The organism is Scytonema sp. HK-05, assembly GCF_963872035.1.
GTDB lineage: Bacteria > Cyanobacteriota > Cyanobacteriia > Cyanobacteriales > Nostocaceae > Kalymmatonema.
Genome location: NZ_CAWMYC010000035.1, coordinates 57,672 through 115,342 on the forward strand (window position 1 = coordinate 57,672; position 57,671 = coordinate 115,342).

Here is a 57,671-nt window from a genome sequence, read left to right on the forward strand (position 1 = left end):
TAATCTCGCCCCTGGTCTGTTGTCCAACCTAGGCGCTGCATTTCGACCCCGATTTTAGCGATATCATCTGACTGATCAACAGGTTCGCTCTTCTTCTTTTTCTTGGTTGTTGCTGTTTGGGTTCCGAGATCTTCTGGCGAACTGCTGTAACTGCGTGACCCAAAGGGTGTCACATTACTTGGAGAAATCTCAGGTATCGTGTTATTTTCTTGGTTACCAGAGAACATTCCCAAGTTTTCCAATGGGGTGTCAAATTGAGTTTCTTGCTTGTCATTAGTAGGACCTTCAATCAACTCTTGGTTTTTAGTATCGTTTATCCCGATTACAGATGAAACTGCTGGGGGGGTTGGAGTTACTTCTGTTTTAGGAAAACTGTTGACAGGGGAATATGTATCGTTGACTTGGTTTATTGTAAAAGTTGGGGTTGGCTTTACCTGGTTAGCAGGTTCTCCTGAAACAACTACTGACTCCTGTGGCGAACTGGTGATTCCTAAAACTACCAGCGCCCGATTTCTAGCTTGGTCTTCTGCTTCTTCGAGTGTTTCTGCTGCAGCCATTCCAGTGGCGCGGGTAACACCATCAATTTGTACACTTGCCCGAACAATATATTTACCGTGATAAATTTGCACTAATTCAGAAATCAGATTGCCTTCGGGATATTTGCTCCGAAATTGAGCCAACATAATACTGCCACCAATCGAAAGTCTGTTGAATCTAGGGTTTGCTAGCTAAGAAGTGTGTCTAAGCTTGGACTCGTCGTTGGGTTATGTACAACATACTCTCACTTGATGAGTGCCAACGAAGAACGCTTGAACAATTAGCAGTTACCAATGACCAGTTATCAGTTTCATCCGCCTGTTCACTGATCACTGATGACTGATGACTGATTTAATCCGTGTCCTGATTGTAGCACGAGGTTTTTCGGGCAAATTTTTGGCTACTGCTTATTGACCAAAGGTGATTTGGTTGTCCTTGCTATACTAATTACCTAATTAGTAATGTAGAACTATTTTCTGTAAGTGCGCTCTGTATCTACAATAATGAAGGAATGGTTCTTCCTCACAGCTTGTTTGCTGCTGACCTAATTGTTTCCGATCCTACATATGGGTCAATTAGATTTGTCGGCAGTTTCTCCTAGTTAAAAATCAGAGTCACATGGCGTAAAAGTACCTTCAAACCAGACAATCCAACACCTGCGATTTCCCTAAAGAGTGCTTTTGGGCAGCGTGGAGACTTCTCCAACGTACGTAACTCAAACACCCGTTGCGTAATTACCGAGGGGGCAAAATCTCAAACGGGCGTACTTTGAAAGATTGTCTAAGAGAAGGAACTTGAACGTATTGACGCTTTGACATGTTCGTGCAGTGCCCAAAGATTGTTGGGCAATTCGTTTCCCGAAGAGTGTCTGTAGTCGTGAGGGTACACAGCACAGAACCAGATTCAAAAAAAAATGATGTTTTGACCAAAGGCCGGTTCACTGCATGGAATTTTCAATCGCTACACTTCTGGCAAATTTCACTGATGATAAATTAGTGGCTCGTAAACTTTTGGAAAAGAAACTTGGTTGCGAAGATGAAGCTAGTTTACAAAAACTTCATATCGCTTTGGAAATACTGGAAAGAATCGGAGTTTTAGTCAAAGAACGTGGCAAGTATCGTCGAGTCACAGAAGAAGGGCTGATTGAAGCAAAACTCCGTTGTTCCAGTAAAGGCTTTTGCTTTGCAATTCAAGATGTGGAAGGAGCTGAAGATATTTATATCCGGGAAAGCCATCTGAGTAATGCTTGGAATGGCGATCGCGTTTTGGTTAGAGTTCTTAAAGAAGGTAGTCGTCGCCGCTCCCCAGAAGGAGAAGTTAAGTTAATCTTAGAACGCTCGAATCACACCTTACTAGCGCGGATTAAGCAAGTCGAAAGTGGATATCGTGCCGTTCCCTTAGACGATAGGCTGCTGTTTGAACTCAAAGTGCAAGCAGAAGGCATTAAGTTGGAACAAGCAGTTGACCACCTCGCTCATGTGGAAATTTTGCGTTACCCATTAGCACAATATCCACCATTGGGTCGGGTTGTGCAAATCCTTGGAAGCGATGCAGAAGCAGCGGCGGATATAGATTTAGTCACCTGCAAACACGACCTTTCGCGGACTTTTCCAGAAGGCGTACAAGAAGCAGCCTCAAAATTGCCCAAAAAGCTGCTCAAGGCAGATTTGAAAAATCGGCTGGATTTGCGGCACTCATTAACGTTGGCAATTATTGGCAACAACAATGACCCAAAGGTGATAGAAAATGCTTTCACCTTGGAAAAAACAAGCGCTGGAAATTGGCGCTTGGGCTTTCACATTCCTGATATTGCTCACCTGATTCAACCAGACGAAGCCCTCGACCGAGAAGCACTCAAGCGGGGGCGGTCAGTATATCTGGGAGAATTGGTACTGTCGATGTTGCCAGAAGTTGTTGCCGAACGCTGTGGTTTATTGCCCGGAAGCGATCGCTTGGCTCTATCTTTTTTAATAACGGTTGATTCAAAATCGGGAGTTGTGCTGGAGTGGGAAATTCAACCCAGTGTCGTCAAAGTAGACGTTTCATTGAGCGAACAACAAACAGAGGCAATTCTGAACAACCAATCTACTGAAAACTCAGCGCAAATCGTAGAGATAGTCCAACAACTCGGTAGTTTACAGCAGTTGTTAAAACAGGTACGCTTGGCTCGTGGGTGCTTGCAGTTAAATCTGCCACCAAACCAAAACCCATACCATGATGAGGGCTCTTTGGGATGTGTGGTAGTGAATGATTTACCTGTACACTCCCTGTTAACTGAGTTTGTGCTACTCGTTAACCAACTGATGGCAACCCATTTGAATGCCCTAGGTATCCCTGCCATTTGGCGAATCCAAGGCGCACCCGATACCGAGGATGTCCAAGAAATGCTGAAATTAGCAATCAATCTCGGCGTCGAACTGACACTAGAGCCAGAAATAGAGATTCAACCGCTTGATTATCAACAGTTGACCAGAGTTTTTGCAGAATCAGCATCCGAGCAAGTTCTTACCTACTTGTTGCAAGACACACTCAAGCCAGCTACGTACAGTACAACCAAAGGATCTCACTTTGGCTTGGCATTACCAGAATATACCCATTTCACTGCCCCGTTGCGGCGTTACCCGGATTTGCTGATGCAAAGGGTATTTTATGCATTACTTGAACACGGACGCGATCGCCGCAACACCCGTGTCAAAGAACGTGTCAACCTGCGCCACTCCTCCAGCCACGGTGAAATTAACTGGAACGTCCTACCGCCAGAATTGCAACAAGAACTCCAAAGCGATTTGACGAGGGTCCTTATCCAGCTCAACGATAGAGAAAAAGAAGTTCAAGAAGCAGAAGCTGACTTGGCAGGATTGCAAAGAGCCTCACTGATGAAACAGCGTATCGGCGAGGTTTTCACTGGTGTGATCACAGGAGTCCAATCCTACGGGTTCTTTGTAGAAATCGAAGTTCCACCAGCCGAGTCAAACACAGTTGGCAATCCTCGCGTACCACTGCGGGTAGAAGGACTGGTACACGTCAGTTCTCTCAAAGACGATTGGTATGAGTATCGCGCCAGACAACAAGCATTGTTTGGTCGTAAGAACCGCGCTTCCTATAGACTAGGCGATCGCGTCGCTGTGCAGGTTAAGAGTGTTGATTATTACCGCCAGCAAATCGATTTAGTCACTGTTGGTAGCGATGGCGCTGTTTTTAGCAAGGATGTCAGCATTCCCAATCGCGATGACTCAGACCTGTACTTAGCACACGAGGATATGGAACCGGATGACTTAGAACAGTATGCTGAGGATGAATGAAGCAATTAGAAACTGGGGACTGAGGAAAGAGAATACACCAAATACACCAAATGCGGGGGGGACGCGGGAAAATCTCCTTTCTCCGCGTCCCCGCACCTCCCCACCCTAGTCGCCACCCTTGGAGAACTGGCTCCTCTCCCTTGCCTTCCTCCCAATGCCTAATCTCCAATCCCTGGTAACTTCCATCGATAACAGCGTGTCCGATAATACCAAACCACTCATCTTAGGCGTATCAGGTGCCTCTGGTCTGATTTACGCCGTTCGTGCTCTCAAATTTCTGCTACAAGCCAACTATGAAATTGAATTGGTTGCTTCCAAGTCAACTTACATGGTTTGGCAATCTGAGCAGAATATCCGTATGCCACTAGAACCCGCTCAACAAGAGCAATTTTGGCGACAGCAAGCGGTCGTTGAAGAAGCGGGTAAGCTACGCTGTCATCCTTGGAGTGATGTCGGGGCAAATATTGCCAGTGGTTCCTTTCGCACCCTAGGGATGATTGTTATTCCATGCAGTATGAGTACTGTAGCGAAGCTAGCAGGTGGTTTAAGTTCCGACTTACTCGAACGGGCAGCAGATGTCCAGCTCAAAGAAGGGCGAAAGCTGGTTGTGGTTCCCCGTGAAACTCCCTTTAGCTTGATTCACCTTCGCAACTTAACCACCCTAGCCGAAGCTGGAGTCAGAGTTGTTCCCGCCATTCCCGCTTGGTATCACAATCCCAAAACCATTGAGGATTTAGTTGATTTTGTGGTTGCTCGTGCCTTGGATCAACTCGATATTGATTGTATACCAATTCAAAGATGGCAAGGTCGTCAAGATTAGCCACAATAGGGGTGATGGGGAAATGAGGAGCAGGGGAGTTCAAGAGCCGGGGAGAATAATTTTTGACTAATGACTAATGACTAATGACTAATGACAAAGATGTACAGACGCGCTATAGCGCGTCTCTACAATGACTAGTGACTCATGACTAACAACTATGGCTGTATTTCGCTTAATTTTGTTAGTAGCAGTGCTGGGAGGACTAACGCTTTTGCTAGTGCAAAATTGGTCCCCTGTCCTCTCGCTCGTATTTTTGGGGATGAAATCCAAACCAATTCCACTGGCGATTTGGATTTTGTTCAGTACTGTTGCTGGTGGTTTGACAACTGTATTCGTCACAAGCTTATTCAATTTATCTAATTATTTTGCAGGGCAACGTCGAACCCCGCTTAGCGATCAAGCAAGTTCAAGGCGTACAAGCCAAAGCCAAACTCGTAGGGAAGAACCAACACCTCGTCCTTCTCCCCCACCGTCAGGTAGTAAAACTGAGTCAACGCGAAGCAGTGATACTTCTGATGATGACTGGGAAACAGACAGCAGCACAGATGATTGGGATTTTGAAGAAAAAAAAGAAGCGCCTACACCTAATCCTCAAAATACACAAGTCAGAGACTCTAACACTTACGAACGTCAACAAGAACCCAAAACCAGCTCTAAATCAGATTCAGTTTACTCCTACAGCTACCGCGAACCGAAAAATTCTGGAGTCGGGAAAACTGAATCCGTTTACGATGCTGATTATCGAGTGATTATCCCCCCTTATCAACCACCGACGACTAGTCAACCCGAGACCAATCAAGCTGAAAATGATGATTGGGGGTTTCTGGATGACGATTTTGAGGATGAGGATAAGCGCCCTCGCCGTTGAGTATTTTCTACTAAATTCCACAACGTTCACGCGACTCCTGCTTGACTTTTCCAGTCATGGCAGCTTCCTGCAAGCTCATGAAAGCATTTAAGTCCTCCATATCATAACGGGTCGTCAGCAACACTCGCAGTTGATTTTCTGCTTCAACAGTCAAATAGCCAGTTGCTAAAGCTTTTTGCACAACGTCTCGAATCCGAGTCATGGTTGAAACCTCAAAAGACCACACTTAGAGCACACTTATATTTATTTAATCGGGCTTTCCTAGATAAAATATGCATTGGCTTTGTGCCTCAACCGCTTAGTTGGCAAAGCTTTTTTGCACCTTTTCTGATAACGAGTCATCTTTTACACCTTGAACGAAAACACTGACTTGTTGACTACAGTTTGCTGCAACTCATTGCTGGGACACGAACATAGTGTCGGTAGAAACACAGTGTTGTGTAATAGATGGAATTGCCCCACCAAATAGTAAGTTACGCTTGTTTATATTGACCGATATCGTCAGGATAAAGTTTCAATCAAGTTTTATTAAGTTTCTGTTAAGCCTAAAGATACCTAACCCAGAACAGATAAATCACCTAACAAATGTTACTAAATTCGTTATAAATTTATAGTGTATTTAATTTTACTTCATATAAAAATAGGTATGATATTGCCTTGGATTATTCTAAATAAATAATGGTAATGACGGCATCTGATTCAAATAAGGTAGAAGAGGAATTTACAGAAGCTAGAAATAATTGGGAGCTAGAAAAATTATACGTTGATTTAAGTTCTCCAAAAGGAAAAGCCCTTACACCTGTTGAAAAAAAATTCCTGCGAGGTTTACTTTGCGGGTTTAGTCCAGCGGAAATCGCCAATATAGTCTATCAAAGTCGTAGTAGCAGTACTGTCAGAGTTTATCTTTCTAATGGATTGTATAAATATATAGAAGAAATGTTGAGTAACCAAGCAGGATACTCAATTAAAGTGAAAAATTGGAGTCGGGTGACTCATTTACTAGAAAAAGCAGGTTATAAAAAAGTTTGGCAGCAAATAGAGCCAACCAGCAACCAAATCAACCAAATCAAGCCAAATAATATAAAAGAGACCGATTTTCCTGCTATGAAATCAGTCCAAACACAAGATTGGGGTGAAGCCGTTGATGTTAGTTTTTTCCACGGAAGGACGACAGAATTAGCTCAGATAACAGAATGGATTGTCCAAGAACACTGTCGGCTTGTTGTCCTTTTGGGTATGGGAGGAATTGGGAAAACCGCTTTGTCAGTCAAGCTAGCAGAACAAATCAAGGATAAGTTTGAGTATGTGATTTGGCGCTCACTACACCTTGCTCCTCCTCCAGATATCATCTTGAATCAACTCATGAAAATTTTGTCGCCTACACAACAGACAAAAGATTTAGAAGTTGTAGATGGTAGTATTTCGCAACTCATCGATTGTTTACGTTCTTCACGTTGTCTCATCGTATTAGATAATTTTGATGCAATTTTAAGCAGCGAATATACTAGCGACTTAGAGATATATCCTACCTCTAGTGCCTCTCACTCAAACATCAACAATTCTTTTGCATACTACCTCCATCAAATTCGTTATCGTCCAGGATATGAAGGTTATGGAGAATTGATTAGACGAGTGGGCGACTCACAACATCAAAGCTGCTTAGTTTTAACAAGTCGGGAAAAACCTCCAGAAATTGCTGCTATTCAAGGAGAAAAACTACCTGTTCGTTGTTTAAAATTAACTGGGTTAAGCAATGCCGAAAGCATGGAAATTCTGAAAATTAAAGGATTTCCTTATTTCAAAGAAGAAGAATGCAAATTATTAATTGATTGGTATGCAGGTAATCCCTTATTTCTAAAATTAATTGCTACCGCTATTCAAGAATTGTTTGGAGGCAATATTTATGAATTTTTCGAGCAAGGTACTAGGGTTTTTGGCGACATTCGAGCGATTTTAGACCAACAGTTTAATCGATTGTCTAGCTTAGAAAAGCTCATTATGTACTGGCTGTCTCTAAATCAAGATTTGGGTTCAATGCGTAAATTGCAGACGCAGATTATACCACGAGTGCCGCAAAGATTAATATTAGAAGCAATAGAGTTATTGCACAGGCGCTCTCTGATTGAGCGGCAAGCATCTCGCTTTTCCCAAACCCCTGTCTTAATAGAGTACGTTGCAGAACGATTAATTGAGGATAATTTTAAATTAATGCAACAAAAACCAAGCTCATTACTGATGAGCTATACAGTTTTTGAAGCACAAATTAAAAATTACATCAGAGATTTGCGTCTGGGTACCGAGATTTGAAGTAAATTGGTTAGTGGTTCGTAGTGGTGCTTAAGCGTCACTACAACCCTAATGACTAATGACTAATGACTAATGACTAATGACTTATTGAAAGGAGTTAACCTGTACTTAATTGGCATGATGGGCGTTGGCAAGACGACTGTAGGGCGGTTATTGGCACAGCATTTAAGTTACAGGTTTGTTGATCTCGACACCGTAATTGAGAAAGCTGCTGGTGATAAATCGATTACCAAAATTTTTGCAGAAGTTGGGGAAGCCACGTTTCGCCAGTTGGAAAGTCAGGTACTGTCACAAGTGTGTGCTTTCACCAAGCTTGTCATCGCAACGGGTGGGGGTATTGTCGTACGGCGAGAAAACTGGAGTTACCTGCACCACGGCTTGATTGTCTGGCTGGATGTACCTGTGGAAATACTGTACAGCCGATTAGCAGAGGATACAACAAGACCACTGCTGCAAGATACTGATCTCGAAGCCAAGCTGCGATCGCTCCTCGATGTGCGACAACCTCTTTATGCACAAGCGGATCTGCGAATCACGATTAGTGAAGGAGAAACACCAGAACAAGTTGCCACACGGATTATTGAGGAGATTCCCAGCGTCCTGAAACCAAGAGTTTCTCATCCTGAGCTTTCTTAACAAGAAAATAACAATCGAGAGTGAAAACTTAAAATTTCCAGTTTGTACGTGGAAGATATTTGGTCTGCTGAGAAGATTTTATGAGTTTTTAGTTCCTTAAAGGGATTATTAATATAGATATCCACTTTTTTGCCCTAAGGTTAAGTCCTAAGTGGCATTTGTTACATAATACACTTTTTCTTTCCCGTAATTGTCATTGCTCCAGACGAAAACTCAAGATATCTATCAATAGCTCCTCATGATGGTCAGCGAAACTGAGTACATAAGGCAAGATGCCGCCAGCCGCGTACAAGTGCTAAGCGAAGCACTACCGTACATTCAACAATTTACTGGTCGAACCATTGTTGTCAAATACGGTGGTGCGGCAATGAAAGATAGCAATCTCAAAGATAAAGTCATCCGCGATATCGTATTTTTATCATGCGTTGGCTTACGACCAATTGTGGTACATGGCGGGGGACCGGAAATTAATAGTTGGTTGGATAAACTGGGAATTGAACCGCAATTTAAAAATGGTTTGCGAGTGACTGATGCCCCCACAATGGATGTAGTGGAAATGGTGTTAGTTGGTCGAGTGAATAAAGAAATAGTCGCCTTGATTAACCAAGCCGGTGGTTCAGCAGTGGGACTGTGCGGCATAGATGGTAACTTAATCACAGCTCGTCCTCAAGGTGAAGAAGGCATCGGCTTTGTGGGGGAAGTTAGCGGTGTTGATATCAAAATTTTGGAGACACTCGTCAACAATGGCTACATTCCCGTAGTTTCCAGCGTTGCAGCAGACGAGTCAGGACAATCGTACAACATTAATGCAGATACTGTCGCTGGAGAAATAGCAGCAGCAATTGGGGCGGAAAAATTGATTTTGCTGACTGACACCAGGGGAATTCTCAAGGATTATAAAGATCCTTCTACCCTGATTCCTAGAGTAGACATTCAACAAGCCCGCGAATTGATTACGACAGGTATCGTCAGTGGTGGGATGATTCCCAAGGTCAATTGTTGCGTGCGATCGCTTGCCCAAGGAGTTCGTGCAGCTCATATCGTCGATGGTCGCATCCCGCATGCACTGCTGTTGGAAATCTTTACTGACATTGGTATCGGTACAATGCTCGTTGGCTCTCAGTTTACACTCTAGTAGGGGAAGTGGAGGAGTGGAGGAAGTAAGGGGAGATAGGGAAGCAAATACCTCCTCATCCCCTTCATCCCCCTCATCTCCCTCATCTCCCCTTTACCGATTGTCAAAGGTTTTGTATTATGCACGGAACCCGGTCTTTTTGTTGGGTTAAATCGTGTGCCAGCAGCTACGAAGCAGATGAAGAAGGGTTTTGCCCCTTCTTTAATTACACTGTGGCAGAGCAGGGCTGCCCCAAGCTTGGGGAATAACTTTTTCTAGACGAGATTTTTCAAAACGACTGATAGCAAACAAATCCTTTGACTGACCTGCAAACATCTCAGTTGGAGTACCAAATGCAATTGCTGCCAAATATCCGGAAGACGCAACTATTTTCTTTACCCTGGAATCATAGTTACCGTAAGGATAAGTAAAATAAATAATAGGACGATTTAATTTAGCCTCAAGTATCTCCTTAGATTCTACAACTTCTTTATAAAGCTGTTTATTTGATATTTTTGTGAGGGCAGGATGAGTTTTACTGTGGGAAGATATTGTAATTAGTGGGTCACTAGCCATGATTCTTAGTTGTTCCCAAGTAACATGAGTACGACCAGCATTAACTCCTACACCGCTCGTATGAATAGCAAAAACAGCCGGATAATTGTATTTTTTCAACAGAGGATAAGCATATTCATAGTGTCCACCATAACCATCATCAAAAGTCAGCAAGATAGGTTTTTCTGGTAATGGGCTTCCTGTCCGCAAGTGAGCAATCAGCCGATTTAAACTAATAGGAGTCATCTGATTCGATTTAATTAGTTCAAAATGTTTCTTTAACTCTTGGGGTGTTAAATCATAAATTACTTCCTTTTTTAAGATAATATCGTGATACATAATGACAGGAACTCTAGCTTTAAAAGCAGCTTGGTGTATTGTTGGTACTCGCTCGGCGGGCAAAGATAACACTTTGTCATCCGCAACCGTCTTAAATAATATTTCGGAACTAGATAATACTTGATTGCTTGTAGGCTCCAGTTCCCTACCTATATTTTTATACTTGCTACATAGAAGTTGATTATTAGACTGTTTTAGGGAAACTATTATAGGAATTGATGTATTTAAATAAAAACTTTGCAATTCAGTTGCAATCACCCTGTATGAACCAAAAATCCAAAAACAAGCTGTGGATAAAAACGCAATTTTTATGAAATGAAACTTTCTTTTATTTTTTGGCAGCATTTTTTCTTCTCTTAGTCAGAATCCTTTGTTACTCACACCCCCAATTAGATGCGTTTGCCCTGAGCTAAACCCCTAATACTAGCAAAGGGTGCAAAGGTCTGGTGTTTAGAAGCGCAACTAACGATCATCAATTGGCGTGTCCTTACTGAATTTCGATAGCTTCCGTCCCAAAACTAAGTAGGTCGGCGAGAATAAACCGAACTATGTAAAGAAAAGTAAAGTTTTAAAATTGCTTTGTAGTAAGCGCTTACTACAAACCTTTAATTTTTTACGCCGACTTATTTAATGTTAATTAGCCCAAGGAGTCGCACCAGGTTGGTCATTAATGTTAACCCAATAGCGGGTAGACGAGGCTAAACCGTTTATATCGCCATAGGCTTCTGCTTGACGGTACCCTAATTACTACCTTCACTGGGCATAGCGATCCGGTTATAAGCGTCAGTTTTAGCCCGGATGGACAGACCCTTGCCTCTGGTAGTAGTAACGCATTCCCCACGGCTAGAAGCCGGGGGCTTTTAGCAGCCCTGCGAGCGTAGCGGAGTGGTTCCTGTTCAGGTTCCGCCTCACTACAAGAGCGAACCTCCAGGCGTGGTTACGATTCACAGAGGGTGTACTCACCCCCACGCCCCTGAAACACATTGGATTGCCGTCTGAGCAAGCAATATGTTCTACCCATTTGCGAGACAACTCGCCGTCTCTTGCCTACGGTCGGGCCGTTCCTGTCGGGTCAACAGTGCGTTTCCTATTTCGGCATATACTTATTGTCGCACGATACTGTCACCTTGCCCCGGATATTGGACGGGGATTAAAATCCCCTACGGGCTTCCTCCCCATGTCTAAAGCCAGGGGCTTCCGCCCTTCGATTTTCGGTGACAGAACCGTGATTCTGTGGAAGCGTGACGGTACCCTAATTACTACGCTCACTGGGCATAGCGATTGGGTTAATAGCGTCAGTTTTAGTCCAGATGGAAAGACCCTTGCCTCTGCCAGTAAGGACGGAACCGTAATTCTGTGGAGTCTGAATTTAGATGATTTACTGGCACGGGGCTGCAACTGGCTCACAGATTACCTTACTAATCATCCACAGACGCTAGAAAAACTACAGGAATGCCAAAACTAAAAAGCGCTTAAAGAGGAATTTAGGGAGTGTCAAGAACTGCCTTTATCTATTCCCACGGAAATTGTTTCCCGAATTCATCCCCTGCAATAACTGTTGTCTGGAACGTGTACTTATTATTTCTCTGATAGCGCTTATCCTGCTTGAGAAAAGCGAGAACTTAAATAGGTGGCAATACTAAAGTACGACTAAAGAGTAGTCGCAGTAATATGCAAGAGAAACTGGTTTGACGGGCCGAATTGAATTTGGTAATTGCTTCAGACTTCAATAAGCGGAAGTAGATATTTTGTTATATCGCCCCTTGACTTTACTGCTCAAGTAAAAAATTCCAAAAATATTGCTACCATTGGTTGCTGCTGTTGGCAAAATGAAGACAGTGCCGATTTTTGTGCAAAACGTGAGTACAGAAAGTCTAGAAATTGCCAAAGCTAAATACCAAACTGGGAAAGTTGCCTTTGAAAACGGGCAGTACCGAGAAGCTGTTGAAGAACTGGAAAAGGCAAGTGCCCTCTTGGCTCGTAATTCTCGCCTTGGTGGGGAGGTACAAATTTGGTTGGTGACAGCTTATGAAGCAGCAGGGCGCACAGAAGATGCTCTCGCCCTGTGTGAACAACTCAAGCGCCATCCCCATCTAGAAGTTAGTAAGCAAGCAAGGGAGGTGCATTACATCCTCAAAGCACCCAGGTTGAACCGACCAAAGGAATGGATGACCGAAATTCCTGATTTAGGCGCAGTACCTGACAATGAAGCTAAAATTCGTTTGAGTGCAAATAATACCAAATCTTCCCAACAGCAGATGCGTCCTGAACCGGAATTTGTTGACCTCAATCAGGTAAATACCAGAGATAATCGCTTTATCTGGTTGGCGTTGATTGTCATTGGTTTAACGCTAGCTAGCTTGATTTGGTTTAGTTTTTAAACCGCAGAGGCGCTGAGGAGGACACTTCCGTGCGGGGGTTCCCCCCGTTGAGGAAAGTGTCCGTTGACGCAGAGAAGGAGAAAGGAGAGATAAATTGACTTTTTGGGGGTTTTGCTGTAATGAATTTGTATGCTTTAGCAAAGAATTTTGTGCTTGGGAAATTTAAGCGCGTTTTTCCAATCCGAAATCCTATTTTGTGGGTTGTGCTGTTAACGTCTCTGCTGCTATCTGGTTGTGTCAACTATAATGTGGGCGTTAATTTTGGCAGTGGCAATGGCGGCGAGTTTGTGCAGCACATTAAGTTGGAAGAAAAACTAACCAGTTTTAGTGGCGATTCTGTATATGAATGGTTGAATAGTATAGAACGTCGCGCCCGCAAATTGGAAGGTAAAACACGACGGCTTTCTCAACAAGAAGTTATTGTTTCGATTCCCTTTAGTAGCGGTCGAGAATTACAAACAAAGTTTAACGAATTTTTCCACCCTAATGGCAATCAAACATCTGAGTCCGTTGAGAGTGAATCTAACTCAGAACTGCCGAAAATTGACTCTAACTTACTGGTGTTTCAGAATAATTTCTTACTTTTAGTGCGGAATCGATTGATTTATGACTTGGATTTGCGATCGCTCGCTCTAATTTCCAGCAATGGAAATGTTTTGGCTAATGCTGGTTCAATTCTCGATTTAGACTTTAGCTTGAACACTCCTTGGGGCGCACGGAGTGTGGAAAATACCGAAAATGCCATCCTTCCAGAAAAGAATGGACATCAGTTGATATGGAAGCTCAAGCCGGGAGAGTTAAACCATATAGAAGTGGTTTTCTGGCTTCCTAGTCCCCTCGGTATCGGTACTTTGTTGATTATTCTGTTTGTCTGGGCTGGGTTTTACCTGAGATACACTTTTATGCCTGATCCCAGGGTTCAGTTTACTCCCCAACCAGCAGTCACAGAACAGTCCTGAGTCCTTATGATCTCTTGTAGAGACGTAGCATGCTACGTCTCTACAGCTATGAAATTGTCATAAATAACTTTTAACTCAACGGTATTCCCTTATCTCCCTCACGCTTTCTACCCTCATCTCCCTCATCTCCCTTGGCTCAAAAATTTCCTTACCGTATCCGTACATTAAGCTGTTGATCCCAACGCAGTGGTTTATTTGCTTTTTGCAAAGGAGATTCTGGGATTTGACCCACCGACACACCATATTTCCAGTCGGGTGGACAGATAGCGATATAGCGTGCATAACCTCCTAAGCCACCTTTGAATTTAGGATAACCAATTGCTACCAGTGCGCCTGTCTCTGGTACTTGATCTAAATTCGCGACACCTTCTGCTTGGGCATATCCGTTCTTCAATAGCCAAGCTTCTCCTTCCAAAGTTGGGGTGCTATCTGTATCAAGAGGTTCGTGTCCGTGGAACAGAATCTGGCGCTGCAAGTGCAAAAACTGGAGGGCTTGCAGCGATACCCCAGGAAACTTTTTTCTTTTAGCGAGTTCGGGGTTGGGCCATTCCTTAGACCAGTCCGAGCGGACAAACACAACTGAACCTTGAGGAATCCTACCATGCCGACTTTCCCAATCCTGAATATCCTGAACAGTGAGGTGATAGTTGGGATCACGAGCGACTTTGTCTTGGATCGGAATCACCACCAAGGGACGAACAGCAAAGGTTGCAGGTAACTCATCAATAGCTGGATAGTCAGGGTTCCAATGAGCAGGTGGATCTAACTGAGTTCCAAGCTGATCAGTAGACAGGTCGTAATGAGTCGTTTCAAAGCCATCGTTTTGGTAGGTGTATGGCTTCCCCGTCTTCGGGTTGACGGTAGGTTCAAACTTGGACGGACCAAACCCTGACCAGACAGGGATTGAAGGAGCGATCGCATGCGTGAGGTCAACGTATTTAGCTTTTGTGAGTGACTGTTGATAAATCTGCCATAAGGGAGGGACAGGGCGCGGCTGTGCTGCGTTGATGGACAGGCAAACAACAAGGCTCAAAAAGGTGACTAAACACAAAAGTGCGAGTTTTTTCATTTCCTATTAATTAGGGGGACAAACGCACAATTTTCCAACTACCGTCATCTAAGCGAGTGTAAAGCAAGCGATCGTGCAGGCGGTTGGAACGCCCTTGCCAGAATTCGATTTCTGTCGGGATCACTCGCAAGCCGCCCCAGTGCGGCGGTCGCTGAACATCTTGATTTTGATATTTAATTTGGAGTTCCTGCATCCGTTGCTCAAGCACTTCTCGGCTTTCTATCACCTCGCTTTGATTAGAAGCCCACGCACCCAGGCGACTGTTCAAAGGACGGCTATAAAAATACTCATCTGACTCGCTTTCGGAAGCTTTTTCGACACGCCCACAAATGCGGACTTGGCGTTCTAGTTCCGCCCACCAAAAAACCAGGGACGCTTGGGGATTTTGTGCTAACTCTTGTCCTTTTTGACTGTTATAGTTGGTGTAGAATACAAAGCCCCGCTCGTCGAAACCTTTGAGCAGCACCATTCTTGCCCTTGGCTTACCATCTGGTGTGACCGTGGCAATAGTCATGGCATTCGGTTCAGGAAGTTGGGCGGATAATGCCTGGTCGAACCATTGTTTAAACTGTATAAAAGGATTGGGGTTAACATCCGAGACGCTAAGACCCTGCAAGGTGTAGTCTTTGCGAAGGTCAGCTATAGTTTTGTCCATTGTCGTTTGCTTCCTTGTTATCAAGTACACCTATGGGTGTCTTTGTTAAAAATATTTATTTATTATGGTGTCATCAGCCCCAACCAAGTTGTACTTCATGCGTTAAGGCGCTTCTAAAAGAGATAACATAAGATGCACCGTTCAGCGTCAGTTCAACGTCTGTTAATATACGGTCTGGGCGGTCCGATTATCGCTCTGAATCTCTGGTTGCTGTATCTGCTTTTTCGCTTATTCCTGCACCCAATCACTATTGTGAGCATTGCAGCAATTCTGGCTTTTTTACTGAACTACCCAGTGAAGTTCTTTGAACGTGTTACCTTGACCCGTCCTCGGGCAGTGATCATCGTTTTGCTAGTGACTCTGACGCTTTTGGTCATTCTTGGCGTGACGCTGGTGCCAATGGTGATTGACCAAACGATACAACTTTTGAATAAAATTCCGGATTGGCTAGCCACCAGTCAAGCAAATTTGGAACATATTGAAGCTTTAGCTCAGAAGCGGCGTTTACCCTTAGATTTGAGGGTGGTGAGCAATCAAATCAATGCTAACATTCAAAGTTTGGTGCAACAGCTGGCTTCTGCTGCTGTGGGATTTGCAGGGACGGTGCTGTCAGGCGTACTTGATGTGATATTAGTGGTTGTGCTGGCATTTTATATGCTTTTGTATGGCGATCGCGTATGGTCTGGCATATTCAGCCTCCTCCCACCTTATATTCGATTCCCCTTGAGCACCTCTTTGCGGCTCAATTTCCACTACTTTTTCCTCAGCCAGATTTTGCTGGCGTTGTTCATGGTGGTCAGCCTCACGCCTGTTTTCTTAATTCTTAAGGTGCCTTTTGCCCTGTTATTTGCCATACTCATAGGCATATCCCAACTTATTCCCTTTATCGGCGCAACTCTGGGTATTGGTTTGGTCACTTTTTTGATTTTGCTGCAAAATTGGTGGTTGGCAACTCAAGTAGCTGTCGCTGCCATTATCATCCAGCAAATCAAAGATAACCTCTTAGGTCCCAAGTTACTTGGCGATTTTATTGGCGTTAATCCCATCTGGATTTTTGTGGCTATTCTCATGGGATTCGAGATTGCTGGTTTGTTAGGAACATTGGTTGCTGTCCCGATTGCAGGTACTATAAAGGGCACCTTCGATGCTATCAAAAGCGGTAAGGAGGCAAACAATGTCACTTAGTAGGAGTATGCTTGAATGATTGATCAAAAATTCAATATATAAACAATATTTATATAGCTACCTTTGACATTATAACTGTATAAAATATTATTTTATACTGTACAAAATACATTTATTTTTATACCATTTTATCCTAGATGTGCAACTTTATTATTTTCAAAATTCCTGAAATGAAAAGTTGCATAATCCCGAAATACCATTCACAATGGTATGAGTTATGATTTTCAGGGAAGCATTGGGCAAAAACAATTACGTAGTATTTGGTTTCCAATGAGACAAATCAACTTTGTAATAATTTTTATCTTTTCTTTAGCGCTAGCTTTATTTACCCTTGAGAACACCCAACCCGGAACAATAAATCTTGTTCCAGACGTGCAGGTGCAAGCACCAATTGCAGTTGAGTTGGTTTTAGCAAGCGGTATAGGAGCGGTTTTTGCTTGGTTATATAGCATTTGGACACATTGGCAGAGACTGCTCGTTTCTGGTCAACAAGTGCGACAGAAAAATGTCAAGATTAAGGAACTAGAAAGCAAGGTTGAACAGTACCAAGCAGAAGTTCAATCATTGAAACTTGCTCTTCCACCAGCAAATGATTCTTTAGCAAAAGAAGCACAAGCAATTACCCAATAAAGGAATTGGTTAGTGGTTAATTGGTAGTCGTTAGTGGAACAACTAACAATTAACAACTAACCAATAACAACGCTCCAAAAGTACAGACGCGCTCTCATGAAAGCGTCTCTAACAATTCTCAATGCAAAATCCAAAGAATTAATGGATGCTTCCGAGCTATTAGAAAAAATTACACTCCTTATTCATCAAGCTGAACTTGGGGAAATAGACCCTTGGGATGTCAAGGTGATTGAGGTGATTGACCGTTACTTAGAACTAATGGCACCGGAGGCAACCACGAGGGGCTATGAAGCCGACTTATCTCAATCAGGGCAGGCTTTTTTGTCGGCATCCAAGCTTGTGTTATTTAAAGCAAACACTTTAATGCAATTGCAATCATCAGCAGAACAAGAAGCTCTGGAAGATGATGCATTGCCAGAGAGTCAAGACGGGGTGATCTCTCATGGTCAACGCTTACCATTAGAGCGGCACTTGCGTCGTCGTCTAGCAGCAATGCCACCACCAAAGCGTCGTGTGACTCTGCAAGAGCTGATTGAGCAATTGCAAGTCATGGCGCAACAATTGAAACTGGTAGAAAAAGTCAATAAACCTGCCCGTCCTAGACGCCAACCTAGTTTGCAAAGTATGCGTGCTGCATTAGAGTTGGCTCATCAGGAAAATCTTACAGAGGTGGCAATTGAGCTGGAGCAGGTGTTGCAAAGTGTAGCAACAGATCTGAGTTTACAGAAAAATTGGCTGAATCTGGAACAGCTAGTGGAGTTGTGGACTCAGACAAAGCAACCAGAAAACAATGGTACACACACATCAAGGCACAGCCATCTAGTTGTTAGCGTTTTCTGGGCGCTACTACTGCTTTGTGCTCAATCAAAGGTAGAGCTATTGCAAGAGGAGTTTTACCAGGACATCAAAATTCGGTTACTTACAGATTCAGGCAACAACAAATCCATAGATACTCCTGTGAATCAAGAGTGTACAACATAGGAATATTCATAATTTTCAGACTTTGGCTTCAGTAAACTCCAAAATCCGATTAAATTGAAAACATAACCAATCAAAAGATGTAGACGCCCTCTGGGTAGCTTCCCACAGGGTTAGGGGCGCACCCGTTGGGTACGGTAGGATAAAGAATGATGCAAAGCATGAAGTATCAAAGCTAAAGTACCAAATTTTCATACTTTACGCTTGCTGTTTTATACTTTCTTCATAAATTGTCCTTCACATTTTACACTGGCTATGCCTATGGTTGCACCAAGTCTCTTAATTTCTGTTATCCGTGCTTTTAGGGATGACTTAGAGCGGAAATAAACTGATGATGAAGTACCAATTGATAACAGTAAACTGGCTTGTGGTTGAGGAATAAAGACATATGAAGGCGATGATTCTCGCGGCTGGTAAAGGTACTCGTGTACGTCCGATTACCTACACAACGCCCAAACCGATGATGCCCATCCTGCAAAAGCCAGTAATGGAATTTTTACTAGAGCTTTTACGCCAGCATGGGTTTGACCAGATTATGGTTAATGTTAGCCATTTAGCAGAGGAAATTGAGAGTTATTTCCGTGATGGTCAACGCTTTGGTGTGCAGATTGCCTATTCTTTTGAAGGTCGCATTGTCGATGGTACCCTGGTCGGGGAAGCCGTTGGCTCTGCGGGAGGTATGCGGAAAATCCAAGACTTTTACCCATTCTTTGACGATACCTTTGTGGTGTTGTGCGGCGATGCCCTGATTGATTTGGATTTGACCGCAGCTGTGAAGTGGCATAAATCTAAGGGATCTATTGCCACTATTATCATGAAATCCGTTCCCCTGGAAGAAGTTTCTAGTTATGGTGTAGTTGTCACTGACGAAGATGGTCGCGTTAAAGCTTTCCAAGAAAAACCCAAGGTAGAGGAGGCTTTAAGCACCAATATCAACACAGGTATTTATATTTTTGAGCCAGAGGTTTTTAATTATATCCCCTCTGGAGTAGAGTTTGACATCGGTAGTCAGCTGTTCCCCAAATTGGTGGAAATCGGTGCGCCCTTCTACGCCATCCCAATGGATTTTGAATGGGTAGATATTGGTAAAGTCCCAGACTACTGGCGGGCAATTCGCGGTGTCCTCTCAGGGGAAATTAAGAACGTACAAATTCCAGGTCAACAAGTCGCCCCCGGTATCTACACTGGTATGAACGTTGCTGTAAATTGGGATAAAGTCGATATCACAGGTCCCGTTTACATCGGTGGCATGACCAAGATTGAAGACGGAGCCAAAATCGTTGGTCCGACGATGATAGGTCCAAATTGTTGGGTATGCAGTGGCGCAACAGTCGAAAACAGCGTGATTTTTGAATGGTCGCGTCTGGGTCCCGGAGTACGGCTTGTTGACAAGTTGGTGTTTGGACGTCACTGCGTAGACAAGACCGGAGCAACGATAGATGTCCAAGCCGCTGCTTTAGACTGGCTGATTACTGATGCTCGTCAAGATCCACCCTCCCACACGCCAGCTGAACGGCAAGCCATTGCTGAATTGTTGGGAACAAACGCTAGTTAGTCAAGAGTCATTAGTCATTAGTTAGTCCAGTCCTGTAGGCGGGTCTCCCGCCGTAGGGAACTGGCGTGCCTCCTTCGGAGGAGCTTCGCTAACACCAAAGGTGTGCCGAAGGCATACCCGTAAGGGTCATTAATTCATGACTAATGACCAATCACTTTTAACTATTTAGGTAAGTGTAGCGCCGCAAACTCTGTTCGTAGGTTTGCATCAGTCTTTGAGATTCCGCTAAAGTGATGCGATTTTCTGCTAAAGCATATTCGCAGCGCTGGCGAATGCTTTCCACCATATCCTCAGAGTCATACTGCACGTAGCTCACCACTTCGCTCATGGTATCGCCTTTGACGACATGTTCAATTTGGTAACCTTTTGGCGTCAATTGGATGTGAACCGCGTTGGTATCGCCAAAGAGGTTGTGCAAATTGCCCATAATTTCCTGGTAAGCTCCATTGAGGAACATTCCCAGATAATAAGGTTCTCCTGGTTTTAAGGAGTGCAGTTCCAAAACTGACTTCACATCCCGCAAGTCGATAAAACGGTCGATTTTCCCATCACTATCACAGGTTAAATCTGCCAAAATCCCTCGCTGTGTTGGTTCTTCTCCCAAACGGTGGATTGGCATGATCGGGAAGAGTTGGTCAATCGCCCAACAATCAGGTGCGGATTGAAAGACAGAAAGATTAACGTAGTAGATGGAAGCCATAATTTTTTCTAAGTCTTCCAACTCGTCGGGTACGTATTCCTGCTTTCTGGTTATCTCAACAATTTTTTGACAACAAGCCCAGTAAAGCCTTTCCGCTTTAGCGCGTTCTGTAAGACTTAAAATCCCTAAGTTAAAGCGACTGATGGCTTCTTCTTTGAATTGAGTCGCGTCGTGGTAGAACTCTTGGTAATTCTCTTGGTTTATCGATTGGTAAGTTTCCCACAGATAAGTAATAATTGGGGATTCTCCCTCTTGTGGCAGATCTGGTGGATCAAGAGGGACACTGCTGGTACTGAGAACATCAAAAATCAACACCGACTGATGGGAGGCGATCGCCCGTCCGCTTTCGCTTATCAGTGTTGGTACTGGTATATTCCGCTCTGCACAGGTATCTTTTAACTCTGCCACGATGTCGTTGGCATAGTTCTGCATATTGTAGTTTTTCGAGGCGTAGAAGTTGGTTTGGGAACCGTCATAGTCTACACCCAAGCCACCGCCTACATCGAGATACTTCATGTTTGCCCCCAGCACCGCTAATTCTACATAAATACGGCTTGCTTCTTGGATGGCATCTTTAATCACATTAATGGCAGAGATTTGCGACCCGATGTGGAAGTGTAAAAGCTGTAAGGAACCCAAAAGGTTAGCTTCGCGTAACTTGTCAACTGCCTCAATAATTTCGGGGATCGTCAGACCAAATTTCGCGCGATCGCCGGTAGAAGTTCCCCACCGTCCCATGCCTTGAGTACTGAGTTTCGCTCTTACACCAACAATTGGATCAATCCCCAATTGTTGGCTGACTTCGATCACCAAATCGACTTCTTCGATTTGTTCTAGGACGATCACCGGCTTTTGCCCCAGTCTTTGTGCCAGCATCGCGGTTTCGATGTATTCTCGGTCTTTGTAGCCGTTGCAAATTAGCATTGCTCCTGGTGTATCTAGCAATGCGAGGGCAATCATTAATTCTGGCTTGGAACCAGCTTCTAAGCCAAATTGATGGGGTTTGCCGAACCGTACCAAGTCCTCAATTAAGTGCCTTTGCTGGTTGCATTTGACAGGAAAGACACCACGATACGTGCCAGGGTAGTTGTAGCGGGCGATCGCTTTGGCAAAACAAGCGTTTAACCGCTCAATCCTGTCTTCCAGAATATCCGAAAAACGGATCAGCATGGGTAGTCCCAAGTTACGCTGCTTCAGGGCGTTGACGAGTTCATACAAATCCAAAGAACCACCGCGATCGCCCTTGGGAGAAACAGTAATGTGACCGGCAGCGTTAATCGAAAAGTAAGGCTGTCCCCAACCTTCAATTCGGTAAAGTTCTTCACTATCCTCTATTTTCCAGAAGCGGGACATGTCTGGCGACGAGGCTGGTGGTAGTAGCTTTTTTTGTTTGTGATTTTTCAATTCAGTTTTGTGTCCGTTAGACGGAGGTTTCACCACCTCTTCTGATGTCTCTGTTGACTCAGCACGCATTTCTTCCTGACCTCTATGTTACACCCACGAAATAACAATTTAGCGCATTCATCTTTCAGCGCATATGCATCTTAGAGATACTTTCTGAGATATTCTCAGATTGGTCATTTGTCATTGGTCATTTGTCATTGATTATTGACAATTGGGCGAGGACAAAGGACAAAGGACAAAGTTGTTAAATTTGAGGAGATAGCAATGGAGCGCACATTCTTAGCAATTAAGCCTGATGGCGTGCAGCGCGCATTGGTTGGTGAAGTGATCCGTCGCTATGAAAGTAAAGGCTTTACCCTCGTTGGTTTGAAATTTCTGAAAGTCAGTCGGGAATTGGCTGAACAGCACTATGATGTTCACCGGGAAAGACCTTTTTTTGGTGGATTGGTAGAGTTTATCACTTCCGGTCCTGTTGTGGCGATGGTTTGGGAAGGCGAAGGCGTTGTTGCAGCCGCCAGAAAAATCATTGGTGCAACGAACCCGCTTTCCGCAGAACCAGGAACAATTCGAGGCGATTTTGGCATTAATATTGGTCGTAACCTGATCCACGGTTCCGATGCTATCGAAACAGCGCAACGGGAAATTGCCCTGTGGTTTAAAGAAGAAGAATTGGTTTCTTGGCAACCAACCTTAACACCTTGGTTGCACGAGTAGTTCCAAATGTAGAGACGCGCCATGGCGCGTCTCTACAACGCTCGCACTAACAATTTCTACTCCCTACTTCCTTCGACAACTTCAGTCTTTTCTGGTTCTTCTATGATTTTTTCGGTTTCAGTGCGCTTAGAAAACCCCCAAGCCAAGATGAGGGCGATCGCAGTAATCATGAACCATTGTGGCGGAACCAAAGAATCATTCACCACTTTTAAGAGCAAGCGCAAGCCCACTAATGCCACAGTGATATAGCCTGCGTCCTCCAAGTAGACATATTCATCTAACCATTGGATAAACAAACCCGCCATAAAGCGCAGGGTGACAACACCAATAGTCGTACCCGTAATCACCAGCCACGTTTCATTAGAAACGGCTATTGCAGTGGTGACGCTATCCAGAGAAAATGCTAAATCTGTGAAGGCAAGAACAGGTATGGCTTGCAACACAGAGCTAAAACGAGGACCGTGGTGTTGATTGTCTTCGCCTTCTTCGGAAGTAAAATGTTGGAATACTAACCACAGTAGGTAAGCTGCACCTAGTAACTCAAACTGCCAGAACTGTTGCACCCAGGTAGCTGTCAGAAGTAAGGTGATTCGTAAAACGTAAGCAACTACCAAACCAATGTTGAGCGCCTCACGTTCGAGCTTTTTGTCTTCTAGTCCTTGGGCGATCGCAGCGAGGGCGATCGCGTTGTCAGCAGACAGCACCGCCTCTAGAAAAATCAGGATGAGCAGGACTATGGAGGTTTCAATGCTGAAGTGTAAGTGAAGGTAGTCAAATATTTGGTCTAGCATTCCAGGTTTCTCAAGCTGCAAAACTTAAAAATGAACAGTATTAGCGAATTTATTATAGAAGGCGCAATAAAAAGCTACTTTAATAAAGCTTAACGTGTCAGGGCTAATTTCTGAAGACCTGCAAATTGCTAGGATATGGACACGGCAGCAGAGCAAGCCGCAATATGAGATTTTTAAGTTGATACACACCAGCAGCAGCCCAGCTAGAACGCTGTGTTACCTAAACGGCTACCAGAGGTAAAAAGTATGACAACAACTACAACTGGGAAAAAGCTAACCTTTGAGCAATTTCTTGAGCAATGCCCTGAGGATGGTCGTTATGAACTGGTGAATGGAGAAATAGTGAGAATACTAGCAACTAGGCTGCATGAAGATGTAGCAGATTTCATTGCCAAACAACTGGATAAAGAGGTTGACCGACTCAGCTTAAATTATAAGGTCTCCGGTAGGATTATGATCGCAACCGTGACCCAAGACGGTCAGGAGCAGGGACGAAACCCTGATGTCAGCGTTGTTAGCTTAGATACTTGGCGAAAAAATCGCTCAGCAAGTTCTGCACTGCGTGAACCTCTGCAACTGGCTGTAGAGGTGATATCAAGCAACTGGGAGGATGACTACATCGATAAACTAGACGAATATCAACGTCTGGGCATTCCCGAGTATTGGATTGTAGACTACTTGGCTCTTGGTAGCAGAAATTACTTGGGTAATCCCAAGGTTCCTACTGTTTTTGTGTATCAGTTAAATGCTAATGGCGTCTATCAGCCAACTGCTTACAGAAGCTCTGATCGCATCGTATCTCCCACATTTCCAGAATTGCAATTAACTGTTGACGATATTTTGAAAGTTTAAGAGTGCAAGCACAAAGCGTCATTGAGCGATCGCATTACCCTTCCTTGTCCAATAATTAGCAGGCGCGTGTATGTCATGCTGAATGGAGCGATAGCACAATGAAGCATCTGGCAACAAACTTGGCAGTGTATGTCATGCTGAATCGAGCGGTAGCGCAATGAAGCATCTGGCAACAAACTTGGCAGTGTATGTCATGCTGAATCGAGCGGTAGCACAATGAAGCATCTGGCAACAAACTTGGCAGTGTATGTCATGCTGAATGGAGCGGTAGCGCAATGAAGCATCTGGCAACAAACTTGGCAGTGTATGTCATGCTGAATGGAGCGGTAGCGCAATGAAGCATCTGGCAACAAACTTGGCAGTGTATGTCATGCTGAATGGAGCGGTAGCGCAATGAAGCATCTGGCAACAAACTTGGCAAAAACTTAGATTCTAAGCGAGTAGCGCGTTCGCGTAGAGTCTCCGCAGGAGATACGCTCTACTAGCGTTCCGCTCAGAATGACAACTAGGGAATTGTTAGATAAGGTGATGTAGAGTAAGTATATTTTCTCCACTGGTGAATAATTATTACGTCTACATTCTCACTAATCGCTCAAAAACTCTTTATACTGGCGTAACTAACGACATAATTCGTCGTGTGTACGAACACAAGCAAAAGCTAATCCCTGGCTTCACTCAGAAATACAACATTGATAAACTGGCTTATTACGAGGAAACTGTAGATGTCACAGCAGCGATCGCTCGTGAAAAGCAAATCAAGGGTTGGTTGCGTGTAAAAAAGATTGCTTTGATTGAATCAATGAATCCAGAATGGCGTGATTTGAGTGTCGATTGGTATGAAAAGTAACCCAATCCATGTCATGAGAAACTTTTCTATTTGCGGAATCAAATAACTACACTATGTCATGCTGAGTGTAGCGCAGCGGAGTGAAGCATCTCGCCTGCCAACGTGAATATAAGATTCTGAGTCCCAAGGGGACACGCTACGCGTTCACGAAGTGTGCGCTTTGCGCTTACGCTTTACTTCGTTCCGCGCCTCCTGCGGAGGAGCTACGCTAACAGAATGACACTTTGGACAATCATGTCATGCTGAGTGTAGCAAAGCGGAACGAAGCATCTCTCCGGAAACGAATGACATTTTGGATAATCATGTCATGTTGAGTGTAGTAAAGCCGAACGAACCATCTCTAGAAATCGAGTTTCTCCAAGATTCTTCGCTCCAGTAACGTTCCGTGCCTCCTGCGGAGGAGCTACGCTAACAGAATGACACTTTGGACAATCATGTCATGCTGAGTGTAGTAAAGCCGAACGAAGCATCTCTAGAAATCGAGTTTCTTTAAGATTCTTCGCTGCACTGGCGTTCCGCTCAGAATGACACTTTGGACAATCATGTCATGCTGAGTGTAGCAAAGCCGAACGAAGCATCTCTAGAAATCGCGTTTCTCCAAGATTCTTCGCTCCACTGGCGTTTTGCTCAGAATGACATTTTGGACAATCATGTCATGCTGAGTGTAGCAAAGCGGAACGAAGCATCTCTAGAAATCGCGTTTCTCCAAGATTCTTCGCTGCACTGGCGTTCCTCTCAGAATGACACTTTGGACAATCATGTCATGCTGAGTGTAGCGAAGCGAAACGAAGCATCTCTCCCGACAACATGAGTATGAGATTCTGAGTCCCAAGGGGACACGCTACGCGTTCACGAAGTGTGCGCTTTGCGCTTACGCTCCACTAGCGTTCCGCTCAGAATGACATTTTGGACAACAACTTGGTATCAACGCCAAAACCCTAAAAGCGTCCCAAACCAGGAATTGCTTGCACTTTTCTCACCCTGAAGATTTGTTAGATTTTCATGGCTAGCACTCATCTGAGTCCGGAGATTTTCCAGATTTTTACGAACAGTAACCGTCTTGGGATGATTGACCTCAAACACCTGCTGAAGAATCTCTAATGCCTCCTGATACAAAGGTTCTGCTTCCGCGTAACGTCCTTGAGAATGGTAGAGTTCTGCCAGGTTATTCAGACTTTCAGCGACATTTGGATGGTTTTCTCCCAGCAGGCTTTTATCAAGTTCCAATGCTTTTACACAAAAAGGTTCAGCTTCGCTACATCGCCCCTGCTGTGTGTACAGCTTGCCTAAAGCGTAGATAGTGTCTGCTAAAAGGGGATGATCCTTTGGGAATAGACGCTGCTTTAGTTTCAAGGCTTGCAAAAACACTGTTTCTGCTTCGTTGTATCGCTCTTGAGCACGGTATATCAATGCTAAATTGTGAAGGTCTGTAGCAAAATCAGGGTTTTCTTCTCCTAAAAATTGTTTATCTATTTCTATTGCTTCTAGGGATAACGGTTCAGCTTCAGTGTAGCGCCCTTGATAGTAGTAGAGTAATGCCAGGTTGTTCAATGATAAGGCGACAGCGGGATGTTTATCTCCTAGCAGGGATTTTCGCAGTGCCAAAGCTTGCATCAACAGCGTTTCGGCTTCGCTGTAGCGTCCTTGAGAGGAGTAAAGTAATGCTAAGTTGTTCAAGCTTTCTGCAACTAAGAGATGTTCATCTCCCAGTAAGCGTTTTCGTAGCGCCAAAGCTTGCAGATGCAACGGTTCGGCTTCGCTGTAGCGTCCTTGAGAGGAGTAGACTATTGCTAGGTTGTTCAAGCTTTCTGCAACTAAGAGATGTTCTTCTTTCTGCAGGCGTTTGTAGAGCGCCAAAGCTTGCAGGAACAACGGTTCGGCTTCGTTGTAGCGTCCTTGATAACGGTAAAGTTCTGCCTGGTTGTTCAAGCTAGTGGCGACATGGGGATGTTCTTCTCCCAAGCGTGCCTGCACTACTTTTAAACACTGTTCTCTCCAAGGTTCTGCTAGCGCATACAAACCCTGTCCTTGATAAAATCTGCCTAAACCCCCAAAAACCGAAATGATATCTTCATTTCGTACCGTATCAATTAGATTTTGTGCCACTTCTGTCAGATGAGGAATGGCATCTTGCACTGACTCAATAAATTCACGGGTGGGAGAATCGGGTATTTCTTGGGCAATTGCGACTAAGGTGGAGGTAAAAGCTTGTTTGAGTTCGTCGGGTTGTTGTGAGGTTTCTTGCTTGGCTTGCAAAAACTGCCGAATTAAGGGGTGAATTTTGTAGCAGCCTTCTTTTTCTTCCACCCGTTGAATCAAGTGGCGTTTGTAAAGTTGCTTTTTCGCTTCGTTAACATCTGCCTTTGCCCAATTCAGCAACTTACCAGCAGATTCTACCAATTTCCAAGGAATCACATCCTGGGCAAACAAGCTTAACAGCTCAGCTACACGCTGCGTCATCAAGTCAAGTTCTCGCCAGCTTAATTCAAATGCGGCTTTCACTCCCCGCGTTGTGGGGTTGATCGCCTCATCTTCCAGTTGCTGTGCTTGCAGCCGCTGTAACATCTCAGCTAAAGACAAATCTGGATCTTCACGTAAATACTGCCCTACCAATTGCAAACCTAAAGGGAGATATCCCAACCACTCACATAATAAAGACGCAAAATTTTGCGTCTCTACGTTACGATATACCCGCCTTTCGCCCACCAAATCTGTCAATAATTGCAAAGCCTTATCTGGTAACAGCACATCCAGAGGTAATTCCTGAATATCGGCGTCGAGGTTTCGCAGTCGCGTTGTGATCAAAACGCGGAAGCGGTTATCTATTGGTAGTAACTGTTGAGAATTCTTCCAATCTTTTAAATCGGTGATATCGTCCAAGACAACCAACACCAATCCTTCTGCTGGTTGCCAGTTTTGCCAGCACCATTCTACCTGTTTTGGGAGAGTCAGCTGCTGTGGCACTTCCCGATTCATGTAGAATTGGGCAAGCTGCACAATCTCCGCCGCTAAATTTGATTCTTTGGCATTTAACCAGCAAACGCCACCAGAGTAATGTGCTTGATGCTGGTGTGCGTATTGTGTCGCCAGTTCAGTTTTCCCCACACCCCCCATACCAGCAATGGCAGAAATTGCCACAGTGCCAGGTTTCTGCAATTTTTCATGCAGTGCAGCAAGTTCCTGCTGTCGTCCCACAAAGTTGGCGACGCCTCGGTAAGGAATAAATTTAGGGGGATTTAACTTTGTCCGTTCCCGTTCGGACGACTGTAGTCAAGAAGGGGGATTATGGTAGTTGATGGTAATTGGGCTATTATCTACGCCTTGAAAGATAGGCGCTTTACTATCATTATTTTGGTAACCTTCGCCACCATAGACGTTTTGAACATTTTGCCCTTGAATCTTGCCAATGTTGATTTCTTGATGGATGTCTCTGGCAAGAGTTTGCACCTCTTGAGCAAATTGCTCATCTTTATCCATTTCTACCCGCAAATAAGCAGTTACCGTATCTAAATCAGGTTTGGAACCTTTTTCAGCCGCAGCAAGTGCAGTTTCTGCTTTGATGTTTCCTCTTAACTTGTCCCAAATCTTTTTCCGCAGCTTATTCATCTTGACGAGTGCTGCTTCTGTAAACTTCTCAATAGTCTTTTCAAAGGCTTTTGTAAAAGCGAGAGTTGCGATCGCACCTGCGGTTAATGGTTCCATAAGCTTCTTTGTCAAGCGGCATCATACTAATAACTTCCAGCTTAACAGCTTGAATTCCAGAAAGGTTTATTGACTAGTTTGCTTTTCGGGCTGGCGCTTTCACCTGAAAATTCTCTAACTGGCAAATCGCTTTCATAACCTGCAACAACCGAATTGAACCCTCAGATTCATTCAGGCTGAGTGAGGGCATTAACTGATAAGTTGGGGGAGTTCCTTGTTTTAAATGTACGAACTGATAACGCAGTCCGTTTGTCGTCAGTCCCCAAACTGATGCTTGCTGCTCTAAACTTTTAAAAGCGTAAGTAAGTAATTGCGGTAAACCCTCAAATACCTCGACTAAACTATTTTTCGTTTCTATCACTAAAATCCAAAAAGGTGGCGCAGTCGTTGCTTGAGCATTATTGACTGCTAAAATGTCCATCCGTCCTCTAATGCTTGTCTGCTCGTCTTCGATGGCGATCGCTATCACATCCTCCATCGTCAGGCGAATAGCCACATCATAGAATCCAGCTGCTCGCATTAAGGGTGCAAGCGTCAAAAATTTAACCAAGCCTTCAGAAATTTTACCTGCCGCGAGATAACGCCAAAAGTCATTCCTAATTTTCAATAAATCCTCTTGTTCAAATTCGGTTAGAGAGTTTAGAGTTAGGAAGTCTGTGAATGAACCAATAGGCTCTTGTTGCAGTTTCAGCAGGCGATGAACGTCGTTGAGGGATAAGCTGCTGGGTTCTACAGTAATTGGCATGGGTGCTGGCAGTGTTTTTGAGTACTACCTACATCTTGCAATATGACAATCAAAAATACGTTTCTCAACGCCCACTCCTTAGGGCTATGTATAAATTAACTTTGTAATACTGGCGCATCTTAACGAAAATCAAAACACTTTCTGGTAAATCTGCGTACACAATAGTGTTCAGTCACATCGCCAATTGCACAAACAATCATGTCTCAACCCACGATAGAATCAATCCTTCAAGAAAAGCGTTTATTCCACCCAAGCCAAGAATTCTCTCAAAAAGCCCAGATCAAAAGTTTGGAAGAATACGAGCGCCTCTACGACAAAGCTAAAGCTGATCCCCAAAAATTCTGGGCGGAATTGGCAGAACAAGAGTTGCACTGGTTCCAGAAATGGGACACAGTTCTAGATTGGCAACCACCGTTTGTTAAGTGGTTTGTCAACGGCAAAATTAATATTTCTTACAACTGTCTTGACAGACACCTCACCACCTGGCGCAAGAATAAAGCTGCGATTATTTGGGAAGGAGAACCAGGCGACTCACGCACTATCACTTACGCCCAACTGCATCGGGAAGTTTGCCAGTTTGCTAATGTGCTGAAGCAACTGGGTGTGAAAAAGGGCGATCGCGTGGGCATTTATATGCCAATGATTCCGGAAGCGGCGATCGCCATGCTAGCTTGTGCCAGAATAGGCGCACCCCACAGCGTTGTTTTTGGTGGTTTTAGTGCAGAAGCTTTGCGCGACAGGCTGATCGATGCGCAAGCAAAACTCGTAGTTACTGCTGATGGTGGTTGGCGTAAGGATGCAATTGTACCTCTCAAGGAGCAAGTAGACAAAGCTTTAGCCAATGGCGCTGTTCCCTCCGTAGAAAATGTTGTGGTTGTCAAGCGTACCGGACAAGATACGAATATGACATCGGGACGTGACCAATGGTGGCATGATTTGCAAAAAGGTGTCTCTGCAGATTGTCCCGCTGAACCAATGGACAGTGAAGATATGCTGTTCATCCTCTACACTTCCGGTAGCACTGGCAAACCGAAAGGCGTTGTACATACAACTGGTGGTTATAACTTATATACCCACATGACCACCAAATGGATTTTTGACCTGCAAGAAACCGATATATATTGGTGTACTGCTGACGTAGGTTGGATTACGGGACACAGCTACATCGTTTACGGTCCCCTTTCCAACGGTGCAACAACGGTGATGTACGAAGGTGCGCCTCGTGCGTCTAACCCTGGCTGTACGTGGGATATTATCGAGAAACTCGGCGTTACCGTTTTTTATACCGCACCGACTGCTATTCGTGCCTTTATCAAAATGGGCGAACACTTGCCCAACGCACGAAATCTGTCTTCCCTACGCTTGCTGGGAACGGTGGGCGAACCAATTAACCCAGAAGCTTGGATGTGGTATCAGAAAGTGATTGGCGGCGATCGCTGTCCAATTGTCGATACTTGGTGGCAAACAGAAACTGGCGGTATCATGATTACACCACTTCCTGGGGCAATTCCTACGAAACCAGGTTCCGCGACTCGTCCCTTCCCTGGCATCTTAGCCGATGTCGTGGATTTAGAAGGCAATTCTGTAGGCGACAACGAAGGCGGTTACTTAGTCGTGCGGCATCCTTGGCCCGGTATGCTGCGAACAGTATACGGCGATCCAGAACGCTTCCGCCGCACTTATTGGGAACACATCCCCCCGAAAGATGGGGAGTATGTCTACTTTGCCGGAGATGGCGCAAGACGCGATGAAGACGGTTACTTCTGGGTCATGGGGCGTGTAGATGATGTTATAAATGTGTCAGGGCATAGACTGGGAACAATGGAAATTGAATCAGCCTTAGTTTCGCACCCCACCGTAGCTGAAGCCGCTGTGGTAGGCAAGCCAGATGAACTCAAAGGGGAAGAGATAGTTGCTTTTGTAACTTTAGAAGGTGGTAATAACCCCAGTGAAGAACTGAGTAAAGAACTGAAAAAACACGTTGTGCAGGAAATTGGGGCGATCGCCCGTCCGGGAGAAATTCGCTTTACCGACGCTTTGCCCAAAACTCGTTCTGGTAAGATTATGCGGCGATTGCTGCGAAATCTAGCTGCGGGGCAAGAAGTTTCCGGCGATACCTCTACTTTAGAAGATAGAGGCGTGTTGGATAAGCTGCGGGAAGGTGCTTAACTAGGATTAAAACCACAGATGCACGCAGATAAATTATCTGTGTCCATCTGTGTCCATCTGTGGTTCGATTTTCATTTCAACAACTTCCTTCGCAGATTGTCCAACGCCGTACACGCACTTACATGACGAATTAAAGAACGACCCCGCGCAGCACCAAAACGATATTCAAAACTTTCCACTTCCCCATTTGGTCCTGCTAAGCCAATGTAAACCAACCCTACAGGCTTAGTCTCCGTACCACCGCCTGGTCCAGCGATACCAGTGATACTCACTCCCCAACTCGTAGCGAGGCGATCTCGCACTCCCGTAGCCATTTGTTCTGCCACAATAGAACTGACAGCCCCGTGCTTTGCCAAATCTTCTGAGTTCACCCCCAAAAGCCTTTCTTTCACCGAGTTGTCGTAAGAAATCACCCCACCCCAAAAGTAATCAGAACTTCCAGAAATCTCCGTCAACATTTGCCCCAATCCGCCACCCGTGCAAGATTCTGCCACAGAAAGGGTTTCCCCAGCACTCCGCAACAACTCACCCACGACTGAGGCAAGGGTGTCATCATCGGCACCATAATAATCTAATCCAGCAATTTCTTTAATTTGTTTCTCAACAGGTGCAATCAAATCCTGTGCTTGTGCTTCCGAAGCAGCTTTCGCAGAAACTCGTAACTTGACTTCCCCTCTACTCGAATAAGGTGCAACTGTTGGGTTGGGTAAGTTGAGATAAGCTGTCACTTTCTCCGCCAAAGCAGATTCCGCAACACCCCAAAACTTTAACATCCGACTGTAAATAATTTCTTTGCCCCAACCTTGACTTTTGAGATAGGGGACAGCAGTTTGTTCCCACATCCGGTGCATTTCACTTGGTACACCAGGAAAGGTGAAAATCGTTAACTCCGGACGCGGTTGCCAAATAATACCGGGTGCTGTTCCTGTGGGGTTTGGTAAAATTTCTGCGCCTTGGGGTATCAAAGCTTGTTTGCGGTTGCTGGGGGTCATCACCCGGCTGCGCTGCGTGTATTTCCTGGTAATATCTTCAATAATGTCTGGACGTTCTACCAAAGGAACGCCAAAAAAATCAGCGATCGTTTCACAAGTCAGGTCATCGGGTGTGGGACCAAGACCTCCGGTGAAAATCAAAATTTGCGCTCTTTGACTCGCAATTTCTATAACCTGTTTTAACCTTCCTGGATTATCTCCGACGACGGTTTGATAGTAGTGAGGGATACCCAACTTGGCTAACTGCTGCGCCAAATACTGAGCATTGCTGTTAAGAATATCTCCTAACAGCAGTTCGGTACCAACGCAAATAATTTCTGCACTCATAAAAGTTAATTGTTAGTTGTTAGTTGTTGGTCGTCAAAATATATCACTAACGACTAACTACTAACCACTCACCACTAACCACCTAGGATTGCCGCGAGTGTTTCCAAACTTTCCAACCAGTGTAGCTTAGCAAAGAAGTGGCAGCACAAGCATAAGCAATCCCACTGGGTATACCAGCTATAGCCAATGCCAAACTCCCAACCCATAGAGTTAAAGAGTAAATGAACAAAACAGTCAACCTATGAGACAAACCAGCTTGTAACAGTCTGTGGTGCAGATGGCTCTTATCAGCAACAAAAGGCGATTTGCCACGGCGCAGTCGTGCCAAAATCACTGCTGACATATCTACAATCGGTACTGCCAGAATGAGGAAAGGCAATAACACCGCAGTCACAGCAGCAGTTTTGACTAAACCAACGACACCAACTGCTGCGAGGGTGAATCCCATAAAATAAGACCCGCCATCTCCCATAAAGATTTGCGCGGGGTTAAAATTATAACGCAGAAATCCTAGTGAAGCACCAGCAAGCGCTGCGGCAATTAGGGCTGCTGCAGGCTGCTGCATAAACAACGCCGCAACTAGCATCACCACAGCCGCAATTCCAGACACGCCAGCAGCTAAGCCGTCTAAACCGTCAATCCAGTTAATTGCATTCACCATTCCTACCAGCCACACAACTGTGATCGGCAAACTCCACCAACCAAGTTGAATTATTCCACCTGTAGGAATGCTTAAGAAATCTATACTGACACCTACTTTCCAAGCAAGCGCTGCAACAATAATTTGCATGACAAGACGTGCGATCGCAGACAAGTTTAACAAATCGTCTGCTAAGCCGATGAGAAAAAAGCCAATACCTCCTAAGGTGATTCCCCAAATTTGCCATTCTTTTTCTGGCGGCAAAATTCCAAATCCGCCTAACCACCAAACAATCAGCAGGGAGATGAGAGTACCTGTAAAGATAGAAACTCCGCCCAGGCGCACCATCGGGCGCTGATGAACTTTTCGGTCATTCGGTTTATCTAAGCGTCCACTTTTGATGCCAATATTTCTCACATCAGGCGTAGTCCAGAGAACGACTACGGCGGCAAAGAGGAAGGCAATCAGATGATATATCTGAGGAGGCATCTGTATATTCAATAAGTTAGGTTTGAAGACAAAAATCTGCCGAGGACTTGTCTACCTATATTTACTACAATTGAGATTTTAATCAGCAGGGGATTTTTACATTTTGGATTTTAAATTTAAGATTGCTGGCTGGAAACCTGAAAAAATTATGAGTTAGGAATTATTAATTTATAACTCCTAACCCATAACTGCTAACTATAATTTCACGCTAACACTGGTACCGGAATCTCTATGTGAGGGTACAAGGGGAAGCGATCGCACAACGCTTTGACCCGTCGCTGACAATCTTGGGCAATGTCTGCTGAATCTGGATTTAACAGGCGATCGGCAATAATATTGCCAATCTCCGTAAATTCTTCGACTCCCAAACCCCGCGTTGTCATGGCTGGGGAACCCAACCTTAAACCGCTCGTCACAAATGGTGACTCTGGATCGAAGGGAACTGTGTTCTTGTTGGCGGTGATATTCACACCACTCACCAACTGATCTGCTTGCTTACCTGTCAAGCCGATAGACCGCAGGTCAACTAGCATTAAATGGTTCTCAGTGCCATTTGACACTAGCTTTAAGCCTCGGTTTTGGAGTTGGGTAGCCAAAGCACGGGCATTTTCAATCACTTGGGCAGAATATACTTTAAACTCTGGCTTTAGGGCTTCGCCAAAAGCGACTGCTTTACCGGCGATGACGTGTTCCAAAGGTCCACCTTGATTACCAGGGAAAACCGATTTATCCAGCTTTTTACCCAATTCTGGGTCGCGGGTCAAGATTAAGCCACCCCGAGGACCGCGTAGAGTTTTGTGTGTCGTTGTGGTCACAACATCACAATAGGGAATAGGGTTGGGGTGATGACCAGTGGCAACCAAACCGGCAATATGGGCAATATCTGCCAGTAAGTATGCGCCAACTTCATCGGCGATACTGCGGAACTTTTCAAAGTCGATGACGCGGGGATATGCCGAATAACCACAAATCAAAAGCTTTGGACGCTCCCTAAGCGCCAGCTCTCGAATTTGCTCATAGTCGAGTTGTTCTGTTTCCTGATTGACACCGTAGTGGGAAGCCTGGAACCACTTACCGGATACATTCACAGGCGAACCGTGGGTCAAATGTCCTCCATGAGACAAATCCATTCCGAGGAATTTATCTCCAGGTTCTAGCAGCGTCAAAAACACTGCAAAATTTGCCTGTGCGCCAGAATGAGGTTGGACATTGGCATGAGCAGCACCAAACAATTGTTTGGCACGGTCAATTGCCACCTGCTCAATTTTATCTACAAACTCACAGCCGCCATAGTAGCGTTTACCAGGTAATCCCTCTGCATATTTATTTGTCAGTACGGAACCCTGAGCTGCTAGTACAGCGGCAGAGGTAAAGTTTTCACTAGCAATCAACTCCAAGTGGTCGCGTTGGCGTTGCAGTTCTTGGTTGATTAACTCCGCCACAGCAGGGTCGGAGGAGGCAAGAAAATCTGAGTTAGTCAGAGTCACTTCAGCTATCCTTATGGAAATTTGCAAAACAGTCGGTAAGTGTCCAAAGTCTATGGTCTATAGTCCATATAGTTGTTGACTAATGACTAACGACTCATAACATTTATTTACCCCGACTTACTTAATTATTGGATGCTAGACCAATAAATGCGTTAATAATCATAACGCTCTTTCCTCGTATCTTGTATGAACCATAGCTGCTTGCCACTATGGTGCATAAATTAATTTATGTATTAGTTTTTACTACAAAGTCAAATAGCCAACATACAATTTAATTAAAGTCCATATAGCAATTTTAATTGGTTTGTAGTTAGCGGCATTCTTCTTAACTGAGCATGGAAGGTTCGGCAAGGGATGACATACAAGGATGTAACATATTTGACAATCGATACAATGACGCATATAACGGATAAGTTATTTTTGGGATTGACAGATAAACCATCCGCTACAACATCCACTGCTACCCTGACCAGCGTTCTCCCCCAGGGCATATATAAGTAATAATTCAGAATTGACAGGAGGGATTGGATGCTAGTGATTCTCATGGACGACCAAATTTTTGCTCCTCAACAGGTATGCCAATCTTGCTTACTCGCTGACGGAAGCGGTCAACCCCGGTGGCGTCAAGGTAAACTGTACTGCGGTCACGTTATTCGCAAACTTGCTGAACAGCAGCCAGACCAGTATGAGTGTCTAATGGGTTTTCGAGTTGCCAATATTGAATAATCTATGATCTGTGTTTATGGTCATTAGCAATTCGTGTTCTGTTCCAGGAAAAGAACAGACAATTGACATTTGACTATTAACGTTTACTATCAATTACTTTTATCTTCTGCTTGCCACTCAGGTGCGTTATCCTTGGCATAGTAACATCCACCTTTAACAACAGGAGAAATTAAAATGGCTTGGCGCGGAAGCACCACAACTCAGCATCGTCTTTTGTCTTGCTTACCTTACATTTTGCCTTTAATTGAAGTTCGTCAATTTGGTGGCTTATTGTTTTCACTATTCCCCTTTTTGGAATTGCTGTACGTGCCTTTTACTCCTGTTGCTCAATTGTATCAATCTATACCGTTTGGAGATTTTATCCTTTTCTTTGCTTTGTACCTTCTGGTAGTAAGAAACGAAAAAGTTCAACATTTTATCCGGTTCCATACCTTGCAGGCTCTTTTGCTATCTATATTTACTTATTTGTGTACCGCAGTTTTAAGTCTTTTAAATATTGTGCAACAAGGTGCATCACTATCAGTACCTATGTTTTGGAGTGTGATGTTCACCTTGATTTTCTTGGCAGTTGTAGGTGCATCAATATTCAGTATTGTTCAAGCTGTCAGAGGACTCTACGCTGAAATTCCCCTAATCTCCGAAGCTGCTTATAACGGAACTCGTAACTAGGACTCTACGTATTCCCACATCCAGCTCAATGTTGATGCTTCGGCATCTATGTATCCTGACGACAAAAAATGATTTAAGTAAATACCGCAGTAGTAACTGTAGTGTTTGAATTGTTTTAAAGACTTGTTGACACTGAGTTGTTTGATGAGTGAAGTTTGATTGGTATTGTTTAAGAGTTGATTTATAAAGTAAATCTTAAGTATGGTGCGTTAGGCTAAACCCTAACGCACCATGTTATATGGCAATAGGCTTGCTGTTAAGAATTTTTAGTGAGATTTGGTGATGTGTACAAACGAGAGGTGGCGCGTCTTTACATTGCCATCCTAGTAACGGTTTTGGTCTTATCTGAACTGTATTGTGTTATACAGTGGTGCGTTAGGCGCTTTTCACATGTTTTTCGTTACAAATTATAAAGGGTGCGCCTAACACACCCTACAAAAATTTTATTTTTACTTTATAAACGACCTCTTAAGTCTTATTGCTTTAACTTAGCGAAATCCTTACAGGTGTTGGTTAAACTCATCAAGCGACTTACAAGAAAGTAGAACACTGAGCCAGTTGCGAAAAAAGGCTCACAAAAAAGTCTCAGTGTTGCCAAGTGAGGCAAAACACTAATGCACAGCAGGTTAACCGTGCTAGGTCTTACTTGTTTGTTATAGAGTTTTGTACTAGTTGCCTAAGTGTTACGGTGTTTTCTAAGCGACCAATACCTTCAATTTCCACACGCACGCGATCGCCTGGGTGTAACGCACCAACTCCCAACGGGGTACCCGTCAGAACCACGTCCCCAGGTAGCAGCGTCATCACTTGACTAATATAGGAGACAAGAAAATCTGGGGGAAATACCATCTGGTCGATACAGGCAGATTGTACAGGAGTTGCCTCCTCATTCAAAAAAGTCTGCAATTTGGCTCCTGGGCTGACTTCTCGAACAATCCACGGTCCTAAGGGGCAAAACGTATCAAAACCCTTGGCTCGTGTCCATTGACTATCTCGTTTTTGTAAATCCCGCGCTGTCACATCATTGGCAATGGTGTAACCCCAAATCTTTGTTTGAGCCTCCTCTGGTGTACACTCGAAAGTGCGATCGCCAATGATTAGCGCCAATTCTCCTTCGTAGTCTACTCGCTGCGACTGTGGTGGATACTCAATTTCTGCACCAGAGGCGAGGATAGACGTGGATGGCTTGAAAAAGAGCAGAGGCTCACTGGGTACTTCTGTTCCCATCTCTGCCGCATGCTCTGCATAGTTCTTCCCAACTGCCACAATTTTTGAAGGAGCGCAGGGAGCCAAAATTTGATAATTTTCTGGTTCCAAAATTAAATCAGTAGGTTGCCCTTGTAGCCAGGGTGGAGCATCCAGTACATGCACCTTGAGAGAAAGTTGTAGCAAACCATAGTAAATTTGTCCTTCTGGATTTTGAACTCGCACATACCGCTGGGCCATAACCTTTATGAGTATCCTCTTGTGCAATCAAACCGTCACTATGTAATAGTAGATGAGCGATTTGGCTAAGCATTAAAATTAAAAACTGGTAAGATTATAAAACCTGACGGGAAAGTGCAAAAATCAATATTTTTTCACCGAGACGTAGTCAGCACGCATACTTAGGAAAGCGTGATACAATCGTAACGGTAAAAATCTCTAAAATCGGCTGTAAAAATTTTTGCAGAAATGCATAAGCCTGCAACCCCGAAAGACGACTAAAGTTGGTTCTAACAACGACTTTAAGAGTAGCTAGCCACTCCTAACGGATTGTGATCACTAAAAGATTTTTGGGAACCACTTGACCGTAGAATGACTAGAAAAAGGAAGTTCAGCTTAAGAATTTCCCGATTGATAATTCAAAGAACTGACAAAGTTCCTTGTTGCTTGAGATGTTGATTGGTATAGGGGTCGTCAATGACGATACCTATGCATTCTTGACAAGAGCAGCCATGTAGTCCATAAGGAAAGAAAACAAAATGCAAATCGTTTACGAAACAATGTACATCCTCCGTCCCGACCTGAATGATGAACAGCTAGAGCAAGCGATCGCCAAATACGAGAACTTGGTACGGGAACAGGGAGGCGAGAATATCCAGATTCAAAATCGAGGAAAGCGGCGTCTGGCTTATGAAATTAATAGGCAAAGAGATGGCATCTACATACAGATGAATTACACTGGACCTGGCAAGATCATTGCTCCCTTAGAACGCGCTATGCGTTTGAGCGAGGAAGTGATTCGCTACATGACCATTAAGCAAGAAGTCAAAGAGCCACAAGCTGAGGAAACAGCAAGCGCTGCCTAAAGGCTATTGGTCAGGGACTCCTGGTTGAATGCAAACCCCACGAATAGAATTTGGGGGCTTGCAGTTGACGCGACCTGACCAGCTTAAGTCTATTAACTAGACTACGTTTAGAGGAAGCGCTAAAAGTCCTACCTACAAATGCTTGCCAGTTTGTAGCTCTAGAACCAAATGATTAAACAGGCTTAAAGGAGTTAAACCAGTGTCATTTGGAGTCAGCCGACTCTAAACATTAGCGAGGCAAACTTTACCCACAAGGAGTTTCCGGCAACGGGGTTTTCGGATAAGCCTTACGTGCAATAAATTGCACGTCGGGCTTCATCCCCATAAATAGAATTTAGGGGCTTCCGCCCTTCGATATCGGTGAATTGATGATTGGTGCGGCTCTGTTGCCTTTAACTTTTATTAAGTTGTGGGCATGATCCGCAAAAATGTATAGAACCTGTATAAAATATTTTGTTAAACATAAGATAGAATAGGGAGCGCCAAAGACACCGTACAGGCAAATTATCTCCCTAGTTTAACTGACAGGGATATGTCAATTCATTGACAAACGCATGACTGCCGCAGTAGTACATCACAAAGGAAAAGATTCTTAATCGGAGCTGTAAGCCACTGTGAGCCAAACTGATACCTCTACTATCCAAGCTCTCTCCGCAGAAGTCTCGAAGCTACGCCAAGAGTTGCAGCTTCGAGATCAACTGGTGCAACAGCTGTCTCAAGAACTCTTCCGACTGGTTAAGGGCAACACTAATTTTATGTCCCAACCAGAAGTGTCTGAGCGTCATCTGACTCAGTTGCAAGAACTACGAGAACAACTGCAAGCTGTGGAACAGCAGGTGACATTTTACCAAGAGCAAATTTCAGCGCGCGACGCTGAGATTTATCAATCGCGTCAGTCAGTGCAAGAACTCACAGATCGCAGCCGAATGCTCGAGCAAGTCGTACAGGAGTTGCCTCAAATCTATCGTCGCAAGTTCGAGGAGCGCATGACTCCAGTTAGAGAAAAAGTAGCAATGCTACAACGCGAAAATCGCCAACTCCAGGCAGAACTCCAAAGTGTAAGTTACCGTCTGGCGCTGAGAACTCGTACTTCGTCTCACAGTGGTATAGATTTGCCGAATTTCCCGCGCGTCGCATCCCCCCCAAATAATATTTCCACACAAAATGCCTAAAGTGTTCATTGTGGTTGAGTCAGATGGGAGAGAAATCACAGATTCTCCCACCGTCAGAAGGATGTTATCAGCAATAGAGAAGGCAATTGCTGAAGATGCTACGCCAGCAACCTCTGTGGAAGTAGTTGCCGCAAATTATTTAACATCTAAAGAAGAAATTTTGGGATTTCACCCGTCAGATGGGCAAAATTATTCCCAATTGCCGGAGATGCTTTTTTGCCCCTTAACCCTCTCGTTGCCTGAGCATTTGGGACTGCCACTTCAAGCAATCATTAAAGCTTGCGCAGATGTTCCTGGGTTACGTCAACAATTGGCACAGCAGATGCAAGTAGCCATTGGTGATGGTTGCTTTTGGTTACCAGTGGTACTCACGGCTAAAGGACCCCTCTACGGTGAGGTCATTGCTCTAGCTGAGGAATTCTATGAAAAAAAGTTACCACAGAATTTATTGCTCTGTGACATAACTTATTATCAGCCTTTTCATTTGTCAGATGCCTTGCGTCAACCTCTGTATCACATGGCATACAATATCTTGCAATCTTTATCAGCACCACCAGCTACATACATGGTGCAGTTTGGATTGCAAAAAAGTGAAATTTGTTTTGACCGTCTTTGGCCATTTCCAACTGCACCAGCTTTGGCTAGCGTCGGCGTCCAACAGCCAGATTTATTTACTTGCCATTGGTACTGCTTAACAGCAAAGCCAATACTTGACTTGACTATCATTCCCGTTGTGCAATAGGATGTCAGTCTACTGTGACTAAGCTTCTTTCTTCAACAACGGTGAAAATATCTTCGTAAGCGTTGAATATTTCAAACACTGAATCTAATTGGGTAAGTTCTAAAACTAACCTGACAGGAGCTTGAACGTTGCAAAGAACCAAGCGGCAACCACTTTGACGCGCCGACTTCAACCCTTTGACTAGGGAAACCAACCCAGAACTATCCATGAAATCAACTTTTGCTAAATCAATAACCCACAGTTGATTACGTTCAGGAACTACGGCAGCCATCCTTTCGCTCAGAACCGTACCACCCGCTAAATCTATGCGTCCTTCGGGTTTAAACAAAACTACTTGACATTTTGGTGTGATGATAGTCATGAATCTAACTGAGTAATTGAAACACTTTACAAAAATGCAGAAAACAGACACAGATACTGATTCGCTTTCAACCGTACATAAAAAATGCTGCTTCACCCAGTTGTCTGGGAACTGGCAGCAATGCGGTTAAGACTGATAATGTCAGTATCCATGCCGTATAATATGTCCTAACTTTCACCAATATAGGCATAAGCATAGGGTAATTTCGGTATCAAGCGTATCTTTTACAAAATTTTTACAATGTCAGGACTATTTCATAAATTTTTTATAAAAAAAATATATTTTGTTTGGTTCGGCGTACTGATGTGGTAAGTGGAGAAGAAATACTCAAAAGTCAATAGTTACGATGACTTTTTTCTATTAATTTTGGACTTTGGCAAACGACTCAATTGACACTTGGGTCAAAAAAGAGTCAACATAGAGTAAAAGTAAAAATTTGTGAAGAGGGCGGTGCTGGATGTCTCTTGAGTTTATATCACTAGAAAACATCCAGAAAGTTGCTCATGAATATGGGTATTGGGCAATTTTTTTGGGAATATTGTTAGAGAATCTAGGCATTCCTCTTCCAGGTGAAACCGTTACCTTAGTAGGCGGGTTTCTAGCAGGTAGCAAAGAGCTAAATTACTGGCTGGTTCTCGCTGATGCGATCGCAGGTGCTGTTATTGGAGGCATCTGCGGTTATTGGATTGGTAGAATTGGCGGTTGGTCTTTGCTTGTGCGCCTGGGTAACTTGTTTAGAATTTCAGAAGCCAGACTTTTGAGTATCAAAGAACAGTTTAGTGAAAATGCCGGAAAAGCCGTGTTTTTTGGGCGCTTTTTTGCTTTGCTGCGAATTTTTTCCGCGCCACTTGCTGGCATAGTTGAAATGCCCTTCGGAAAATTCCTGATATACAACGTCGTAGGAGCGATCGCCTGGGGGAGTGTCATGGTGACACTCGCTTTTTTTGCTGGAAGACTTGTTTCCCTAGAACAATTGGTTGCTTGGGTGACTCAGTTTGCACTCTTGGCGCTGCTGATTCTAGTTGCCGTGATTGCCATCCCCATATGGTTGGAGTCCCGGGGAAAGGGAGGGGAGGAGATAGGGAGATAGGGAGATGAGGGAGATGAGGGAGAGCAAGTTTCGCGGTGTGTAGTGTGTCAGCAACGCTTCTTCTAGTTCTTCTCATCCCACAAGGCTAGTGCAGCCGGCGCAGAAATAACTGAACAGTTAGGAACAAGTAAAATTCCTAATTGTGTAAGTATTTTTCAGTTATCATTCGGTGAGTTCTGAGTTTTGAGTTTTGAGTTTTGACTCCTGACTCCTGACTCCTGACTCCTTGCAGTAGTGCTTTAAGATTGTCGAATTTCTGGTTTTTCATTAAGTAAGAGCCAATATAAATTCAGTGCTTGCACCACCTGTACTAGAGCAGCAAGACCGATAGGTTTAAGGAGATAGGAATTAGCCCCTAAGTCGTAAGCTTGATCAACATCAGATCTCTGGTTAGAGGAAGTCAAGACAACCACGAGTAAGCGCTTGAGTTCCGGTTGGTGCTTTAGCCATGCTAAGACTTCATGACCGGAACGACGCGGAAGTTTTATATCTAACAAAATTACTACGGGTAAGGGATAGCGATCGCGATCGCTGTATTCTCCTTCACCACTGAGGTAGGCAACGGCACTATCTCCGTCAGTCACAACTTGCAGCGAAGCATTTGTTAAATTCGCTTTGCGAAAAGCACGTTGTGTAAGGAGAATATCGTTGGGATCATCTTCTACTAGCAATATTGTGTGTGTTGCCGTCATCAGCACTCCTTAACTCAATCCAAAACCTGCTTCCCTCTCCCGACTGGGATTCTAGCCCTACTTGTCCGTCCATGCGCTCAACACTTTTGCGTACAATTGCTAATCCTATCCCAGTGCCGGAGTAAGTTTCTTGTCCATGCAAACGCTCAAAAACCTGAAAAATGCGTTTTTGATGTTCGGGGGCAATGCCAATGCCATTATCAGCAACCCACAGGCGTACCCAATTATCGTGTGTTTCTGCCCACACCTGAATCTGTGGTCGTACACCGACTTTCACAAATTTCATCGCATTGCTTAATAAATTAGTGATCACTTGAACCAAAGTTGGGCGATGACCAATAACTTGTGGTAGCGGTGATTGAATTTGAATTTCTGCTTTCTTTTCTTCTATCTCAGGTTTGATTTCGTTGATTATATCCGACATCAGCTGTGTCAAATCTATGGCTTTTAGTGACAATTCACTGCGGCTGAGGTGACTATAGGCAAGTAAGTCCTGTATCAAATCTTCTAACCGCAGGGCAGAAAGAATGATACGTCGGGCATACTCTTTACCAAGTTCGTCAACGACATCCCCGTAGTCTTCTAGCAAAGCTTCCGCAAACCCGTGCATTGCCCGCAAGGGAGCTTGCAAATCGTGAGAAACTGTATAACCAAAGGCTTCGAGGTCGTCGTTGGCTGCTTGCAATTTCTGGGTACGTTCAAAGACTCGCTTTTCTAAGGTTGCTTTTTCCTGCTCGCTTTGAAGCTGGTTACGCCTAAATAAGTAGTAGACTAAAGCTAGCAGTGCCAAATTCACGCCAGTAGCGAGAGAAAATGTGAGTAGGGTTTGCTGAATGCTTGCTTGTGACTCTTTTGCCCGTTGCTGCAAAAGATTGTTTTCTAAAGCTTTCATCTCAGCAATTTGCTGACGAATGTTATCCATTATCTGCTTACCGCGATTCGTGCGAACAACTGCCACAGCAGCATCAAACCCTTGTTTGCGGCGTAATTTAATGGTTACTTCGAGTTCCGCTAGTTTAGCTGTAATCGTCTGTTGTAAGATATAAAGCGGTTGTTCGTATTTGGGATTATCTGCTGTTAGTTTTCTCAAAGAGTCAATTGAAGTTGAAATTTGGGCGATCGCCTGTTGATACGGTCGCAGATAATTTTCATCTCCAGTGAGCAAATATCCCCGCTGTCCAGTTTCTGCGTCCTTTAAGGTTGAAAGTGTTTCTTCAAGTTGAGCTAACACCTGGTGGGTATGACTGACCGAACGCTGATTTTCAATCAGCCTGCGGATATTGCGGTAAGATACTAGCGCATTGATGAATAACAACACCAACGCTAACACCAGCCCCACTTTAACTTGTTGTGCAAGCGATCTTCTCATTTTACCTCGGCAAGGCAAACTTCTACCGATAAGCTCATAAAAAGCACCTACACTTTAGCCTCAAAATTTAGCACTGTAGAACAATTTTAAGTGACGTTGAAAAATCTTTGTGTCAGGGGAATTGCTTAATCTTTTACAAAGAGTTCTTTAAAATCAGTATAGGGTCAATAAGGTGTTACGCATTCTTGAGTTACGTCTGATTGAAACTCTCTGATGACCAAAAGCATAGTCTCGTTTACCGATAAGTTTGAGATAGGTTCACTCAAACTCATCGGAAGAAGATAGGTAAATTCAACATGGATATCAAAAACGGCTTTGTAGATACCGTAGGTCATACACCACTGATTCGTTTACACAGCTTTAGTGAAGAAACTGGATGCGAAATCCTTGCTAAAGCAGAATTTCTCAACCCTGGTGGTTCTGTTAAAGATCGGGCAGCACTTTACATTATCCAAGATGCCGAAGAAAAAGGCTTACTTAAACCTGGTGGTACCGTCGTAGAAGGAACCGCTGGTAATACTGGTATTGGGCTGGCACATATTTGCAACGCTAAAGGCTATAAATGCCTGATTATTATTCCCAACACTCAGTCTCAAGAAAAGATGGATGCCTTGAGAGCATTAGGCGCAGAAGTTCGCCCTGTCCCTGCGGTACCTTATAAAGACCCTAACAACTACGTCAAACTCTCTGGCAGAATCGCTAGCGAGATGGAAAATGCTATTTGGGCAAATCAGTTTGATAACTTAGCAAACCGCCGCGCCCATTACGAAACCACAGGACCAGAAATTTGGGCACAGACAGATGGTAAAGTTGATGCTTGGGTCACTTCAACAGGAACTGGTGGCACCTTTGCAGGTGTCGCTATGTACTTAAAAGAGAAAAATCCAGCCATCAAATGCATTGTAGCCGACCCGATGGGCAGCGGGCTTTACAGCTATGTGAAAACAGGCGAAATCAAGATTGAAGGCAATTCTATTACCGAAGGCATCGGTAACAGTCGCATCACCGCCAATATGGAAGGCGCACCTGCTGATGACGCCATCCAGATTGATGACACAGAAGCCATACGCGTCGTGTATCAGTTACTGCGGAAAGATGGCTTATTCATGGGTGGTTCCACAGGTATAAATGTCGCCGCTGCGGTTGCTTTAGCAAAACAAATGGGACCAGGGCACACCATCGTCACCATTTTGTGTGATAGCGGTTCCCGTTATCAGTCACGTATATTCAACAACGAATGGCTAGAATCAAAAGGTCTTTTACCAGATTAGTCATGAGTCTTTTGTCATGAAGTCATTAAACCTCTTGGGGAATGTGAGTTCCATCTGTGTCCATCTGTGTCCATCTGTGGTTAATTATTCTTTTTTTTTCGACTTTTGCAAGAAGTCTATTTTGTCGAAAAGCAAAGGACAGATGACTCATGACAAAAGACAAAGAACAATTGATATCATGTCCGATTAAATAACCAAACTCAAGTTTGTAGTGAGGACAAGAGTCCTCTTGGACGAAAACAAGGACTGAAGTCCTTACTACATATAAGTTTTCTTATGGGTAATTTGCCGGACTTGATATGACAAATGGACAATATATCTCAATCATCTAACTCCCCAGCAACACCCCCACCCGAATCTCCTATGTGCGTCCGCGTGTGCCAAAATCGCACTTGCCGCAAGCAAGGTGCAGCAAAGGTACTAGCGGCTTTTGAGGCGCAACCATTTCCTGAAGTGACTGTGAGTGGTTGCGGCTGTTTAGGACAATGCGGCAATGGACCTATAGTGCTGATACTACCAGATAGGGTCTGGTATAGTCGCGTTCATCCTAGTGAAGTACCTCTACTGGTAGAACAGCATTTACGCGGTGGTTAAAGAGTGACATAGATGCTCTATCAAAACAAGATGGGAGGATGAGAACCCCTACCTTTTAAGGAGGGGATGAAATGCGACAAGGGCAGGTTTTAACAATCATGTTTCTCTTACCCACTCCTCAATTATCTCGCTAATACTTATACCTTTAGCGTCAGCCATAGCCCTTAATTTTGTCCACACCGTTGGGGTTAGAACTACGGTGTGGCGCTCTTTCACTTCGTCGTGAAGTATAGGTGTGTTTCTTTGACCTTTTATACCTTTTTTGCTTGACATGCTTAGCGGTGACGCGTATGCTAAAGCTATGTTAACAGAAGCAAGGAGGTGAGTCAACTGTACCGGACAATTCCAGTCAAAGCTAAATTTAACGATGAAGAAAAAGTGTTTTGGGTTGACCAGTGTGAACACGCTAACAGTTTAATTAATTCAGCGATTTACCACATACGTCAAACTCATTGCAGCAAGCTTGAGCAACAAGGTGAAGCATTCACAACTTATTGGCGTGGTGACGAATTATGCTACGGATGGAAAACGTACAAATGTAATATCACCTACCCAGAACTAGATAAAGTTCTCAAAAATAATCCGCATTACAAAGCAATGGCTGCACAGTCAGCACAACAAACACTTAAAACTGTTGGTGAATCAATTACTAGTTACAACCGATTGGTTAGCGCTTACTACAAAGGTGAAGTTGATAGACCATCATTGCCTAAGTACAGAAAACGTGGTGGACTTGCACCAGTAACGTTCCCCCGTCAAGCACTTATTTATAGAGATGGTTGTTTCTACCCGTCAATCAGTAGAGAAACGAAACCTCATTTGCTCACAGACATTGCTTTGCCTCTACCAGATTTTATTGATTCGCACTGGGTACGGGAGGTACGTGTACGTCCAAACCTTGGAGAACTCTGGATTGACTGGGTGATTGATGACGCTAAACAACCAATTCAAGCCAACCCAAATCTTGATTACACCCAAGCTTGGAGCTACGACCACGGCGGCACGAACTGGTTAACGGGTGTTTCAACTCGTGGCAAAAGCTTAATTATTGATGGTCGTAAGCTGAAGAGCATGAATCAAGGTTATTGCCGGTTGGTTGCCAAATATAAGCAAGGAAAATCCGACTTTTATTGGGACTCCAACCTTGATAGAGTGCAGCGTAAACGCAATAATCAGATGCGAGACGCAATTAACAAAGCAGCACGATTTCTCATTAACCAGTGTCTCAATGACCGCGTAGGAAACCTTGTTATTGGTTGGAACGACGGACAAAAGAATGGTTCCAGTATGGGTAAACGCAACAATCAAAACTTTGTTGTCATTCCTACCGGACGGCTAATTGAACGTCTTAAGCAACTAGCCTGTGAGTATGGAATTGTACTCACAATTACAGAGGAAGCGTACACATCAAAAGCGTCTTACTTGGATGGCGATCGCCTCTACAAGCATGGTGAAAAACCCGACTGTTGGAAACCGTCAGCGTCATTGCGGTAAAACGCGGATTGTACAAAAGTCGTGATGGTCACGTCATCAATGCAGATTGCAATGGTAGTGCCAACATCATGAGAAAAGTAGCTACACAGCTAGGATTAAACCTAGTCGAGGTAGTTAGGGCAGCTTTGACACTGCCACATCGGTATGATTTGTTCTCTCGTTTAGATAAATCATATCGTAGACGTTGTCCAGATGGGCTTCTAGCCCTCGGAGCAACAACAGTCTAGAATCCCCCTTTTTCCAAAAGGGGGAGATGTCAATATCGGTTTCATCCACAGGGTAATGGTTCATTATTAACAGTTTATAGATTATAGAGGTCTGCACTCTTTTTGACTGAAGCGGGACATTTCATGATGAATATTCAGCAGCTACGTCATTCTTTGAAACTTAAGTGGGTGAGTTACTATGACAACAATCGTTCGTGGCTGGAAAAAATGCGAGTTTGGGGAACTTACGATGGTCAGCGTCGCCCTTCCTCTAGTTTTATTTTGGCAACTGTGTCTGTTTTAGAGCCACAACTTGAAGAAATTTTTCCTTTTATTTTGGAACTGAACAACGATCCAGATCAGATTGTTGCAGCTTTAGGTCTTAACTTTAATCCTGAGGAGCATTTAGATTTAGTAGAATCACCAAATTCTGTGGCGCAAGAGGTTAAGAGTGAGTTTTGGCATCAGACCTTGCCTAAGTATCAACCTTTGACGCCCAGTGTAGTTGACACAGAAGTGGAAAATTCACGGGTTCTGGATAACCTCTCTCCAAACCTCTCTCCTGCAAGGAGAGAAGCTTTTAATTCTCCCCATTCCCTCTTAGGGGAGGGGGTTGGGGGGTTAGGTTTGGCGTTGTTTCCACATGACCTCAAAAGTCAAGTATCATCTGTTGCACTGACTAGCGAAGTTCCTCCGCAAACGCAAACCGAGAGTCAATCTTCGAGTTTTAGTGCAATTGTCACTGAAGTGGAAAGCCAGTGTCAATCCGTACAATCTGTTGCAGTTGCTAGCACTCAGGTGGAAAGTAAAAGCAACTCTCTTGGTTTAATGACAACAACTACAACCGAGGTGGAAAGCAAAAGCCAGTCCATACCTTTGGCTGGATTTTTTTGTAACAAGATGGAAAGCAAAAGTCAATCCGTGCCATCTGTTACCCCTGCTACACGTGTGGAAAGGGAACGCAAACCCAGATCATTGCTTGCGGTTGATACTTCTGATGGGGAAAGTAAAAGTCAACCTATGTCATTGGCTGCGTTCATTGCTAGCGAGGTGGATAGCAAACCTGTTTCATCTGTTGCCTTTGCTACACAAGTGGAAAGAAAAGGTAGGCTTGTGACCACTCCACAAAAAAATGCTCATAAGCAAGTTAATCCACCACCTGCTAGTACTAGTCATTTGGCTAATTGGATAGATGAGTTTTGTCAGGGTGTGGGATGCGATCAAGAAGAAACACGTTTTATTCGATAAAACCACTGATCACAATTGTGGGTAATCCTGAGAAACAAACGGGATTTCTGTGACTTCGCCCTCAACTTCTCCTACATGGACTTTCAACCCTACACCACCAGCCTTGCTGCGGATGTAGCCAAGCCCAAAGTGACCATCAAGGGTTTTTGTGTAACTGGTCAGTTTGCCAACTTTTTCATCTCCGATGGTAATTGGACTTCCCGGTTCGGCTGGGGCATTTAGGTGAATGCCCCAAAGGTGCTGCTTTACACCTTTGTAAGTGTTTAAACGGGCGATGGTTTCTTGTCCAATGTAGCAACCTTTATTAAAGGAAATAGTTTGCCATAAACCAACTTCCAAAGGATTGTAATCCTCCGTAAGTTCATGGTCTGGAGTCGGGCGTCCTTGTAATATTCGCAACGTCTCCCAAGAGCGATCGCCTATGGGTACTGCCCCAGCTTCAACAATTTTGCTCCAAAGTTGTTCTTTTTCAGCAGCAGGTAAAATCAAGGTGTATCCAGGGTAAGCCAAACCACTTCCTACGGCGACAAGAACCCCCCCTGTGTCCCCCCCGCCAGCAGGGGGGATGAGGATGTGATTGCCATAAGGTTGACCGATAATTGCCTCAGCCCCTAGCTTTTTTACAACAGCATCACTTTCTGGCCCAATGAGGGTTAAGGTGGCAGTTTCGTCAGTGATATCGGTCAATTGCACCTTGTCAGCAAAGAAGATGTAACGATCCAGCCATTGCATCAAATACTCGCGGCGGTTAGGCGAAGCCAGCAACAACACCGAATCTTCCAGGATGTATGCTGTGACCAAGTCAATCGTGCGGGCGGTAGAATTTACAAAAACCGTATCACAGCCTTGTCCTGGTTTGAGGCTTTGGAAATCGTTGGTGCTTTGGTTGTGCAAAAAGCGGAGGCGATCGCCATCGGAAACTTTGATGCGTCCCCAATGGGAGCGATCGTACACTGCAACAGAGTTTTGTGCTGCTTGGATAGCCGCTGCGTCGTTGGTGTCAATGGCAGATGTAGACATGGTGAAATCTTTACGTGCCGCTAGGTTATGGGCATTGAAAATCTTAGCAAATAATTGAGCAACCACTTGAAAACACCACCCCGTCCCTCGTGCCAAAGCTGATAAAACTTTGGGTAGGGCATATTTTCGGCGCTGCGCCATAAAATTTCTGCCGCTCGCCTACGGGTAGATTCATCTTGAGAGTTTTGGATTAACTCAACTAAAGCCTTGATTGCACTTGGGTTATCTTTGTCAATTTTCCCTAAGTGATATGCCGCTAGCCCACGGGTATATTCATGTTGAGAGTTTTGGATTAACTCAACTAAAGCGTTGATTGCTTTTGTGCGATCCGTCTGTTGTATTGCAGCTTTTGCTTCTTTTGCAATCAGTCTTGTAAAACTCCAATCAACGATTTGCTTGACTATTGCATCTGCTTGGGGATAATCCTTAAACTCAGCAATCCCCGCTGCGGCTAAAAAGTAGGCTCGATAGGCATAAAAGTTGTTATTTCCACACCCATCGTTAAACTTTATCAACGGTTCGATAAACTGCTGTTTCTGCTGGCTTTCCACATCCTCTCGCCCCAACCACAGCAAAATCACCTCTTTCCACTGCGGTTCAAAAATGCGGTAAGGCTTGTATTTGTCTGGATTCTCTTTATCTTTTACAGGTTTATTTTTGTGAGTGCGGGGTAAGAAAAAGTCCCAATTTGGAATTGCACACGCTGCAAAATATTCTTGAAACGTGGGATGGAAGAAAGCATAAACGGCTTCGTCACTTTGGGAATCTCGAGCTACCAAATTTAGCCAACCCAAATCACAGGCTAATTTGAACAAATCCTCGCCCATTTCCTTTGCAAGACTTTCCCGCAAGCGAAATCTTGCTAGGGTTTTGATTGCTGCTACGGCTAATTTTCCCAGATAAAAGTGCAATTCCTCCCGATTCTTAACTTCCTTGTGTTTCCACTCATAAAAATAGCGGCGGAATCTGTCGTATAACCCTGCCTTGGTTTTTGGTAATTCTGCTTGCTTATCCAAATAGAAAATCTGACACAACAGCGCCAACCTCAGCGGATTTTTGACTAACTCGCGGATGCGTTCTCTTCCGGTTTCTTTTAATTTCGCCTGTAGTTGTTCGCCTCGCTGTGGTTCTTTAGCATGATCAAACCACTGCTGAATGAATTCGTCAATTTGCTCTGGCTGAAAATCCTGAGTGCGATAGGTGTCAAAGCCACTCAGCGGATTGTTAACGCTAGCATCCCAGACATTCACCCGACAAGTTAGCACCACCCGCGCCTGAGTCAGCCAGGAAGTGAGGTATTTTTGAATTGTATCTAACGCCCGGACGGGTGAATCAAAACCCATCTCATCCACACCATCCAACAGCAGCCACACCTCACCTTGCTGGAACCGTTTGATGAACTCTTGCTGAATCTGCGGCTCAATTTGCGGCGTGATCACAACTTCAGGAGGAGATAATCTCATCGCTTCTGGAAGCCATTTACTAAGGAGATATTCCTCTAGCGTCCTTCCTTCCAAACTAGCCAGAGAAATAAAGATAGGCAAGTTTGACCCCTCCCCTAACCCCTCCTCGCTTGCGGGGAGGGGTGGCGAAGCCGGGGTGGGGTTCTGCTTGAAGATGAAAGATGCGATCGCCCCTAACAAAGTCGTTTTCCCTGCTCCCGGTTAGCCAATAATCGCAACGTGCTTGTTTTTCCCTGTAGGAGTTTGTCCAATCACCTGTTGGAGAAACTCGTCATGTTGGTAAATTTGGGCGATCGCTTCTTTCTCTACCCTATACACCTCATTTAGCTGACAATTTTCATCCATACCCCGGCGAGCCTGTTGTTTGCGTTCCACTAATCCCAGTGGTACATGAACATTCACCTCACATCCCATCTCAGTGACTTTCCGTCTTAGCCTCTGGGATTCTTGCTGATGTTTCAGCATTGCACCGCAAAGTTTGCGCCAGTCAAGCGAAGTTATTTTTTCAGACTCTACCGAATCGGTGGCGTGGTGATGATGCACCTCCATCTTGTCGGCGTTGTATATATGACCTTTATTATCTTTTTGCTCGTACCCTTTACCACCAGAAACATTCATCTTGCATTCAGTGGAGTTTTCGTGAACTACCCAACACTGACCGGCTGCATTCCCAGCCTGAGGCTGGGAACTAGGCAATTGTGGGTTGTTTATAACCGTTGTAGAGACGTGCCATGGCACGTCTCTACATTGTTTTTTGGAGAGGTCTATTCTGCAGGCTTTGTTCATCTAGCCCCAGAATGCTATTCTGCGACCTTTTGATGTACACCATCAAGTCGGAAACCTCACGGCACTTTTTACCGTCTTTCTTGATCACTGGCAATGAAAGTCCTGAGTGCTAAATCCTAAATAATTTGCATTTAGTACTCAGCACTGTTTTGGTGAGGTTACTCTGGTAAATTTGCAAACACTTGTTCAACTAACTCCTTTGTCTTAACCTCCAAGCGTTGCCAGTCCACCTCGCCGTTTTCATCGATTAAACTCGTATCAATGTTAACTGTTTCATTCCCCGGTATGTATTCACGAAAACACACTTGATAACACAATTCCCATAAATCTATACTGATTTGTTGCTCTTGACGCTGTAGACATAAATGGTATCCTGGATGGGGCATTGGCAGACGCGAGAGTGTTTCTCTGATTTCCAAAGCTTGCTCCGGTGTTACGGCTTCCAGGTCTTGCAGGAGCTTCGTCACGATTGCTTTGGTTTCATCAGTAGTGCCAGTAGGCCAAATCAGGACATCTTGATAAGTCCCCGTCCAGGAAGATACATCAAGCAACTTGCGAATATTATCGACAACGCGAATGAAAGCAGGTTGCATGAGGAGTTCCGCCTGCTGCCATGCTACTGAATTGCTAATTTTAGGTGGCATTGGAATTAACAAGGGCTATTGAAAGAAAAATTAACAATGTGTATTTATTAAAAAACTACGTTTTACATCCAAATCTTTTCTCAAGATAGCGGATTTCATTGAGAAAAATTTGGAGATATTTATTACCCTCTTTAAAATTGGGTGTTATCGCTGGGGAGTGAATATGATAGGTAAGCTACTGGATCATCGTTATAAAGTTATTAGAGTCCTGGCTACAGGGGGATTTGGTGAAACTTACATCGCCGAAGATACCAAACGACCGGGTAACCCCATTTGCGTTGTCAAGCACCTTAAGCCTGCTAATTCCGAGGCAAAAATGTTTGACACTGCTAAGCGCCTGTTCCAAATTGAAGCGGAAACTCTAGAAAAACTGGGCAACCATAACCAGATTCCTCGGCTTCTAGCTTACTTTGACGAAAACCAAGAATTTTATTTAGTACAAGAATTTATTGAAGGGCATCCCCTAAGTGAGGAACTGCATCCCAATCAGCGCTGGAATGAAAGCCAAGTGACTGGTTTGCTGCTGGAAGTTTTAGACATTCTGAAATTTGTCCACGGACAGGGTGTGATTCACCGCGACATCAAGCCGGATAACATCATCCGTCGCGCCTCGGATAACAAACTCGTTCTTGTAGACTTTGGAGCTGTTAAACAATTGCGAGTGTCTGCTGGATACGCTTCGCGAACACAAATGTTTACAGCTGCAGGTCATCACTCTGCGACTGTAGCTATTGGCACTCCTGGCTATATGCCCACGGAACAAGGTCAAGGCAAACCCCGCCCAAACAGTGATATGTATGCTCTTGGTATCATTGCCATTGAAGCGCTGACGGGAGTCGCGCCAATGGATTTGCAAGAAGATCCTCATACTGGGGAAATCCTTTGGCAACATCTTGTACCTGTAAGCAACGCCTTGGAAGCCGTGTTAAGCAAGATGGTACGTTATCATTTCAAGGATCGCTTCCAGAGTGCATCAGAAGCACTGCAAGCATTGCAACCGTTTTCCTCAAGGTATACGCCCGAAGAATACTCAAACACTCCCAGCTACCAAATCATCAAGTCCTCATCTGCCTTATCTCCACAGTCTCGACAAAAAACGCTCGCAGTTGCTCCGGCAAATCTTGTCGCCCAACCTGTAGCAGCAGTAACCCCTAAATCGACCCCCAAAGGTTCTAGTGGACCTGACTTATTACAGCTATTAATTCTGGCGGTTTTGGTTGGTGGCGCTGCTGTTGTTACCCCAGCTGTGGTCAAGAACGTTCAAGGTTTGGCTTCCAATTTTGCTATAAATGGCGCAAACTCAGATAGTGACGCGACATTAGCACAAAACTGTTTAGCTATTGTCAAGGAGAACTCTAATATCCGTTCTGAGCCAAATCCTATTAACGATGATTCTATTGTAGAAACTGTTACTAAAAATACTAAATTTGAGGTGACAGGTATGCGGACAAAACGCGGTTGGGTACAGATTAAACTTGATCCGACACAGAAGGCTTGGGCAAACTCAGAAGTTATCAAAAATAACGAAGAATGGGTTTCTTGCCTGCGAGACAAGGGCATTGCAATCAAAACACTAGATGATAATAACTTGATTGCCGATCGCCCCGCGCCTAAGCCAAAAACAAAACCTGTGGTTGATTTACCAATCTCATCGTCACAAGAGTCAGAACAATCAGGACAATCAAAACCTTTAGCTTATAATGACAACGGTTCCCAGGTTGTGGAAAAAGCCAAGAATAAGTACGAGTCAGGAGATTTACAAGGTGCGATCGCGCTGTTAAGGACAGTAACTTCAAATCCCACTGCTGTCAAAGAGACAACAGAGATGATATCTCACTGGCAGCAAGATTGGAGTAAAGCGGAAGCTCTATTTAAAGACCTCGACACAGCGTTTGCTGAGGGGCAATGGGATAAAGTGTTGGCTTATAAAGACCATCCAGAAAAATTACCCAATATTCAGTACTGGCGAAACAAAGTAGAGCCATTATTTCAACAAGCTGCCAATAATTTAGCAAAACAACAGCTTCCGGAATTTGGTAACAGCAATCACAATAAACCCAAACTAGAACATCCGCATTCCAGTATAGATAATCACGTTTACACTACAAATAGTTACGATGATACCGAAATTTTGGAACCAGAAGAAATTCTAGAAAACGAGCTCTAAATAAAAGCTATCAATAAACCTTGGTCTGTTACTAATACTTCCTGGTTAGTCGTTAGTCGTTAGTTGTTAGTAAAAAAACTAACAACTAGCAACTAACAACTAACAACTAACATTTAACAATTAGCAGTCAATCTATCCGTAGATCCATACTAAAGGTTGTCGAACTATTTTTTCGGTTGTGCGGGGGCACTCTGCCGCTCTAAAGCAGCGGTGAAGAAGTAAACTCGGTCACAATATTGGCTTTGACTAGTACAAACAGCCTCGATAGCAACGTTGCTGGCATTGCTGACATCAAGTGCTAATGAAGTTTGCTGTCCAGGGGCAACAGTACGTGTTTCAGCTTGGTTGCCATCTAAGTAAACTTTAACGTCAACCCCTGGACTTTTTGTATCATTGTCACGTATTCCAAAACCCAAACTGAGGGTTTGAAACGGGGGTCTAGAACTCTTTTCTGGCTTGATGCTACAAGTTAGAGAAGCAGAACGGTTACCTGGTCCGAGGTAAAACCTGCTAGTATAAACTGCTCTGCCTATAGAAACATCAAGGTTCTCCTGACGAACAGTGCCAAGTCCACTGTTTACACATTTACTATTTAGCAGGGAGACAGGACGCTGTGCCCGTTGTGCTTGAGCAATTTTCCCTCCAAAGGAAAATAAGGAGGACAATAGTAAGGCACTGGTGAGCACTGAACTGATTAACTGAGTTTTTTGCATTGCAATTTAATAAAGTAGTTCGTAAGGATTCAGGCGAAAACAAAAATAATAATAATACCTAATTGACTTTCAATTTTTTTGTATGCTGAACATCTGAAAACTTTTATACCAAGTTGGGTGACTCGTGGAGGCTGATGGGGTTTCATCAAAGTTATAGAAGGAGCAACCTTGGCAGCAAGGCAGTTTCAAGTAGTACATATTTGATTACAACAAGACAAACTGCCTTGCTGCTGCCGAAAAGAGTACATCTTTTAGTAAAGAAATATATAAGGTTGCTCCGTTTTCTTATGATTTAGCCCAAGGGTGATAGCGAAATATCTCCCCACCCCCTCAACAAACAAAACGCTTTAATCGACTCTGACACGGAAGCGAACATAAGCGGGGTTTCCACTGTTCGTACTAAAAGTGCCCAAGTTGACAATCACCGCACCTTTATTATTTGTTTGACTCTGGCAGGTATTACCTGCAGGCAAAGGTGCCAAAGGTGATAAAAATGTTCCTTGATCTGCACCGTTACCAGCCCCAGACACGGAAATACCGTTGTTGCTATAACTTGTACCATCTGGAATTAAGTCGCAGAACCTGACATTGTTCACTCCTTGGGCAAGGAAATAGATTGTGTACTCCACTTCATCGCCGCTTTGCACAGGCGTCTGTAGATCGCGAACACCACGAACAGGCTGTGACTGGTTGATTTGATTGTCATCATTCCCAGGACCATCATCAAAGGTACTGAAGTTAGGGCCTGGGATGGACTGACCATTTCTCAACACGTTGGTAATTCGCTTCACCAACAGCAAATTGGTCTCGCCTGCTCCTAAAACAGGAGCATTGAAACCGAAGTCAACCGTATTAATATTTTGACCTGCTGCTAAAGTAATGGGATTGGGCTGAGCCAGGGTGGGAGTAGAGCTAGCCGGAGGGTTAGAAACGACGACTCTATAGCTGCCTGCGGGTAGATTGGGTATGCTGTATCTGCCGTTGTTATCGGTGGTAGCAGTGCGGGTAATGTCGTCATCATTGCCAAATTGACCATCCGGTCCTGCACCAGTCGCAGTGACAGTAATGCCACTGATACCTCTTTCCCCTGAATCTTGAACGTTGTTGCTATTTCTGTCGTTGAAAATTGTATCGCCAATTGTGCCGAGTTGCTGCTGCGTAAAGCCAAAATCAGCCGTGGTCAAATTCTGACCGGCGGCTAGAG

The 57,671-nt window shown here is 44.2% G+C and carries 52 protein-coding genes and 2 pseudogenes (2 of these 54 cut by a window edge); 30 read left to right on the forward strand and 24 right to left on the reverse strand.

The window, feature by feature from the left end; translation table 11 throughout:
- Nucleotides 1–683, reverse strand: the 5' portion of a protein-coding gene (locus tag AACT52_RS06405) for a hypothetical protein (RefSeq protein ID WP_073629778.1). 118 nt of this gene lie to the left of the window's left edge; the window shows 683 of its 801 coding nt (coding positions 1–683); its start codon is at nucleotides 681–683; its stop codon lies beyond the left edge, outside the window.
- Between the two features lie 798 nt (nucleotides 684–1,481).
- On the opposite strand from AACT52_RS06405, the gene AACT52_RS06410 reads away from it, so the two are divergent.
- The 3 genes from AACT52_RS06410 (at nucleotide 1,482) to AACT52_RS06420 (ending at nucleotide 5,527) form a co-directional block, all read left to right on the forward strand.
- Nucleotides 1,482–3,839 carry a ribonuclease R family protein gene (locus AACT52_RS06410; RefSeq protein ID WP_073629780.1) on the forward strand — a complete coding sequence of 786 codons (2,358 nt, stop codon included), beginning with the start codon at nucleotides 1,482–1,484 and terminating at the stop codon, nucleotides 3,837–3,839.
- A 196-nt stretch (nucleotides 3,840–4,035) separates the two neighbouring features.
- Nucleotides 4,036–4,659 carry a flavin prenyltransferase UbiX gene (locus AACT52_RS06415; protein ID WP_073629934.1) on the forward strand — a complete coding sequence of 208 codons (624 nt, stop codon included), beginning with the start codon at nucleotides 4,036–4,038 and terminating at the stop codon, nucleotides 4,657–4,659.
- A gap of 157 nt (nucleotides 4,660–4,816) precedes the next feature.
- Nucleotides 4,817–5,527: a hypothetical protein gene (locus tag AACT52_RS06420; RefSeq protein WP_073629782.1), complete on the forward strand. Its 711-nt coding sequence runs from the start codon at nucleotides 4,817–4,819 to the stop codon at nucleotides 5,525–5,527.
- A 10-nt stretch (nucleotides 5,528–5,537) separates the two neighbouring features.
- On the opposite strand, the gene AACT52_RS06425 is transcribed toward AACT52_RS06420, so the two are convergent.
- Nucleotides 5,538–5,729, reverse strand: coding sequence for a hypothetical protein (locus AACT52_RS06425; protein WP_073629784.1), 192 nt, complete (start codon nucleotides 5,727–5,729; stop codon nucleotides 5,538–5,540).
- A gap of 482 nt (nucleotides 5,730–6,211) precedes the next feature.
- On the opposite strand from AACT52_RS06425, the gene AACT52_RS06430 reads away from it, so the two are divergent.
- The 3 genes from AACT52_RS06430 (at nucleotide 6,212) to argB (ending at nucleotide 9,605) form a co-directional block, all read left to right on the forward strand.
- Nucleotides 6,212–7,834 carry an NB-ARC domain-containing protein gene (locus AACT52_RS06430; RefSeq protein ID WP_073629935.1) on the forward strand — a complete coding sequence of 541 codons (1,623 nt, stop codon included), beginning with the start codon at nucleotides 6,212–6,214 and terminating at the stop codon, nucleotides 7,832–7,834.
- A 72-nt stretch (nucleotides 7,835–7,906) separates the two neighbouring features.
- Nucleotides 7,907–8,470, forward strand: a complete 564-nt coding sequence (locus AACT52_RS06435; RefSeq protein ID WP_073629786.1) for a shikimate kinase — start codon at nucleotides 7,907–7,909, stop codon at nucleotides 8,468–8,470.
- A 238-nt stretch (nucleotides 8,471–8,708) separates the two neighbouring features.
- Entirely contained in the window at nucleotides 8,709–9,605 is an 897-nt protein-coding gene (gene argB / locus AACT52_RS06440; protein WP_198940880.1) for an acetylglutamate kinase, read from the forward strand.
- Nucleotides 9,606–9,806: 201 nt separating this feature from the next.
- On the opposite strand, the gene AACT52_RS06445 is transcribed toward argB, so the two are convergent.
- Entirely contained in the window at nucleotides 9,807–10,823 is a 1,017-nt protein-coding gene (locus tag AACT52_RS06445; protein ID WP_073629788.1) for a polysaccharide deacetylase family protein, read from the reverse strand.
- A 431-nt stretch (nucleotides 10,824–11,254) separates the two neighbouring features.
- Between AACT52_RS06445 and AACT52_RS41230 the strand changes: the two genes are divergently transcribed.
- From AACT52_RS41230 to AACT52_RS06460, 4 genes are all read left to right on the forward strand, one after another.
- Nucleotides 11,255–11,359, forward strand: a complete 105-nt coding sequence (locus AACT52_RS41230) for a WD40 repeat domain-containing protein (protein WP_443216622.1) — start codon at nucleotides 11,255–11,257, stop codon at nucleotides 11,357–11,359.
- Nucleotides 11,360–11,655: 296 nt separating this feature from the next.
- On the forward strand, nucleotides 11,656–11,943 hold the full coding sequence (locus AACT52_RS06450; RefSeq protein WP_073629790.1) for a WD40 repeat domain-containing protein: 288 nt from the start codon (nucleotides 11,656–11,658) through the stop codon (nucleotides 11,941–11,943).
- 364 nt (nucleotides 11,944–12,307) lie between these two features.
- Complete coding sequence (locus AACT52_RS06455; RefSeq protein WP_073629792.1) at nucleotides 12,308–12,859, forward strand: tetratricopeptide repeat protein; 552 nt, start codon at nucleotides 12,308–12,310, stop codon at nucleotides 12,857–12,859.
- 119 nt (nucleotides 12,860–12,978) lie between these two features.
- Complete coding sequence (locus AACT52_RS06460; protein ID WP_083630195.1) at nucleotides 12,979–13,818, forward strand: DUF3153 domain-containing protein; 840 nt, start codon at nucleotides 12,979–12,981, stop codon at nucleotides 13,816–13,818.
- A 148-nt stretch (nucleotides 13,819–13,966) separates the two neighbouring features.
- Here AACT52_RS06460 and AACT52_RS06465 read toward each other — a convergent pair whose 3' ends face one another.
- A complete protein-coding gene (locus tag AACT52_RS06465; RefSeq protein WP_073629794.1) occupies nucleotides 13,967–14,887 on the reverse strand; it encodes a cyclase family protein in 921 nt (306 codons plus the stop codon).
- Nucleotides 14,888–14,897: 10 nt separating this feature from the next.
- Entirely contained in the window at nucleotides 14,898–15,542 is a 645-nt protein-coding gene (pdxH, locus tag AACT52_RS06470) for a pyridoxamine 5'-phosphate oxidase (RefSeq protein WP_073629796.1), read from the reverse strand.
- A 132-nt stretch (nucleotides 15,543–15,674) separates the two neighbouring features.
- Between pdxH and AACT52_RS06475 the strand changes: the two genes are divergently transcribed.
- The 4 genes from AACT52_RS06475 to AACT52_RS06490 all read left to right on the forward strand — a co-directional run bounded on the left by AACT52_RS06475 (nucleotide 15,675) and on the right by AACT52_RS06490 (nucleotide 19,890).
- Nucleotides 15,675–16,727 (forward strand): AI-2E family transporter, encoded by a 1,053-nt coding sequence (locus AACT52_RS06475; RefSeq protein WP_073629798.1) that lies wholly within the window; start codon nucleotides 15,675–15,677, stop codon nucleotides 16,725–16,727.
- A gap of 210 nt (nucleotides 16,728–16,937) precedes the next feature.
- Complete coding sequence (locus AACT52_RS06480; RefSeq protein ID WP_233153863.1) at nucleotides 16,938–17,357, forward strand: lipopolysaccharide assembly protein LapA domain-containing protein; 420 nt, start codon at nucleotides 16,938–16,940, stop codon at nucleotides 17,355–17,357.
- A gap of 141 nt (nucleotides 17,358–17,498) precedes the next feature.
- Complete coding sequence (locus AACT52_RS06485) at nucleotides 17,499–18,338, forward strand: segregation/condensation protein A (protein WP_073629943.1); 840 nt, start codon at nucleotides 17,499–17,501, stop codon at nucleotides 18,336–18,338.
- A gap of 385 nt (nucleotides 18,339–18,723) precedes the next feature.
- The gene (locus tag AACT52_RS06490; protein WP_073629800.1) at nucleotides 18,724–19,890 is read left to right on the forward strand and encodes a sugar phosphate nucleotidyltransferase; all 1,167 of its coding nucleotides are present in this window, start codon (nucleotides 18,724–18,726) and stop codon (nucleotides 19,888–19,890) included.
- 157 nt (nucleotides 19,891–20,047) lie between these two features.
- Here AACT52_RS06490 and speA read toward each other — a convergent pair whose 3' ends face one another.
- The gene (speA, locus tag AACT52_RS06495) at nucleotides 20,048–22,063 is read right to left on the reverse strand and encodes a biosynthetic arginine decarboxylase (protein ID WP_073629802.1); all 2,016 of its coding nucleotides are present in this window, start codon (nucleotides 22,061–22,063) and stop codon (nucleotides 20,048–20,050) included.
- 195 nt (nucleotides 22,064–22,258) lie between these two features.
- Here speA and ndk point away from each other — a divergent pair, with 195 nt between their 5' ends.
- A complete protein-coding gene (ndk, locus tag AACT52_RS06500) occupies nucleotides 22,259–22,708 on the forward strand; it encodes a nucleoside-diphosphate kinase (RefSeq protein ID WP_073629804.1) in 450 nt (149 codons plus the stop codon).
- A gap of 56 nt (nucleotides 22,709–22,764) precedes the next feature.
- Here the strand turns inward: ndk and AACT52_RS06505 are convergent, their stop codons facing one another.
- Nucleotides 22,765–23,499, reverse strand: coding sequence for a TerC family protein (locus AACT52_RS06505; protein ID WP_073629806.1), 735 nt, complete (start codon nucleotides 23,497–23,499; stop codon nucleotides 22,765–22,767).
- 246 nt (nucleotides 23,500–23,745) lie between these two features.
- On the opposite strand from AACT52_RS06505, the gene AACT52_RS06510 reads away from it, so the two are divergent.
- From AACT52_RS06510 to AACT52_RS06520, 3 genes are all read left to right on the forward strand, one after another.
- Nucleotides 23,746–24,351 (forward strand): Uma2 family endonuclease, encoded by a 606-nt coding sequence (locus AACT52_RS06510; RefSeq protein WP_073629808.1) that lies wholly within the window; start codon nucleotides 23,746–23,748, stop codon nucleotides 24,349–24,351.
- Between the two features lie 556 nt (nucleotides 24,352–24,907).
- On the forward strand, nucleotides 24,908–25,198 hold the full coding sequence (locus tag AACT52_RS06515; protein WP_073629810.1) for a GIY-YIG nuclease family protein: 291 nt from the start codon (nucleotides 24,908–24,910) through the stop codon (nucleotides 25,196–25,198).
- A 547-nt stretch (nucleotides 25,199–25,745) separates the two neighbouring features.
- Nucleotides 25,746–26,009, forward strand: coding sequence for a hypothetical protein (locus tag AACT52_RS06520; RefSeq protein WP_073629812.1), 264 nt, complete (start codon nucleotides 25,746–25,748; stop codon nucleotides 26,007–26,009).
- 113 nt (nucleotides 26,010–26,122) lie between these two features.
- Here AACT52_RS06520 and AACT52_RS06525 read toward each other — a convergent pair whose 3' ends face one another.
- The 3 genes from AACT52_RS06525 to AACT52_RS06535 all read right to left on the reverse strand — a co-directional run bounded on the left by AACT52_RS06525 (nucleotide 26,123) and on the right by AACT52_RS06535 (nucleotide 29,645).
- Nucleotides 26,123–28,393 (reverse strand): tetratricopeptide repeat protein, encoded by a 2,271-nt coding sequence (locus tag AACT52_RS06525; protein WP_083630197.1) that lies wholly within the window; start codon nucleotides 28,391–28,393, stop codon nucleotides 26,123–26,125.
- Between the two features lie 75 nt (nucleotides 28,394–28,468).
- Nucleotides 28,469–28,900, reverse strand: a complete 432-nt coding sequence (locus AACT52_RS06530; protein WP_073629814.1) for a hypothetical protein — start codon at nucleotides 28,898–28,900, stop codon at nucleotides 28,469–28,471.
- 73 nt (nucleotides 28,901–28,973) lie between these two features.
- On the reverse strand, nucleotides 28,974–29,645 hold the full coding sequence (locus AACT52_RS06535; protein WP_073629816.1) for a restriction endonuclease subunit R: 672 nt from the start codon (nucleotides 29,643–29,645) through the stop codon (nucleotides 28,974–28,976).
- Nucleotides 29,646–29,843: 198 nt separating this feature from the next.
- Here AACT52_RS06535 and acs point away from each other — a divergent pair, with 198 nt between their 5' ends.
- Nucleotides 29,844–31,814: an acetate--CoA ligase gene (gene acs / locus AACT52_RS06540; protein ID WP_073629818.1), complete on the forward strand. Its 1,971-nt coding sequence runs from the start codon at nucleotides 29,844–29,846 to the stop codon at nucleotides 31,812–31,814.
- Nucleotides 31,815–31,885: 71 nt separating this feature from the next.
- Here the strand turns inward: acs and AACT52_RS06545 are convergent, their stop codons facing one another.
- From AACT52_RS06545 to glyA, 3 genes are all read right to left on the reverse strand, one after another.
- Entirely contained in the window at nucleotides 31,886–33,133 is a 1,248-nt protein-coding gene (locus AACT52_RS06545; protein WP_073629820.1) for a competence/damage-inducible protein A, read from the reverse strand.
- A gap of 82 nt (nucleotides 33,134–33,215) precedes the next feature.
- Nucleotides 33,216–34,262, reverse strand: a complete 1,047-nt coding sequence (locus AACT52_RS06550; protein ID WP_073629822.1) for a glycosyltransferase family 4 protein — start codon at nucleotides 34,260–34,262, stop codon at nucleotides 33,216–33,218.
- A 203-nt stretch (nucleotides 34,263–34,465) separates the two neighbouring features.
- Entirely contained in the window at nucleotides 34,466–35,749 is a 1,284-nt protein-coding gene (glyA, locus tag AACT52_RS06555) for a serine hydroxymethyltransferase (protein ID WP_073629824.1), read from the reverse strand.
- A gap of 528 nt (nucleotides 35,750–36,277) precedes the next feature.
- Between glyA and AACT52_RS06560 the strand changes: the two genes are divergently transcribed.
- Both AACT52_RS06560 and AACT52_RS06565 read left to right on the forward strand, forming a co-directional pair.
- A complete protein-coding gene (locus tag AACT52_RS06560) occupies nucleotides 36,278–36,475 on the forward strand; it encodes a hypothetical protein (protein ID WP_073629826.1) in 198 nt (65 codons plus the stop codon).
- Between the two features lie 174 nt (nucleotides 36,476–36,649).
- The gene (locus tag AACT52_RS06565) at nucleotides 36,650–37,144 is read left to right on the forward strand and encodes a Tic20 family protein (RefSeq protein ID WP_073629828.1); all 495 of its coding nucleotides are present in this window, start codon (nucleotides 36,650–36,652) and stop codon (nucleotides 37,142–37,144) included.
- A gap of 642 nt (nucleotides 37,145–37,786) precedes the next feature.
- Here the strand turns inward: AACT52_RS06565 and AACT52_RS06570 are convergent.
- A complete protein-coding gene (locus AACT52_RS06570; RefSeq protein WP_073629830.1) occupies nucleotides 37,787–38,590 on the reverse strand; it encodes a fumarylacetoacetate hydrolase family protein in 804 nt (267 codons plus the stop codon).
- 518 nt (nucleotides 38,591–39,108) lie between these two features.
- Between AACT52_RS06570 and rpsF the strand changes: the two genes are divergently transcribed.
- From rpsF to AACT52_RS06585, 3 genes are all read left to right on the forward strand, one after another.
- On the forward strand, nucleotides 39,109–39,435 hold the full coding sequence (gene rpsF, locus AACT52_RS06575; protein ID WP_073629832.1) for a 30S ribosomal protein S6: 327 nt from the start codon (nucleotides 39,109–39,111) through the stop codon (nucleotides 39,433–39,435).
- A 614-nt stretch (nucleotides 39,436–40,049) separates the two neighbouring features.
- Nucleotides 40,050–40,607 carry an Npun_F5560 family protein gene (locus AACT52_RS06580; RefSeq protein ID WP_041040836.1) on the forward strand — a complete coding sequence of 186 codons (558 nt, stop codon included), beginning with the start codon at nucleotides 40,050–40,052 and terminating at the stop codon, nucleotides 40,605–40,607.
- Nucleotides 40,600–41,349 carry a hypothetical protein gene (locus AACT52_RS06585; RefSeq protein ID WP_073629834.1) on the forward strand — a complete coding sequence of 250 codons (750 nt, stop codon included), beginning with the start codon at nucleotides 40,600–40,602 and terminating at the stop codon, nucleotides 41,347–41,349. Before AACT52_RS06580 ends, AACT52_RS06585 begins: the two co-directional genes overlap by 8 nt.
- Nucleotides 41,350–41,353: 4 nt before the next feature.
- On the opposite strand, the gene AACT52_RS06590 is transcribed toward AACT52_RS06585, so the two are convergent.
- Entirely contained in the window at nucleotides 41,354–41,710 is a 357-nt protein-coding gene (locus AACT52_RS06590; protein ID WP_073629836.1) for an STAS domain-containing protein, read from the reverse strand.
- 457 nt (nucleotides 41,711–42,167) lie between these two features.
- Between AACT52_RS06590 and AACT52_RS06595 the strand changes: the two genes are divergently transcribed.
- Entirely contained in the window at nucleotides 42,168–42,800 is a 633-nt protein-coding gene (locus AACT52_RS06595; protein WP_073629838.1) for a DedA family protein, read from the forward strand.
- A gap of 239 nt (nucleotides 42,801–43,039) precedes the next feature.
- Here AACT52_RS06595 and AACT52_RS06600 read toward each other — a convergent pair whose 3' ends face one another.
- On the reverse strand, nucleotides 43,040–43,492 hold the full coding sequence (locus AACT52_RS06600) for a response regulator (protein ID WP_073629840.1): 453 nt from the start codon (nucleotides 43,490–43,492) through the stop codon (nucleotides 43,040–43,042).
- Entirely contained in the window at nucleotides 43,455–44,861 is a 1,407-nt protein-coding gene (locus AACT52_RS06605) for a sensor histidine kinase (protein WP_073629842.1), read from the reverse strand. The genes AACT52_RS06600 and AACT52_RS06605 overlap by 38 nt, the downstream gene beginning before the upstream one ends.
- 296 nt (nucleotides 44,862–45,157) lie before the next feature.
- Here AACT52_RS06605 and AACT52_RS06610 point away from each other — a divergent pair, with 296 nt between their 5' ends.
- The 4 genes and pseudogenes from AACT52_RS06610 (at nucleotide 45,158) to AACT52_RS06625 (ending at nucleotide 49,674) form a co-directional block, all read left to right on the forward strand.
- Entirely contained in the window at nucleotides 45,158–46,132 is a 975-nt protein-coding gene (locus tag AACT52_RS06610; RefSeq protein ID WP_073629844.1) for a cysteine synthase A, read from the forward strand.
- Nucleotides 46,133–46,438: 306 nt separating this feature from the next.
- Entirely contained in the window at nucleotides 46,439–46,726 is a 288-nt protein-coding gene (locus tag AACT52_RS06615; protein WP_073629846.1) for a (2Fe-2S) ferredoxin domain-containing protein, read from the forward strand.
- A gap of 330 nt (nucleotides 46,727–47,056) precedes the next feature.
- A pseudogene (locus tag AACT52_RS06620) lies at nucleotides 47,057–48,447 on the forward strand (RNA-guided endonuclease InsQ/TnpB family protein).
- A 126-nt stretch (nucleotides 48,448–48,573) separates the two neighbouring features.
- Nucleotides 48,574–49,674, forward strand: a complete 1,101-nt coding sequence (locus AACT52_RS06625; protein ID WP_158054578.1) for a DUF5331 domain-containing protein — start codon at nucleotides 48,574–48,576, stop codon at nucleotides 49,672–49,674.
- Nucleotides 49,675–49,683: 9 nt separating this feature from the next.
- On the opposite strand, the gene ygfZ is transcribed toward AACT52_RS06625, so the two are convergent.
- The 5 genes and pseudogenes from ygfZ to AACT52_RS06650 form a co-directional block, all read right to left on the reverse strand.
- Nucleotides 49,684–50,694: a CAF17-like 4Fe-4S cluster assembly/insertion protein YgfZ gene (gene ygfZ / locus AACT52_RS06630; RefSeq protein WP_073629947.1), complete on the reverse strand. Its 1,011-nt coding sequence runs from the start codon at nucleotides 50,692–50,694 to the stop codon at nucleotides 49,684–49,686.
- Nucleotides 50,695–50,714: 20 nt separating this feature from the next.
- Complete coding sequence (locus AACT52_RS06635; RefSeq protein ID WP_272937081.1) at nucleotides 50,715–51,521, reverse strand: HEAT repeat domain-containing protein; 807 nt, start codon at nucleotides 51,519–51,521, stop codon at nucleotides 50,715–50,717.
- Nucleotides 51,522–51,842: 321 nt separating this feature from the next.
- Nucleotides 51,843–52,343 (reverse strand): annotated as a pseudogene (locus AACT52_RS06640) (NACHT domain-containing protein); the annotation flags it as partial.
- A gap of 15 nt (nucleotides 52,344–52,358) precedes the next feature.
- Complete coding sequence (locus AACT52_RS06645) at nucleotides 52,359–52,853, reverse strand: hypothetical protein (RefSeq protein ID WP_143172743.1); 495 nt, start codon at nucleotides 52,851–52,853, stop codon at nucleotides 52,359–52,361.
- A gap of 248 nt (nucleotides 52,854–53,101) precedes the next feature.
- Nucleotides 53,102–53,587 (reverse strand): hypothetical protein, encoded by a 486-nt coding sequence (locus tag AACT52_RS06650; protein ID WP_041040817.1) that lies wholly within the window; start codon nucleotides 53,585–53,587, stop codon nucleotides 53,102–53,104.
- A gap of 163 nt (nucleotides 53,588–53,750) precedes the next feature.
- Here AACT52_RS06650 and AACT52_RS06655 point away from each other — a divergent pair, with 163 nt between their 5' ends.
- Nucleotides 53,751–55,754 carry a serine/threonine protein kinase gene (locus AACT52_RS06655; protein ID WP_073629854.1) on the forward strand — a complete coding sequence of 668 codons (2,004 nt, stop codon included), beginning with the start codon at nucleotides 53,751–53,753 and terminating at the stop codon, nucleotides 55,752–55,754.
- Nucleotides 55,755–55,918: 164 nt separating this feature from the next.
- Here AACT52_RS06655 and AACT52_RS06660 read toward each other — a convergent pair whose 3' ends face one another.
- Both AACT52_RS06660 and AACT52_RS06665 read right to left on the reverse strand, forming a co-directional pair.
- On the reverse strand, nucleotides 55,919–56,467 hold the full coding sequence (locus AACT52_RS06660) for a hypothetical protein (RefSeq protein WP_073629856.1): 549 nt from the start codon (nucleotides 56,465–56,467) through the stop codon (nucleotides 55,919–55,921).
- 347 nt (nucleotides 56,468–56,814) lie between these two features.
- Nucleotides 56,815–57,671, reverse strand: the end of a protein-coding gene (locus AACT52_RS06665; protein WP_073629858.1) for an SdrD B-like domain-containing protein. The gene runs 1,849 nt beyond the window's last position; the window shows 857 of its 2,706 coding nt (coding positions 1,850–2,706); the start codon falls outside the window, past its right edge — the gene reads right to left on this strand; its stop codon occupies nucleotides 56,815–56,817.

Bases quoted from the DNA above. Each gene is read 5' to 3' on its own strand.
- AACT52_RS06410 (WP_073629780.1), top strand. From the start codon at position 1,482: ATGGAATTTTCAATCGCTACACTTCTGGCAAATTTCACTGATGATAAA.
- AACT52_RS06420 (WP_073629782.1), top strand. From the start codon at position 4,817: ATGGCTGTATTTCGCTTAATTTTGTTAGTAGCAGTGCTGGGAGGACTA.
- AACT52_RS06425 (WP_073629784.1), bottom strand. From the start codon at position 5,729: ATGACTCGGATTCGAGACGTTGTGCAAAAAGCTTTAGCAACTGGCTAT.
- AACT52_RS06430 (WP_073629935.1), top strand. From the start codon at position 6,212: ATGACGGCATCTGATTCAAATAAGGTAGAAGAGGAATTTACAGAAGCT.
- AACT52_RS06435 (WP_073629786.1), top strand. From the start codon at position 7,907: ATGACTAATGACTTATTGAAAGGAGTTAACCTGTACTTAATTGGCATG.
- argB (WP_198940880.1), top strand. From the start codon at position 8,709: ATGATGGTCAGCGAAACTGAGTACATAAGGCAAGATGCCGCCAGCCGC.
- AACT52_RS06445 (WP_073629788.1), bottom strand. From the start codon at position 10,823: ATGCTGCCAAAAAATAAAAGAAAGTTTCATTTCATAAAAATTGCGTTT.
- AACT52_RS06450 (WP_073629790.1), top strand. From the start codon at position 11,656: ATGTCTAAAGCCAGGGGCTTCCGCCCTTCGATTTTCGGTGACAGAACC.
- AACT52_RS06455 (WP_073629792.1), top strand. From the start codon at position 12,308: ATGAAGACAGTGCCGATTTTTGTGCAAAACGTGAGTACAGAAAGTCTA.
- AACT52_RS06460 (WP_083630195.1), top strand. From the start codon at position 12,979: ATGAATTTGTATGCTTTAGCAAAGAATTTTGTGCTTGGGAAATTTAAG.
- AACT52_RS06465 (WP_073629794.1), bottom strand. From the start codon at position 14,887: ATGAAAAAACTCGCACTTTTGTGTTTAGTCACCTTTTTGAGCCTTGTT.
- pdxH (WP_073629796.1), bottom strand. From the start codon at position 15,542: ATGGACAAAACTATAGCTGACCTTCGCAAAGACTACACCTTGCAGGGT.
- AACT52_RS06475 (WP_073629798.1), top strand. From the start codon at position 15,675: ATGCACCGTTCAGCGTCAGTTCAACGTCTGTTAATATACGGTCTGGGC.
- AACT52_RS06480 (WP_233153863.1), top strand. From the start codon at position 16,938: ATGAGTTATGATTTTCAGGGAAGCATTGGGCAAAAACAATTACGTAGT.
- AACT52_RS06485 (WP_073629943.1), top strand. From the start codon at position 17,499: ATGGATGCTTCCGAGCTATTAGAAAAAATTACACTCCTTATTCATCAA.
- AACT52_RS06490 (WP_073629800.1), top strand. From the start codon at position 18,724: ATGAAGGCGATGATTCTCGCGGCTGGTAAAGGTACTCGTGTACGTCCG.
- speA (WP_073629802.1), bottom strand. From the start codon at position 22,063: ATGCGTGCTGAGTCAACAGAGACATCAGAAGAGGTGGTGAAACCTCCG.
- ndk (WP_073629804.1), top strand. From the start codon at position 22,259: ATGGAGCGCACATTCTTAGCAATTAAGCCTGATGGCGTGCAGCGCGCA.
- AACT52_RS06505 (WP_073629806.1), bottom strand. From the start codon at position 23,499: ATGCTAGACCAAATATTTGACTACCTTCACTTACACTTCAGCATTGAA.
- AACT52_RS06510 (WP_073629808.1), top strand. From the start codon at position 23,746: ATGACAACAACTACAACTGGGAAAAAGCTAACCTTTGAGCAATTTCTT.
- AACT52_RS06520 (WP_073629812.1), top strand. From the start codon at position 25,746: ATGCTGAGTGTAGCAAAGCCGAACGAAGCATCTCTAGAAATCGCGTTT.
- AACT52_RS06530 (WP_073629814.1), bottom strand. From the start codon at position 28,900: ATGGAACCATTAACCGCAGGTGCGATCGCAACTCTCGCTTTTACAAAA.
- AACT52_RS06535 (WP_073629816.1), bottom strand. From the start codon at position 29,645: ATGCCAATTACTGTAGAACCCAGCAGCTTATCCCTCAACGACGTTCAT.
- acs (WP_073629818.1), top strand. From the start codon at position 29,844: ATGTCTCAACCCACGATAGAATCAATCCTTCAAGAAAAGCGTTTATTC.
- AACT52_RS06545 (WP_073629820.1), bottom strand. From the start codon at position 33,133: ATGAGTGCAGAAATTATTTGCGTTGGTACCGAACTGCTGTTAGGAGAT.
- AACT52_RS06550 (WP_073629822.1), bottom strand. From the start codon at position 34,262: ATGCCTCCTCAGATATATCATCTGATTGCCTTCCTCTTTGCCGCCGTA.
- AACT52_RS06560 (WP_073629826.1), top strand. From the start codon at position 36,278: ATGCTAGTGATTCTCATGGACGACCAAATTTTTGCTCCTCAACAGGTA.
- AACT52_RS06565 (WP_073629828.1), top strand. From the start codon at position 36,650: ATGGCTTGGCGCGGAAGCACCACAACTCAGCATCGTCTTTTGTCTTGC.
- AACT52_RS06570 (WP_073629830.1), bottom strand. From the start codon at position 38,590: ATGGCCCAGCGGTATGTGCGAGTTCAAAATCCAGAAGGACAAATTTAC.
- rpsF (WP_073629832.1), top strand. From the start codon at position 39,109: ATGCAAATCGTTTACGAAACAATGTACATCCTCCGTCCCGACCTGAAT.
- AACT52_RS06585 (WP_073629834.1), top strand. From the start codon at position 40,600: ATGCCTAAAGTGTTCATTGTGGTTGAGTCAGATGGGAGAGAAATCACA.
- AACT52_RS06590 (WP_073629836.1), bottom strand. From the start codon at position 41,710: ATGACTATCATCACACCAAAATGTCAAGTAGTTTTGTTTAAACCCGAA.
- AACT52_RS06595 (WP_073629838.1), top strand. From the start codon at position 42,168: ATGTCTCTTGAGTTTATATCACTAGAAAACATCCAGAAAGTTGCTCAT.
- AACT52_RS06600 (WP_073629840.1), bottom strand. From the start codon at position 43,492: ATGACGGCAACACACACAATATTGCTAGTAGAAGATGATCCCAACGAT.
- AACT52_RS06605 (WP_073629842.1), bottom strand. From the start codon at position 44,861: ATGAGAAGATCGCTTGCACAACAAGTTAAAGTGGGGCTGGTGTTAGCG.
- AACT52_RS06610 (WP_073629844.1), top strand. From the start codon at position 45,158: ATGGATATCAAAAACGGCTTTGTAGATACCGTAGGTCATACACCACTG.
- AACT52_RS06615 (WP_073629846.1), top strand. From the start codon at position 46,439: ATGGACAATATATCTCAATCATCTAACTCCCCAGCAACACCCCCACCC.
- AACT52_RS06625 (WP_158054578.1), top strand. From the start codon at position 48,574: ATGAATATTCAGCAGCTACGTCATTCTTTGAAACTTAAGTGGGTGAGT.
- ygfZ (WP_073629947.1), bottom strand. From the start codon at position 50,694: ATGTCTACATCTGCCATTGACACCAACGACGCAGCGGCTATCCAAGCA.
- AACT52_RS06635 (WP_272937081.1), bottom strand. From the start codon at position 51,521: ATGGGCGAGGATTTGTTCAAATTAGCCTGTGATTTGGGTTGGCTAAAT.
- AACT52_RS06650 (WP_041040817.1), bottom strand. From the start codon at position 53,587: ATGCCACCTAAAATTAGCAATTCAGTAGCATGGCAGCAGGCGGAACTC.
- AACT52_RS06655 (WP_073629854.1), top strand. From the start codon at position 53,751: ATGATAGGTAAGCTACTGGATCATCGTTATAAAGTTATTAGAGTCCTG.
- AACT52_RS06660 (WP_073629856.1), bottom strand. From the start codon at position 56,467: ATGCAAAAAACTCAGTTAATCAGTTCAGTGCTCACCAGTGCCTTACTA.